This is a genomic window from Pseudomonas sp. LjRoot71, assembly GCF_964253255.1.
In the GTDB taxonomy this organism is placed as follows: Bacteria; Pseudomonadota; Gammaproteobacteria; order Pseudomonadales; family Pseudomonadaceae; genus Aquipseudomonas.
The window spans coordinates 3741721-3794874 of record NZ_CAXURA020000001.1; the positions used below are offsets into that span (position 1 = coordinate 3741721).

General features: G+C 59.7%; 70 protein-coding genes and 2 pseudogenes (2 of these 72 cut by a window edge). 48 read left to right on the forward strand and 24 right to left on the reverse strand.

Going from position 1 to position 53154, the window contains the following annotated elements; genetic code table 11:
* The 3 genes from ACSQ17_RS17545 to ACSQ17_RS17555 form a co-directional block, all read right to left on the reverse strand.
* On the reverse strand, positions 1–466 hold the 5' portion of the coding sequence (locus ACSQ17_RS17545; protein ID WP_436069873.1) for a hypothetical protein. Its footprint begins 101 nt before the window's first position; 466 of the gene's 567 nt are visible here — the first part of the coding sequence; it begins with the start codon at positions 464–466; its stop codon lies off the left edge, out of view.
* Positions 463–1827: a hypothetical protein gene (locus tag ACSQ17_RS17550; RefSeq protein WP_436069874.1), complete on the reverse strand. Its 1365-nt coding sequence runs from the start codon at positions 1825–1827 to the stop codon at positions 463–465. The genes ACSQ17_RS17545 and ACSQ17_RS17550 overlap by 4 nt, the downstream gene beginning before the upstream one ends.
* Before the next feature lie 83 nt (positions 1828–1910).
* Entirely contained in the window at positions 1911–2093 is a 183-nt protein-coding gene (locus ACSQ17_RS17555) for a hypothetical protein (RefSeq protein WP_436069875.1), read from the reverse strand.
* Between the two features lie 185 nt (positions 2094–2278).
* Between ACSQ17_RS17555 and ACSQ17_RS17560 the strand changes: the two genes are divergently transcribed.
* On the forward strand, positions 2279–2512 hold the full coding sequence (locus ACSQ17_RS17560) for a hypothetical protein (protein ID WP_436069876.1): 234 nt from the start codon (positions 2279–2281) through the stop codon (positions 2510–2512).
* A gap of 23 nt (positions 2513–2535) precedes the next feature.
* On the opposite strand, the gene ACSQ17_RS17565 is transcribed toward ACSQ17_RS17560, so the two are convergent.
* The 18 genes and pseudogenes from ACSQ17_RS17565 to ACSQ17_RS17650 form a co-directional block, all read right to left on the reverse strand.
* The gene (locus ACSQ17_RS17565; protein ID WP_436069877.1) at positions 2536–2982 is read right to left on the reverse strand and encodes a hypothetical protein; all 447 of its coding nucleotides are present in this window, start codon (positions 2980–2982) and stop codon (positions 2536–2538) included.
* The gene (locus ACSQ17_RS17570; protein ID WP_436069878.1) at positions 2979–3434 is read right to left on the reverse strand and encodes a hypothetical protein; all 456 of its coding nucleotides are present in this window, start codon (positions 3432–3434) and stop codon (positions 2979–2981) included. The genes ACSQ17_RS17565 and ACSQ17_RS17570 overlap by 4 nt, the downstream gene beginning before the upstream one ends.
* Positions 3431–5071 carry a DNA cytosine methyltransferase gene (locus ACSQ17_RS17575; RefSeq protein WP_436069879.1) on the reverse strand — a complete coding sequence of 547 codons (1641 nt, stop codon included), beginning with the start codon at positions 5069–5071 and terminating at the stop codon, positions 3431–3433. Before ACSQ17_RS17575 ends, ACSQ17_RS17570 begins: the two co-directional genes overlap by 4 nt.
* Positions 5068–7695, reverse strand: coding sequence for a DNA methyltransferase (locus ACSQ17_RS17580; RefSeq protein ID WP_436069880.1), 2628 nt, complete (start codon positions 7693–7695; stop codon positions 5068–5070). The genes ACSQ17_RS17575 and ACSQ17_RS17580 overlap by 4 nt, the downstream gene beginning before the upstream one ends.
* A complete protein-coding gene (locus tag ACSQ17_RS17585) occupies positions 7692–7934 on the reverse strand; it encodes a hypothetical protein (protein ID WP_436069881.1) in 243 nt (80 codons plus the stop codon). Before ACSQ17_RS17585 ends, ACSQ17_RS17580 begins: the two co-directional genes overlap by 4 nt.
* Positions 7931–8113, reverse strand: a pseudogene (locus ACSQ17_RS17590) (DNA translocase FtsK); the annotation flags it as partial. The pseudogene ACSQ17_RS17590 and the gene ACSQ17_RS17585, both read right to left, overlap by 4 nt.
* 120 nt (positions 8114–8233) lie before the next feature.
* A pseudogene (gene rdgC, locus ACSQ17_RS17595) lies at positions 8234–9199 on the reverse strand (recombination-associated protein RdgC); the annotation flags it as partial.
* Positions 9200–9209: 10 nt separating this feature from the next.
* A complete protein-coding gene (locus ACSQ17_RS17600; RefSeq protein ID WP_436069882.1) occupies positions 9210–9599 on the reverse strand; it encodes a hypothetical protein in 390 nt (129 codons plus the stop codon).
* Positions 9600–9615: 16 nt separating this feature from the next.
* On the reverse strand, positions 9616–10110 hold the full coding sequence (locus ACSQ17_RS17605) for a zinc-finger-containing protein (RefSeq protein ID WP_436069883.1): 495 nt from the start codon (positions 10108–10110) through the stop codon (positions 9616–9618).
* Positions 10111–10128: 18 nt separating this feature from the next.
* Positions 10129–10707 carry a 3'-5' exonuclease gene (locus tag ACSQ17_RS17610; RefSeq protein WP_436069884.1) on the reverse strand — a complete coding sequence of 193 codons (579 nt, stop codon included), beginning with the start codon at positions 10705–10707 and terminating at the stop codon, positions 10129–10131.
* Between the two features lie 71 nt (positions 10708–10778).
* Complete coding sequence (locus ACSQ17_RS17615; RefSeq protein ID WP_436069885.1) at positions 10779–11840, reverse strand: hypothetical protein; 1062 nt, start codon at positions 11838–11840, stop codon at positions 10779–10781.
* A 4-nt stretch (positions 11841–11844) separates the two neighbouring features.
* On the reverse strand, positions 11845–12615 hold the full coding sequence (locus ACSQ17_RS17620; protein WP_436069886.1) for a hypothetical protein: 771 nt from the start codon (positions 12613–12615) through the stop codon (positions 11845–11847).
* Positions 12616–12627: 12 nt separating this feature from the next.
* The gene (locus ACSQ17_RS17625) at positions 12628–12858 is read right to left on the reverse strand and encodes a helix-turn-helix transcriptional regulator (protein WP_167141359.1); all 231 of its coding nucleotides are present in this window, start codon (positions 12856–12858) and stop codon (positions 12628–12630) included.
* 120 nt (positions 12859–12978) lie between these two features.
* The gene (locus ACSQ17_RS17630; protein ID WP_167141357.1) at positions 12979–13119 is read right to left on the reverse strand and encodes a hypothetical protein; all 141 of its coding nucleotides are present in this window, start codon (positions 13117–13119) and stop codon (positions 12979–12981) included.
* Positions 13112–13330, reverse strand: coding sequence for a hypothetical protein (locus ACSQ17_RS17635; RefSeq protein WP_436069887.1), 219 nt, complete (start codon positions 13328–13330; stop codon positions 13112–13114). The genes ACSQ17_RS17630 and ACSQ17_RS17635 overlap by 8 nt, the downstream gene beginning before the upstream one ends.
* Positions 13327–13692, reverse strand: a complete 366-nt coding sequence (locus ACSQ17_RS17640; protein ID WP_436069888.1) for a hypothetical protein — start codon at positions 13690–13692, stop codon at positions 13327–13329. The genes ACSQ17_RS17635 and ACSQ17_RS17640 overlap by 4 nt, the downstream gene beginning before the upstream one ends.
* Positions 13693–13876: 184 nt before the next feature.
* Entirely contained in the window at positions 13877–14011 is a 135-nt protein-coding gene (locus ACSQ17_RS17645; protein WP_436069889.1) for a YHYH domain-containing protein, read from the reverse strand.
* 76 nt (positions 14012–14087) lie between these two features.
* Entirely contained in the window at positions 14088–14753 is a 666-nt protein-coding gene (locus tag ACSQ17_RS17650) for a helix-turn-helix domain-containing protein (RefSeq protein ID WP_436069890.1), read from the reverse strand.
* 89 nt (positions 14754–14842) lie between these two features.
* On the opposite strand from ACSQ17_RS17650, the gene ACSQ17_RS17655 reads away from it, so the two are divergent.
* From ACSQ17_RS17655 to ACSQ17_RS17820, 34 genes are all read left to right on the forward strand, one after another.
* Positions 14843–15046, forward strand: a complete 204-nt coding sequence (locus tag ACSQ17_RS17655; protein ID WP_436069891.1) for a transcriptional regulator — start codon at positions 14843–14845, stop codon at positions 15044–15046.
* Positions 15047–15060: 14 nt separating this feature from the next.
* Positions 15061–15237 carry a hypothetical protein gene (locus ACSQ17_RS17660; protein ID WP_436069892.1) on the forward strand — a complete coding sequence of 59 codons (177 nt, stop codon included), beginning with the start codon at positions 15061–15063 and terminating at the stop codon, positions 15235–15237.
* Between the two features lie 19 nt (positions 15238–15256).
* On the forward strand, positions 15257–15430 hold the full coding sequence (locus tag ACSQ17_RS17665; protein WP_436069893.1) for a hypothetical protein: 174 nt from the start codon (positions 15257–15259) through the stop codon (positions 15428–15430).
* On the forward strand, positions 15430–16248 hold the full coding sequence (locus tag ACSQ17_RS17670; RefSeq protein ID WP_436069894.1) for a hypothetical protein: 819 nt from the start codon (positions 15430–15432) through the stop codon (positions 16246–16248). The genes ACSQ17_RS17665 and ACSQ17_RS17670 overlap by 1 nt, the downstream gene beginning before the upstream one ends.
* A complete protein-coding gene (locus ACSQ17_RS17675; protein WP_436069895.1) occupies positions 16245–16994 on the forward strand; it encodes a replication protein P in 750 nt (249 codons plus the stop codon). The genes ACSQ17_RS17670 and ACSQ17_RS17675 overlap by 4 nt, the downstream gene beginning before the upstream one ends.
* Positions 16984–17157: a hypothetical protein gene (locus ACSQ17_RS17680; protein ID WP_436069896.1), complete on the forward strand. Its 174-nt coding sequence runs from the start codon at positions 16984–16986 to the stop codon at positions 17155–17157. Before ACSQ17_RS17675 ends, ACSQ17_RS17680 begins: the two co-directional genes overlap by 11 nt.
* A complete protein-coding gene (locus tag ACSQ17_RS17685; protein WP_436069897.1) occupies positions 17154–17507 on the forward strand; it encodes a hypothetical protein in 354 nt (117 codons plus the stop codon). The genes ACSQ17_RS17680 and ACSQ17_RS17685 overlap by 4 nt, the downstream gene beginning before the upstream one ends.
* Positions 17500–17874 carry a hypothetical protein gene (locus ACSQ17_RS17690; RefSeq protein WP_436069898.1) on the forward strand — a complete coding sequence of 125 codons (375 nt, stop codon included), beginning with the start codon at positions 17500–17502 and terminating at the stop codon, positions 17872–17874. Before ACSQ17_RS17685 ends, ACSQ17_RS17690 begins: the two co-directional genes overlap by 8 nt.
* Positions 17867–18280: a hypothetical protein gene (locus ACSQ17_RS17695; protein ID WP_436069899.1), complete on the forward strand. Its 414-nt coding sequence runs from the start codon at positions 17867–17869 to the stop codon at positions 18278–18280. The genes ACSQ17_RS17690 and ACSQ17_RS17695 overlap by 8 nt, the downstream gene beginning before the upstream one ends.
* The gene (locus ACSQ17_RS17700) at positions 18273–18833 is read left to right on the forward strand and encodes a hypothetical protein (RefSeq protein ID WP_436069900.1); all 561 of its coding nucleotides are present in this window, start codon (positions 18273–18275) and stop codon (positions 18831–18833) included. The genes ACSQ17_RS17695 and ACSQ17_RS17700 overlap by 8 nt, the downstream gene beginning before the upstream one ends.
* Positions 18830–19528, forward strand: coding sequence for a recombination protein NinG (locus ACSQ17_RS17705; protein ID WP_436069901.1), 699 nt, complete (start codon positions 18830–18832; stop codon positions 19526–19528). The genes ACSQ17_RS17700 and ACSQ17_RS17705 overlap by 4 nt, the downstream gene beginning before the upstream one ends.
* Complete coding sequence (locus ACSQ17_RS17710) at positions 19525–19731, forward strand: hypothetical protein (protein WP_436069902.1); 207 nt, start codon at positions 19525–19527, stop codon at positions 19729–19731. The genes ACSQ17_RS17705 and ACSQ17_RS17710 overlap by 4 nt, the downstream gene beginning before the upstream one ends.
* Entirely contained in the window at positions 19728–20003 is a 276-nt protein-coding gene (locus ACSQ17_RS17715) for a hypothetical protein (protein ID WP_436069903.1), read from the forward strand. Before ACSQ17_RS17710 ends, ACSQ17_RS17715 begins: the two co-directional genes overlap by 4 nt.
* Positions 20000–20302 carry a hypothetical protein gene (locus ACSQ17_RS17720; RefSeq protein WP_436069904.1) on the forward strand — a complete coding sequence of 101 codons (303 nt, stop codon included), beginning with the start codon at positions 20000–20002 and terminating at the stop codon, positions 20300–20302. Before ACSQ17_RS17715 ends, ACSQ17_RS17720 begins: the two co-directional genes overlap by 4 nt.
* 224 nt (positions 20303–20526) lie before the next feature.
* A complete protein-coding gene (locus tag ACSQ17_RS17725) occupies positions 20527–21144 on the forward strand; it encodes a hypothetical protein (protein ID WP_436069905.1) in 618 nt (205 codons plus the stop codon).
* 195 nt (positions 21145–21339) lie between these two features.
* Positions 21340–21513, forward strand: coding sequence for a hypothetical protein (locus tag ACSQ17_RS17730; RefSeq protein ID WP_436069906.1), 174 nt, complete (start codon positions 21340–21342; stop codon positions 21511–21513).
* Between the two features lie 9 nt (positions 21514–21522).
* Complete coding sequence (locus ACSQ17_RS17735) at positions 21523–22059, forward strand: hypothetical protein (RefSeq protein ID WP_436069907.1); 537 nt, start codon at positions 21523–21525, stop codon at positions 22057–22059.
* Between the two features lie 71 nt (positions 22060–22130).
* Positions 22131–22421, forward strand: coding sequence for a hypothetical protein (locus ACSQ17_RS17740; protein WP_339731422.1), 291 nt, complete (start codon positions 22131–22133; stop codon positions 22419–22421).
* A gap of 213 nt (positions 22422–22634) precedes the next feature.
* Entirely contained in the window at positions 22635–23237 is a 603-nt protein-coding gene (locus ACSQ17_RS17745; RefSeq protein WP_436069908.1) for a hypothetical protein, read from the forward strand.
* On the forward strand, positions 23234–24520 hold the full coding sequence (locus tag ACSQ17_RS17750; protein ID WP_436069909.1) for a PBSX family phage terminase large subunit: 1287 nt from the start codon (positions 23234–23236) through the stop codon (positions 24518–24520). Before ACSQ17_RS17745 ends, ACSQ17_RS17750 begins: the two co-directional genes overlap by 4 nt.
* Positions 24521–24529: 9 nt before the next feature.
* Positions 24530–26803 carry a hypothetical protein gene (locus tag ACSQ17_RS17755; protein ID WP_436069910.1) on the forward strand — a complete coding sequence of 758 codons (2274 nt, stop codon included), beginning with the start codon at positions 24530–24532 and terminating at the stop codon, positions 26801–26803.
* A 176-nt stretch (positions 26804–26979) separates the two neighbouring features.
* Entirely contained in the window at positions 26980–27996 is a 1017-nt protein-coding gene (locus ACSQ17_RS17760; protein WP_436069911.1) for a hypothetical protein, read from the forward strand.
* 34 nt (positions 27997–28030) lie between these two features.
* Positions 28031–29323: a phage capsid family protein gene (locus tag ACSQ17_RS17765; protein WP_436069912.1), complete on the forward strand. Its 1293-nt coding sequence runs from the start codon at positions 28031–28033 to the stop codon at positions 29321–29323.
* Positions 29324–29381: 58 nt separating this feature from the next.
* Complete coding sequence (locus tag ACSQ17_RS17770) at positions 29382–29864, forward strand: hypothetical protein (protein ID WP_436069913.1); 483 nt, start codon at positions 29382–29384, stop codon at positions 29862–29864.
* Between the two features lie 59 nt (positions 29865–29923).
* Positions 29924–30805 (forward strand): RyR domain-containing protein, encoded by an 882-nt coding sequence (locus tag ACSQ17_RS17775; RefSeq protein ID WP_436069914.1) that lies wholly within the window; start codon positions 29924–29926, stop codon positions 30803–30805.
* Between the two features lie 3 nt (positions 30806–30808).
* The gene (locus tag ACSQ17_RS17780) at positions 30809–31477 is read left to right on the forward strand and encodes a phage adaptor protein (protein WP_436069915.1); all 669 of its coding nucleotides are present in this window, start codon (positions 30809–30811) and stop codon (positions 31475–31477) included.
* 89 nt (positions 31478–31566) lie between these two features.
* Positions 31567–31857 (forward strand): HP1 family phage holin, encoded by a 291-nt coding sequence (locus tag ACSQ17_RS17785; protein ID WP_436069916.1) that lies wholly within the window; start codon positions 31567–31569, stop codon positions 31855–31857.
* Positions 31857–32414, forward strand: coding sequence for a glycoside hydrolase family protein (locus ACSQ17_RS17790; protein ID WP_436069917.1), 558 nt, complete (start codon positions 31857–31859; stop codon positions 32412–32414). The genes ACSQ17_RS17785 and ACSQ17_RS17790 overlap by 1 nt, the downstream gene beginning before the upstream one ends.
* Complete coding sequence (locus tag ACSQ17_RS17795; protein WP_436069918.1) at positions 32411–32890, forward strand: lysis system i-spanin subunit Rz; 480 nt, start codon at positions 32411–32413, stop codon at positions 32888–32890. Before ACSQ17_RS17790 ends, ACSQ17_RS17795 begins: the two co-directional genes overlap by 4 nt.
* Entirely contained in the window at positions 32887–33393 is a 507-nt protein-coding gene (locus ACSQ17_RS17800) for a hypothetical protein (RefSeq protein ID WP_436069919.1), read from the forward strand. The genes ACSQ17_RS17795 and ACSQ17_RS17800 overlap by 4 nt, the downstream gene beginning before the upstream one ends.
* Before the next feature lie 10 nt (positions 33394–33403).
* Positions 33404–34036 (forward strand): hypothetical protein, encoded by a 633-nt coding sequence (locus ACSQ17_RS17805; RefSeq protein WP_436069920.1) that lies wholly within the window; start codon positions 33404–33406, stop codon positions 34034–34036.
* Positions 34033–35487: a hypothetical protein gene (locus tag ACSQ17_RS17810; RefSeq protein WP_436069921.1), complete on the forward strand. Its 1455-nt coding sequence runs from the start codon at positions 34033–34035 to the stop codon at positions 35485–35487. Before ACSQ17_RS17805 ends, ACSQ17_RS17810 begins: the two co-directional genes overlap by 4 nt.
* Positions 35484–36212 carry a hypothetical protein gene (locus ACSQ17_RS17815; protein WP_436069922.1) on the forward strand — a complete coding sequence of 243 codons (729 nt, stop codon included), beginning with the start codon at positions 35484–35486 and terminating at the stop codon, positions 36210–36212. Before ACSQ17_RS17810 ends, ACSQ17_RS17815 begins: the two co-directional genes overlap by 4 nt.
* A gap of 19 nt (positions 36213–36231) precedes the next feature.
* Positions 36232–36471: a hypothetical protein gene (locus tag ACSQ17_RS17820; RefSeq protein ID WP_436069923.1), complete on the forward strand. Its 240-nt coding sequence runs from the start codon at positions 36232–36234 to the stop codon at positions 36469–36471.
* 54 nt (positions 36472–36525) lie between these two features.
* On the opposite strand, the gene ACSQ17_RS17825 is transcribed toward ACSQ17_RS17820, so the two are convergent.
* Positions 36526–36732, reverse strand: a complete 207-nt coding sequence (locus ACSQ17_RS17825; RefSeq protein WP_436069924.1) for a hypothetical protein — start codon at positions 36730–36732, stop codon at positions 36526–36528.
* Between the two features lie 11 nt (positions 36733–36743).
* Positions 36744–37190 (reverse strand): hypothetical protein, encoded by a 447-nt coding sequence (locus ACSQ17_RS17830; protein ID WP_436069925.1) that lies wholly within the window; start codon positions 37188–37190, stop codon positions 36744–36746.
* 252 nt (positions 37191–37442) lie between these two features.
* On the opposite strand from ACSQ17_RS17830, the gene ACSQ17_RS17835 reads away from it, so the two are divergent.
* The 9 genes from ACSQ17_RS17835 to ACSQ17_RS17875 all read left to right on the forward strand — a co-directional run bounded on the left by ACSQ17_RS17835 (position 37443) and on the right by ACSQ17_RS17875 (position 47750).
* Positions 37443–38603, forward strand: coding sequence for a hypothetical protein (locus ACSQ17_RS17835; protein ID WP_436069926.1), 1161 nt, complete (start codon positions 37443–37445; stop codon positions 38601–38603).
* Positions 38600–39106 carry a hypothetical protein gene (locus ACSQ17_RS17840; protein ID WP_436069927.1) on the forward strand — a complete coding sequence of 169 codons (507 nt, stop codon included), beginning with the start codon at positions 38600–38602 and terminating at the stop codon, positions 39104–39106. The genes ACSQ17_RS17835 and ACSQ17_RS17840 overlap by 4 nt, the downstream gene beginning before the upstream one ends.
* A 7-nt stretch (positions 39107–39113) precedes the next feature.
* Positions 39114–39494 carry a phage tail fiber protein gene (locus ACSQ17_RS17845; RefSeq protein ID WP_436069928.1) on the forward strand — a complete coding sequence of 127 codons (381 nt, stop codon included), beginning with the start codon at positions 39114–39116 and terminating at the stop codon, positions 39492–39494.
* A 3-nt stretch (positions 39495–39497) separates the two neighbouring features.
* On the forward strand, positions 39498–39941 hold the full coding sequence (locus ACSQ17_RS17850) for a hypothetical protein (protein WP_436069929.1): 444 nt from the start codon (positions 39498–39500) through the stop codon (positions 39939–39941).
* A 3-nt stretch (positions 39942–39944) separates the two neighbouring features.
* Entirely contained in the window at positions 39945–41942 is a 1998-nt protein-coding gene (locus ACSQ17_RS17855; RefSeq protein ID WP_436069930.1) for a hypothetical protein, read from the forward strand.
* Complete coding sequence (locus tag ACSQ17_RS17860; protein ID WP_436069931.1) at positions 41939–43963, forward strand: hypothetical protein; 2025 nt, start codon at positions 41939–41941, stop codon at positions 43961–43963. The genes ACSQ17_RS17855 and ACSQ17_RS17860 overlap by 4 nt, the downstream gene beginning before the upstream one ends.
* A 3-nt stretch (positions 43964–43966) precedes the next feature.
* Positions 43967–44911 carry a hypothetical protein gene (locus tag ACSQ17_RS17865; protein WP_436069932.1) on the forward strand — a complete coding sequence of 315 codons (945 nt, stop codon included), beginning with the start codon at positions 43967–43969 and terminating at the stop codon, positions 44909–44911.
* A gap of 3 nt (positions 44912–44914) precedes the next feature.
* Positions 44915–45928 (forward strand): hypothetical protein, encoded by a 1014-nt coding sequence (locus ACSQ17_RS17870; RefSeq protein ID WP_436069933.1) that lies wholly within the window; start codon positions 44915–44917, stop codon positions 45926–45928.
* 181 nt (positions 45929–46109) lie between these two features.
* Entirely contained in the window at positions 46110–47750 is a 1641-nt protein-coding gene (locus tag ACSQ17_RS17875; protein ID WP_436069934.1) for a hypothetical protein, read from the forward strand.
* 1 nt (position 47751) lies between these two features.
* Here the strand turns inward: ACSQ17_RS17875 and ACSQ17_RS17880 are convergent, their stop codons facing one another.
* Entirely contained in the window at positions 47752–48093 is a 342-nt protein-coding gene (locus ACSQ17_RS17880; RefSeq protein WP_436069935.1) for a hypothetical protein, read from the reverse strand.
* A gap of 188 nt (positions 48094–48281) precedes the next feature.
* On the opposite strand from ACSQ17_RS17880, the gene ACSQ17_RS17885 reads away from it, so the two are divergent.
* The 4 genes from ACSQ17_RS17885 to ACSQ17_RS17900 all read left to right on the forward strand — a co-directional run.
* Positions 48282–48551 (forward strand): hypothetical protein, encoded by a 270-nt coding sequence (locus tag ACSQ17_RS17885; RefSeq protein ID WP_436069936.1) that lies wholly within the window; start codon positions 48282–48284, stop codon positions 48549–48551.
* Positions 48552–48648: 97 nt separating this feature from the next.
* A complete protein-coding gene (locus ACSQ17_RS17890; RefSeq protein WP_339731366.1) occupies positions 48649–48954 on the forward strand; it encodes a hypothetical protein in 306 nt (101 codons plus the stop codon).
* 276 nt (positions 48955–49230) lie between these two features.
* The gene (locus ACSQ17_RS17895) at positions 49231–49770 is read left to right on the forward strand and encodes a KilA-N domain-containing protein (protein WP_436069937.1); all 540 of its coding nucleotides are present in this window, start codon (positions 49231–49233) and stop codon (positions 49768–49770) included.
* A 71-nt stretch (positions 49771–49841) separates the two neighbouring features.
* On the forward strand, positions 49842–53154 hold the start of the coding sequence (locus tag ACSQ17_RS17900; RefSeq protein WP_436069938.1) for an LPD38 domain-containing protein. 5816 nt of this gene lie beyond the right edge of the window; the window shows 3313 of its 9129 coding nt (coding positions 1–3313); its start codon is at positions 49842–49844; its stop codon lies off the right edge, out of view.

Here is a 53154-nt window from a genome sequence, read left to right on the forward strand (position 1 = left end):
ACAGGCAGGAAGAGTGCGCGCCGCGCTTACCTTCCCCGCGCTTGGTCATAATCGTGGCCACGCGACCATCACCACCAGGCTCAGTGCGGTGGTAACGGTATGCTTGGCTAAAGTAGGTCTGGCCGGCAGGGATCACTTCACGCTGCAGCTCGGTCATGCTCGCTCGCCCATCAGGAACCCATGGGCGGCCACCGCAGGCGGTGCGTGGGCCTTCATGCAGGTACAGCATGTATTCACCTTCGTCATCCAACTCCATGGCGTAGCGAATATTCACCTGTTCGCCTACCAGCACGCGCGATTCGAAGTTGAAGCGGTGGTCGTGAATTGCCGAGCTTTCGAAGCAATGGCGGCGCGGCAGTTCGGGGTGCCAGACGTGCAGGCGCTGATCGGCTGGCAATTGCACCTGCACAAAGCCAAGGCCGTGCAGGGTGATTTTGTCGGTCATAACGTCGTCGACGATGCTCATGGCTGCACCTGCTCAGGAACTTCTGGGGCTGCCGGCTTCAACTGCCAGGCAATCACTTGATCGCCGTCGGCCAGGGTTCGGTGCCAGGTTTCTTCGTCGTCGCTCAGGTAGTACCAACCGGTGATTTCATCGCTGGCGTTGTCATCGTCCTGAACGGTTTGATCCATCCTGATAATGGGGTAGCGGTTCAGGTAGTCGGTGGTGAAGACATACACCTTCCCGTTATGAGCGCGCTGTACAGCGACAATCACTTCCAGCGAGTCAAACAGTGGTGCTTCTGGCAGGCCATCGCTAACGTACGTCCAGCGCTCTGCTGAAGGGGAAGGCGAAGTACTCTGGCAGTGGTGCCAAAGGAAAGCGCAGTAGGCGGCCACGTCGCGCGGGTCACCCTTGGCCAAGTGCTCGAGCAGTTTCTGGCGGCACTCATCCATCCAGTGCGGTTCTTTCCAGCCGTCTGAATAGCCGTGCTTCAGTTCGGCGGCGTGGAGCTTCACGGCCAGGGCGGTGGCGAAGCGAGTGACCAGATCCTGGGTGTCGGGATGCAGCCCGGCGGGCATGGCGATACTTGAGGCGGTGCCGGCGGCATCGATGGCACGCTGGCACTCTTCACGCATGCGCAGGGCGGCGTTGTAGCCATCCATCCAGCTATCGTCGATAGCATCCTCGGGCTGCTCTGGCATAACTGGCATCGGGAGGACGATTGCGCCAGGCAGTTCTGCATATTCCCGGCCGATATCCCAGAAGCGCTGCGCCCAGTGCTCGGCTGGTGGCGGGGTGGTGTTATGCCTGCCGAGCATCATGGCACCTACTACTGCATCCAGCAGGTCGCGCTTGTATGCGTTGTCGCCGTCGATGCTCAGGCCGCTGGCGCGGAATTTGTCGAGGGTTGCGTCGGTTGCCAGCGCTTTAGCTGCACCCTCCAGCCCCTTCACATAGTCCTTCAGGTGCTTCACTTGCTCGCTCAGTTCGCCTGCGAGGATTTCGAAATGCTCGAGCGGTGAGAACGGCGAGGGGATCACGTTGACGGTGATGGATATCTCGGGGAATTGCTTTTTGCACAGGGCGAGCAGCTCGGATTGCTGGCGCTCAGCTTCCTCTTTGGATATCACCGGGTGAACTTCACCAGGGCCTGGGCTGTGCATTACCCAGAGTTGTGGCTGATCTGCAGCCAGTACTTCTTTCAGGTGGGCGAGCAGGCGGTCTTTCTCGACGCGCTCAAGCTGGTCGCCGAACTCGACCACATCCATAAGGCGGGTCAGCACCTTGTGCGATATTTCGGTGATGGGCTCGCACGGCTCTGGTACTTGCCCCATGAGCATGGCGGCGGTTATCGGGTCGATCGGTTGCATTTCTTCACTCATGACGCACCTCTATGGTGTGGGATACTGGTTTTGCTCTGCCGGCCCGGCCGAGCATCAGGCAGGGAGTGGCCGGGCTGGTGGTGCTAACGGTTCTGCCGCAAGTCGGCGAGCTTTCGGGTCAGGTCCATGGATGCACGCCGCAGGTGGCCGGACTGGCACGGGTGGCGTTTCTTCGGTTCCTTTTTCAGTACCTTGCGCAGCGCGTGGGCGGCGCGTAGGCACTTGACCAGTTCCAAAATCGTCTTATCGAGGGTGTGAGCTTTCATGGCTGAGGCTCCTTTGGTGGTGGCGGCACGGGCACACATTTCGGGCAAGCGCACACGCCGATGCGCCGGCCGGTTGATTTGCAGTAGGTCGGGGTATTCATGAGCAAGGCCGGCCCGGTGGTGTGGGCGAGGGTTATCGGGTAGGTTCTCTGGCTGGCAGATCGCCATGGAAAAAGGGGCTGTGTATGAAGTGCTACATCTGCAACGAACAGGCTGAAAAGGTTGAGTCGGGCCGGGACGCGGACCTGGTGGACTGCGATGCGTGTGGGCCTTACAGCGTCAGCGGGTCGGCGCTTGCTGAAATGAGAGCCAACGTGTTTGTGTTCAACATCCGGCGCGCCCGAGACTGGTTGCAGGCTGAGCGCGCAGCCGGCGAGCAGCGCCCCATGATCCACTCCCAGCTTGGGCTGTGGGACTGAGCCGAATAAGGCAGCTATTCGGCTCATGGTTTCGCTGCCTGTTCAATTTGCTTGATGAGGTCGCGCGTCCAGTTCAGGCAGGCACCAAGGATGAGGGCGATGGTGCGTTGGCTTTTGTTCTCGGCCAGCAGTTCGCGAACCACCTCGATCGGTGGCTTGCCCCATTCATCTTCGATTACCTGAGCGCGAGACACCTTGCGCGACCGTGATTCGTCGACCGGTGTGGATAGCGCTTCTTCGAGCGTCATCCCGTTGCCAAGCCTGGTCTGCAAGGTGTGCTGGTTGATGCGGTGTTTGATGGCCACGTCGAGGGTGGCGCGCGGTGCCTGGCGGCAACGTGCCATGCCGATGGCCTGATCGACCGTCATGCCCGACCGCACGCGAGCGCGCACGGTGTTGGGTGAGATACCAGCGGCACGGGCGCGGGCTGCCATGTTGTTTTCTGGGTCGAATTGGTTGCGCCGGCTCATGCAACCTCCCGCGCAGCCCAAGCACCTACGCGCTCATAGATGCGATGGGCATGTTCTTCGTCGAGTGACACGCTGTCGGGAATGGCTATCCATGCATGGCCGATGACGTGCTTCTGGTTGCACGACGCGATCAGGTCTTTGATTGGCTGCTCGAACAGGTCCGGCATGCGAGTGATTACGTGTATCCCGCTCAGCTCGTACTCAATCGACTTCGCCCAGCGCTTCTCGCCGTCCTGGCAGATTGCTGACAGGTAGATCGTCCAGTGGTGTGCTATGTCGCAAAGGGCATTGGCCACCTGGCGGCTAATGATCTGGCCCAGGTTGCCGTAGTTGAGCATCACCTGAACCTCTGAAACGCTGGCGTCGACGATGCAGGCTTTGTTCTGGCGCAGCAGGCCGCGCATGGTTCGCTCAAGGCGTGCGCGGCTGTTGTTGGGTTTGCGCTTTTTCATACGGCACGCTCCAGCTCGCGCTGAATGCGCCGGCCGATCCAGCGAACAACCGGTACTGCCTTGCTGTTACCGATCGCCTTGTAGCGCGGGCCGTCCGGGCATTCATCCTCAGCCTTACCGCGCCAGGGGATCAGCGTGTAATCGTCCTTGAAGCCCTGGAGGCGCTCGCACTCGGTTGGGGTTAATCGGCGGACTGCTGAGCTGATCAGTGCGTGGGGCTTATCACCGCCGCCCGTGCTGGCGCGAAGGGTGCCGGCTACATCGTCGCCAAGCTCTGCTGTTGCGCCGCCTTCCCGGCCACGCAGGGCGACCGAGACAATCGGCTGGCCTCGGCCTGTGCCGTCCTCGCTGCCATCGAAGCCATCGGCTTTCAGTGTGTGGGTTATTTCACCGGTAACGCATACAGCGTGCTGGCTGGCCTGATCCAGTGTGTACATCGGCGCTTCGCTGGATATACCGAGGCCGTTTTGATCCTTCCCGCGTGTAGCGTTCTGGATGGCAAAAATCGCATTCTCCTGGCCATGGTTCCGGCCAAGCGGATGGGCTTGGTCAATTTGAATGTCTGGGTCTTGGGTGCCGTGCACGACCAGCAGGCCCGCTGCGGCATCTTGATTGGTAGCGCTGCCAGCAGCTTTCCCGTTTGCCTGCAACGTGCCAGCGGTAAGCGGTATGTCGTCGTGGCTGTAGCCGCCACGCTTACGGCCGCCACCGGCAATTGTCGGGGCTACGCAGAAGGTTTCCGATGCGAAGTCATTGCGCAGGCCGTGGGCATTCAGCGCGCCGGCTTGGAACAGGCTGCCGCTTTGGTTCTCGCCACCGAACGCCGGTATGCCGGCCATCACCTCAACGCTCGGACCTTCGTCACCTTCGCAATCTGGACAGCCCCAAGCACCAAGGTTCAGGTCGTGGATGTGTCCGCATCCGCACTGGAGCGCAGGGCCGAATGGAGCGCGTCCGGCAATGTCTTGCCCCTCGCCTCGGCGCGGCGCAGTATCCCGGCGCACGCCTTCGGGCTCAAAAAGTACCGCAGCGGGATCGAACCCTGCTCGAGCACTTGCGACAACGAACACACGGCGGCGTCGTTGGGCCAGGCCGAAATATTGGGCATCCAGCACCCGCCATGCGGCTGATCGCTTGGGACCATACACACAACCAGCGTCCGTCCATTTTCCCCCTGAAGGCTGGAGCGCATCGGATTCGCCCACCAGGGCACCAAGGAAGCAGCCGAACGCATTGCCTTTGTCCGAGAGGACGCCGGGGACGTTTTCCCAGACGGCGACACACTCTGGGTCTCCGTCGCTGGTCCGAACATGGTCAATTGCATCTATAAGCTCCACGTAGCTGATGGTCAGTGCGCCTCGCTCACCAGCAAGTCCTGCGCGCATGCCGGCGACGCTAAAGTCCTGACAGGGCGTACCCCCAACAGTCACTGCTGGGGCAGGAATAAGACGCGATAGAATTTTCTGGGCAAGTTTGGTCATGTCGCCGTGATTGGTGACCTTTGGCCAGCGATGTGCCAGGACGGCAGAAGGGAAGGGCTCAATCTCGGCGAACCATTCCGCTTTCCAGCCCAGCGGGTGCCAGGCGCAAGTTGCGGCCTCGATGCCGCTGCAAACGGAACCGTAGGTGATGGTCACGCCGCACCTTCCTGCTGCTCGGCCTGCTCAGCTTCAAGCAGGTCGAATAGCCCAGGCATGCTCTGTTCTTCGTCGGCGGCCTTGCAGTAGCCGGCGCCGTCGAGGAAATAGCGGGGGTTGAGTTCGGAGGCGATCGCTTTGCGCTTGAGTTTCATCGCGCAGTAGGGGACGGTCATGATCCCGCCGAAGGGATCGAAGACGGTTTCGCCTTCCATGGAGTACTGGACGATGGCCCGGTCTACTATGTCGAACTGCAGGGGGCAGAGGTGCATTTCCTGGCCCTTGCTGTACTGCTGGGCATTGAGGGTGCGCATGCGGGCGATATCGGTCCACACGTCCGGATGCCAGGACTGTGGCGGCAGCAGCATGAAACCGGTGGGCAGCTTGCCGGATACTTCCAGGGCTTCGCCGATGCTGACGTGGTGCTCGAAGTCGTAGATGTTGGCCAGGCTGTACTCGCGGTAGAGCTTGAACATCACGTCATGCGGGATGCCTTCGAAGTCCGCTTCGGTCAGCGGGCGGTTGCCGTTGCTGCGGGTGAAACCGTGTGCGTCGAACTGCCAGCGTGCACGGCTGTAGCCGTTGTCGCGGGTGATGGTCAGTTTCTTGTCCATGGCGAAGGGCACGATCTGGCCGTTTTCGTCGATGCACAGGGGCTTGGCCTTGACCACGGGCACGTCGCCGTAGGCGTTGCTGGTGTCGGTTGGTGGCTTGCGGAAGATCAGCAGGTACTCGGGCATGCCGACGCCCATCTTCGTACCGTCCTTACATTGCTCGGTCCAGCTGAGGCGGTAGGTCTGGGCGTTCTCGCGCACCACGTCGGTGACGATGGTTTTCATGCCCATGTAGCCCCAGCCGTGCTTGATGAAGTGGGCGACTACCTGCATGTGGAAGGGGTAAACGGTCTGGAAGCCGAGGCCGGTCATGCCGCCCGGGACGATGCGGTCTTTGACGTGGATGCAGGCCAGGCGCCCGGGGATGGTTGCCCGCAGCAGCTCTGGGGTCAGGTAGTCCATCTGCTGAAAGAAATGGTCGTTGTCGTCGGTGTGGCCGAAGTCGGCGTAGTTCGGCGAGTACTCGTACTGCGTGCTGAAGGGGATGCTGGTAACCGTCAGGTGGATGCTGTTGTCTGGCAGGCGGCGGGCTTCTTCTACGCAATCGTTATTGACGATGCGGTAGTTCTTGCCGGTGATTTCTACGCGCTCAACGCCCAGCGAGCGGGTGAGGGTCTGCGCCATGGCAGCGGTAGAGAGGCCGTACTGCTTAATGATTTCGGTCATTTTCTGCACCATGGTGTTGTGCTGTGCCCACTTGCGTTCCAGCTGGCGGCGAATGTCGCGCTCGGCCTCGGTGTAAATCAGGTCGATGCGAACCGGCCTGGTTTGCAGGAAGCGCTGGATGCGGTGAACGGACTGGATGAAGTCGTTAAATTTGAAGCCGATGCCGAGGTACACGGCCCAGGCGCAGTGGCGCTGGAAGTTGCAGCCGCTGCCGGCGATCACTGGCTTGGCGGCCAGTTCCTGAAATTCACCGTCGCTGAACTGGACAATGGCGCGCTCGCGCTCATCCAGATCCTGGCTGCCGTACACGCTGATGGCGGTTGGAATGGCGGCCTCGATCGCGTGGCGCTCGGCTTCGAGGTCGTGCCAGATGATGCGGTGGGCGTCTGGATCTTCTGCGCGAATCTCCATCAGCTTGGTGATACGGGCGGACAGGCTCTCGCGCTTCTCCGCTGCAGCGTCTTGCACGCCAATGGCGGTGTTACGCAGCAGGCGGCCCTGGCCATTGCGCTCATTGCCGGCGTGGGAGTGATCGGACGGCACCTCATGCCAGCGAATGTCGAGCGCGGGCAGTTCGTAGCCTTCGTCACTGAAACCCAGGTCGCTTGGGCGCTGCACGAAGATCGCCCAGGACGATACCCACATCCAGAACTCGGCTTCTTTGTGCGGGTGGATGGTGAGCTGGTCGGCCTTCTCGCTGTTGCGCTTGAAGAAGCGGGTTTTAGCTTGGCCAACATCCATCACGCCCAGGAATGCGGCGTAGGCGAGCAGTTCGATGTATTCATTCGGGCTTGGTGTGGCAGTGGCCACGTACCGGTACCGGACGCCTTCACCCTTGATGCCGTTGGAGCGATCATCACCAGCAAACAGCGCCATGAACTCGCGGAAGGTCTTCGAACCACCGAAACCACGCAGGCAGCTGGCCTCATCGAGGCTGGCCACGCTGAACAGGCGAGGATCTAGCTTGCCGTCGCGCACCGTCTCGTAGTTGGTGAGGTAGATGGTCTGCTCGTCCTCGACCTCTTCGAAACGGCGGATGAACTTCACCTTGATGCCCAGCTTGGCGGCGTCCGCGTAAAACTCCTGGCGCACGCCGAGCGGGATGGTGATCAGGGCATAGCCCCCGCACAGATCACGGGTGACCCGTACCACTTCCAGCTGCATAAACGACTTGCCCAGGCCAAAGGCGGCAAAGCAGGCCGCCCGGCCCTGGCGCACCAACCAGGTGGCTATGGCGCGCTGGTGTGGCTTGAGCATCGGATTGAAGACGGACGGGTCCACTTCGAAGCCTTGCGGCTCAGCGAGGCGCACCTTTTTGCGCAGGAAGTCGTGATAGGCAGTCATTGCTGGGCCGCCTCCTGCTGGTGGCCCAGGCAATAGCCCTTGGCGTCGAAGTTGTCGCAGCCGATGGGCATGACCTCGAAACCCTTGGCTGACAGCTCAAAGGCACGCTGCAGCACTTCCTCGCCTGACAGACTGCGGCCGGTGGCCGCGTCCTTCAGCATGCTGTCCAGGTTTCTTGGTGCGCGGGCGTGGCGGATGATGCCGTTGCCGATATCGATGGCGCAGTGGTGGGTGGTCAATTGATCACCTCACGCGAGCCGTTGCTATTCATTGCGGTGACAATGCCGGCCATTTGCATGGCTTCGATCAGGCGGGCGGCGCGGTTGTAGCCGATCTTCAGCTTGCGTTGGACGGCGCTGATGCTGGCGCGACGCGATGCCTGGACGAAGGCAACGGCATCGGCATAGAGCGGGTCGCTGTCGTCGTCAGCATGGCTCTGCTGAACACCGGGAAAGTGCAGAGTGGCGGTGATGCCGTCACCAACGCCAAGCAACTTGGTTACATTGATTCCGCCATCCTCTGTTGTTGTGTGCTCGCCCAGCCCTTGCGGAAAGTCTTCGCCGCCCAGCGCTTCGAGCAGCGCCGGCAGAAAATCGGTGAAGGTGAGCATCATCAGAACGAAGCTGGCGTCTTGCTGGGAAAGGTCGTCATCGCCGCCGTCCTGGGTTGCTTGGGTTTGCAGGAGGTCGTTGAAGCGAAGGCCGGAAACGGCCAGGCCGTCATCGATGACGAAGCTGAGCTTGTCCTGCCAGCCAACGGCCAGTTTGGTGACCTGCTTGCCGGCACTGAGGTGCACCTGGATTTCGTCGCCAGTCAGATCCTGGTGCTTGGCGGTGATGCTGCCGCCGTCGTCGTGGGCGTCACGCAGCAGGGCCTGGTCGAGGACGTGGAAGTCTGGTGCAGCCTGTTGTTGCTTGAGCCAATCGGTGAAGGTGGCGGTCGGTGCGATTTTCACGGTGGCCGGGCGCACCGGCAGGCTGCCCAGGCATTCGCGCAGGGTGGACAGCAGATCCTCGGCCTGTTTGGCGCTGGTGGTGTCGATAAGGATCAGGCCTTCGCTGGGCATGATGGCGGCGTAGGTGACACGCTTGCGGCTGAAGGCGCGTGGCAGCAGCTCTTGAATCAGATCGTCCTTGAGTTGGTCGCGCTCCTTTTTGTAGACCTTGCGCAGCTGCTCGGCCTCGATCGCGTCGACCTTCTCTTTCAGGGCATCGCGTACAACGCTGCCAGGCAGAATGCGCTCTTCCTTGCGGGCGGCGATCAGCAGGTACCCGCTGCTGCAGTGCACCAGTGGGGCGTCTTCACCTTTGGCCAGTGGCGGGATAAAACCGTAGGTGGATATTTCCTGATTGCCGCAGGCGCGGGCTGGCTTGGTGGCCAGAGAATCGTCCAGCACGAACTCGATTGGTTTTACCGAGTCGTCAAATTTGTTGAGGTTGATGCGGTCGAGGAACGCCGGCACAGATTGGGTAAGGCGATAGATCAGTAGGCTACGGAACCACATGGCGATGCTCCTATTCGGCTTTCTTGAAGGTGATGTTGTGGGCGCGGCTCATGCGGTCGAGGCGATCGCAGCCGATTTTCAGTTGGCGTGAAGCGGCGTAACGCGAGAGGCCGAGGTCAGCCATGGCGCGGGCGCGCTCTACCAGCGCGGTGTCGTCGGCGGTGGTGCCGTGTGGGCGGCCAGAGCGACGGGCCTGCTTTTGCGATTGCTCTTCGCGGCGGGCCTGGGTGATGACGGTCATGTCGCCCGCAGTCCACTGGCCGTTGGCCAGCGGACGCGGTTCGATGGGTGACTCGATAACCTGCACGGCCCCGGCTTCTGCCAGCATGGCGGCGAGCCAGCGGCGGTCGGCATCCTTGGATGACAGGGTCGGCAGGTTGAGTGTTGTTTCGTGGTGCATGGCGGTTCTCCTTTGATCAGGCCTGGCGGCGGCCGGCAGTGGTCATGAAGTGCTTGCAGATGGTTTGTGCTTGGGCACAGCGTTCGATATCGAAGAGGCCGAAGTGGCATTCGCTGGCCTGGATGCCGAGCTGGCGGGTGAGCCAGGCATAGGCGCCGCTGCGGGTCATGTGGCCTTCTCGCCAGATCCGTTCGAATACGGCCTTGCTGCTATTTCTGGCATTGCGCATGGGCTTGGTTGCCAGCGTGCCGAGTGGCAGGTCGGTACCCGGATGCAGGCCTACAGAGGCAAAGCAGTCGCGGCAGAGATAGGCGTAGGGCCAATCACCAAAGGAGCGGCCGCCGTAGATTTCCGAGTTCTCAACCAGGTGCACGCGGGTACCGCTGCAGCAGTTGCAGGTGGTCGGGATCGGGAGGGCGTCTTTCACCCGGCGAAGCGCGCGGCGGCTGACCACTGGCAGTGGGGCCGGCGCGACAATTGGTGCAGGGCTGTTGGCGCGTGGATCGATCATGGCAGCAGCTCCCGGTGATCAGGCTGCGACCGGCATGGTCACGCCATGCAGGGCGAAGTAGATGCGGGCGCAGGCCTGGGCGTCGGGCATGGCGCGGTGCGCTTCCACCAGGTCTTCACCGGTGAAGTGCTTGTAGGCTTCAGCCAGGGTTGGCAACTTGCCCAGGCAAACTGGAACGCGCGAGCTGTAGCAGGTGCAGTACTTCTCGGTGGTTTCCTTGAAGCTGTCGGCCAGCTCTTTGCTGTGATAGCGCGACATGGCGATGCGGATGATCCGGTCATCGAAAGTGGCGTTGTGGGCGGCGCGGATGCCGGCACGGGCATGCAGAGCCAGGAAGCCGTCGAGGGCTTCAATCTCTGGAATACCCTCGTCCATGGCCTGTTCGTGGGTGATGCCGTGGATGGCGGTATTTTCCGGGGTGATTACCCAGCCGTTAGGGCGGACGATCGCCTGGTAGCGGTCAATCACGTTGCCTTCTGCATCGCACAGCAGGCTGGCAATCTCGACGATGTGCGGCTGGTGGCCGGCTTCGCTGGGGTTTTTCCAGTCAGGAATGCCGGTGCTCTCGGTGTCGAATACGTTGGTCAGTGCGGACATTTCAGTTTCCTTGGGCAAAAGGAGCCCCAACCCACGCCGATTGGCCGGCGTGGTGGGTAACTCAGGGTTGGTTAAGCTGCTTGTGAGGCCGGTACCGGCTCAGCGACTACGCCGGCCAATTGCAGGGCCTGGCGCTTGTCGTTGGCTAGGCTGTCCAGCGCGGCCTGGTCGATGATCAGCAGATCCTCGGTGCCGAAGCCGGCGGCGATGGCGGCGATCAGGGCGCTCTTGTCGGTGACGACTGCACGCCACTGGCGGTTGTCGGGTTTCGCCTTGCTGGCGGGCACTGCTGGCTGCTCGGCCGGCGCAGCTGCGACAGGGGCAGCCACCGCAACAGGTGCTGCTGGCTCGTCAATGACGACTGGGTCAGCTGCTGGTGCTGGCTGATTGAGGGCGGCCTGGGCGCGCTCCAGGGCTTCGCGCTGCTGGCGTACTTCTTCCTGCTGGCGCTGGATTTCCTGCTGCTGGCGCGCCAATTCGTCCTGTTGACGTTGGATTTCCTGCTGCTGGGCTTCTTGCTCGCGGCGCAGCTCGGCATTCTGTGCCTCGATGCGCTTGTTCTCAGCCTCCGCTGCTTCGAGGGCGAGGCGGTCGGTGAGCATCTGCGCCAACTCATCCAAAGCGGTTTGGCGAGCTGCTACGGCCTCTTTGGTTAGGTCGTAGAAGTCGTGCATGGCGTCGATTTCACCAACACGGTCGAGCATGTCGGCAATTTCTTTAGAAGACTTGCCGCGCACCTGACCAGGCATGGCCTTGATGGCGTCGACCTTCACCTGCAGGCGAGCGATACGCTCTTGGCGCTCGCGCTCGATACGGTCGTCCACTTCCTTTTTGGCGACTTTCATCGGCTCTTCCAGCTTCTCCAACTCGCTGGTGATGCGTTTGGCTTCAGCGTCGATGATCTTGCCTGCCTGCAGGTATGGGTCTTTTACACGTTTGCGGGCTGCTTCAAGGGTGGTGCGGAAGGTGGTCAGCTCTTTGATGCCAGCCTTGACCAGCTCATAGCCTTCACTGGTGTTTACGTCTGGCAGAACTGCGTACTTATCGCGCAGCATGGCCAGGGCGGCGTCGGTTTGGGTGTATTCGGCGACCTCTACGGTGCCGTTCTCAAGGTCAACTTTTTCAATGGTCATGGTGCTATTCCTCGGTATTTGCTGGGGCGGGGGTCAGTTCAGCCATGCGTGCGTCGTATGAGGTTTTAATGCGCGCTTCGACTTCGTCAGGGTTGAACTTCACGACAACTGCTTTGGCTCGGGCCTGCTGCACGATTTGTTGGTACATGAGGTGCAGGGCGCGCTCGTTAGGGCAGCGCGGCAGGGCGCTGATCTGGCGGGACAGCCATTCCTTAAATTCGGTTTTTGCGTCATCCAGCACCGAATCGGCATCGCCGGCTTCTTCCAGGCGTCTTTTCAGTTCCAGACCTTCGATGTAGATCGGGTCCTCGAACATGCCCATGTGTACGTCGGCAGAGAAACCAGCCAGAGACAGGCACTTTTTAATGGCGTCGGTGAGGCTCTTTTTCGGAGCGTCGAAGTCGGTCTTGATGCCCCAACTGGTCTTGAAGACATATGGGGTATGGCCGAACTGGGTGATGTAGTTCTTCTTCCCGGCGCGTAGGTACCAGAGCTTGAGAAGAATGGTGTGCATCTGCTCATGACCAATTACGGTGACGCTGTCACTTTTGCCAGTAGTCAGGGGAGCGCCCTGGTCGAAACGGTCGGCCAGAATCTCAAAGCCCCAGCCCTTACCGATGGGGCCGAATACCTCGGTCGCACGCTTCACGATGTACATGCCGTTGATGCTGGTGACATCACGGCCATCGAAATTCTGGGTTTTGGTGTGGGCCATGTCGGTGGTGCAGACTTGATCCCACAACGCCATATTCGGGTTTTGTTTTTCCTGAGCCATGTTTGCTCTCCTTTACGCCACTTTTTCAGCGGTGCGGGCGTTCTTACGTTCTTCAATCCAGTCCTTCACTTCGGCGAGGGACCAGGCAATAGGTGCGCTGCGCGCTTCCGACTCGCTGAGCGGGCAAGACTTCGGGAAGGTCTTGTCTTTCACGCGGCGGTAGATCGAGGTGCGAGACAGGCCGGTCAGCGCCATTACTTCTGGCAGGCGGATCAGCGTGTCTGTGGGTGTTGTTGTGTCCATGGGCTCACCCGTTGGTAATGCGGTCGGCCAGGCCGAGCGCGAAGATGTAGCCGGTGAAAACCACCAGAGCGATAACCAGGCCGCGCCAGAAGACGTAGCGCCTTGCGCGTTGGTAGCGGGTCATGCCGACACCTCGCAGAGCAGTACCCAGAAGCCGTGACGGCGGCAGGTGCTGCGAATTTGCTGAGGCTCGGTAACGCCTGCTGCAATGGCTTTGCGCAGTGCATCGTTGATGCGAGTGCCGGTGAACCGCTTAAGCACAGGCCACCTCCTGAGTCGGACGATTGGCGAGTTCGAGCTGACGGCGGAAATCGTCATGCTCGCGGTCGGTGATCAGTGATTCGGCGTATGCCATTTCGATCATCCCGGTGGCATAGGCGTGATTCACTGCGCGGCGAACCGAGCTGCCGCAGGTGGTGCGCTCAAGGTCAGCAATGGCGCGGTTGATCAACAGGCGGCTGACGTTGCTCATTGCGCGAGCTCCATCTGTGCTTCTGCGGCGACCTTGGCTGCTGCGATGCGGCGATCGACTTCTTGCTCGCAGAACGCTTTGCGGCAGCCTTTCACGTGGGCTTCAAGGTCGGTCAGCGCCTGGTCGAGCAGGCCGGTATCGCCGTGAATCTTCGCCAGGCACAGGGCCATGGTTAGTTCACTGGTCAGGCGCTCAGCGCAGAAGTCAGCGAAGGCGCTGCAGGTCTGCGGGTCTGCGTAACCGATATCGGTCAGCACCAGGCTGCGCATTTCGCTCATCGAGCGTGAGCGGCGTTCGTCCTGGGCGACTGCCTGGTAGTGGCCGGCTTCTTTCGAGCCTGCGTTGCTGATGGCGTGTTGCATGGTGGTGGACCTCTTCGCGTGATGGCCTTTCGGCTTGCGTTGAGGCAAATATAGGTTTGCCTGTTTATTGAGTCAATAGGGGTTCCTATATTTTTTGTGTTCTGTGAATATCGGGGTGTGCCGCTGCCGGAGGCGGGAACGAAAAAGCCCGGCGCTGGGCCGGGCTTTTGAGGGTATTGCTAAATTAGTGGCAGTGACGCACGCCAGTGCTGTGGTCGATATGGCAGCCGTACTGATCGGTGCCGCCACTGTGGGCAACTACCGCGGCTGAGCCGGTGGCGAGCAGGGTGGCGAATAGCAGTGCAGTGAGCTTCTTCATGATCATTCCCTTAGTTGAGGTGCTTCTTGATCCTGGGTTAGCGCCGCACCAATACGCGCCCGACAGCAAAGTTTGCTCAGAAAATAGGCGGGAGTTTTCCGTCTACCACCTGGCCAATGATCTGCACGTTGTCAGTGATCTGCAGTACTGGGAAGGCGTTGTTCAGTGGCTGCAAAAAGCCCATGCCGCCGTCGCGGATGTACTGCTTGAAGGTGGTTTCCCCGGTGCTTAGCAGTTTGGCAATGTAGAACTTGCCGCTGACCAGGTCGAATCCCTCTGGCTTAACCAGGATGCGCATGCCCTGGGTGAACAGCGGCAACATTGATGGGCCTTTAACCTCAAGCCAATAGCCATGGGGGCCGGCTATAACGTCTGAAAGCAGCCAATCCTCTGCATCGCCTGGGGAAAAGTTGTCACAAGACTCCTGCCAGCTTCCTGCCGCAACCCAACTGATCAATGGGTACTCCTGAGATTTCCGATATGGCTGGCGAGTCTCTGCCACGTTGTTCAAGCCGGATTGTGCACCTGCTCCGTTACTTAGCATTTCCCCAATGCCTTCCGACAGCCATATAGGGCTGACTCCGCAGGCGTGGGCGATCTTGGTGCTGTGAGTGGATGCGGCGGATTTACCGCGCTCAAGGTCGGAGATGGATGCTTGTTTGATGCCCACTCTGTCGGCCAGCTCACCCTGGGTGAGCTTTGCGTGGCGGCGAGCAAGCTTGACTCTGTCTTGATATTTCATCGGCTCATTCTATATCGGCGCTCCTATACCCTTGCAAACAGGTGTTCCTATATGTAGATTTATAGGAAGCCCTATGGGAGGGAGTGAGCATGTCAATTTTCGAGAAGCTGGTTAGCCGCTTCGGCAGCCAAGTTAAAGCGGCAGAAGCGCTCGGCGTTAAGCAGGGCACGGTATCCGGCTGGGTGTCTGGAAAGCACGGAATGAGTGCTGTGACAGCAATACGCGCGGAGCGGGTGACGAAGGGCGAATTCAAGGCAGAAGAGCTGTGCCCTGATCTGGAAGGGGCTGCGTAATTTGAGGAATTTTCATGTTTGTCCCAGCCGTAAAAGAAAACGAAATCAAGGCGCGATTCGACGATGAAACCTTGCAGCTGATCCTGGCCCAGTGCCGGAAGCGCAAGGTCGTCCGCGCCGTGTTGGTTCGCCAGATCGTCGAGGCCTGGCTGGCTGAAGAAGAGCGTAAGGCAATTGGCAATGTGGCCTGAAGGCCCTGGGGAGGCCCTGTTGAACACGATACGAACACCTGAAGACGGCGAAACGCTGGTGCAGCAGTCGCTGGGCGAAATGTCGGTACCGGAGCGCGCCAGGCTGGAGCAGTACGCCGCCAGCCTGGGCATCACACCGGAAGCGGCCGTGGTGCAGATCGTTGAGCGGGCCATTAAAGCCGGGGCGATCTGATGGATTGGTTCCGTTGGTGGCACGGCTCAGTGACCGACCCGAAGTTGCAGCGTGTGGCCCGTATGGCCGGCGCGACGGTAGGTGAGGTGATTGCTGTGTGGGCTTGTGTGCTGGAGCGGGCCAGTTCTGTGACGGCTGGTGACGCAGGTGTGACGCAGGGTGACAGGCCAGTGACTCGCGGTGATGTGGTTGGGTTCGATTGTGACGACCACGACGTGCTGCTGGGCTTTGCCGATGGGAAAACCGCGCAGATTTTTGCGGCGTTGGTGGACCGTGGCTTGATCGAGGATCAGCGGATTGCACGCTGGGATGAACGCCAGCCAAAACGCGAAGACTCAAGCGCGGCGCGGACTAGAGAGTATCGCGAGCGGAAAAAGCAGCCTGCAGGCGTGACGACTGGTGACGCAGGTGTGACGCACGGTGACGCCCCAGAAGAGAGTAGAGGAGATAAGAGTAATACCCCCTCTATCCCCCCTGCTGCGAAACCGACCAGGCCGACGAAACCGGTGAAACCTGCTGCGCCTACTGCGAAACCGACACGGGCAAAGGCTAAGCACGCTCTGCAACTGCCGTTTCTGATGACAAGCGAAATGCTGGCGTGGGCCGCTGAAAAGGCGCCGGCCGTAAACCTTGACCGTGAAACCGAGCGGTTTAGCGATCACTTCAAGGGCACTGGTGAGCCCAAGGCCGATTGGCCAGCCACCTGGCGCAACTGGATGCGACGTGCACAGGACGACTTGGAGCGGCGTGGCATGGCCAAGCCGGTGGCGAAAAACCCGAACGATACGACCTGGATTAACGAGGACGACGGTGTATGAAACCCGCGACCGAAGTGCTGAAGACTTTGCCCAACCTGCCCGCTGAGCAGGTGCAGGACATTCGCGCGCGCAAGCCGACTGCGGAGACTGCCCAGATCGTCAACAAGCTGTTTGACGAGCTGAAGAGCATCTTCCCAGCGTGGCGCCAGGCCTGGCCGAACGATGCCGCAGAGAATCGCGCCAAGCGTTCCTGGGTGAAAGGGTTCATGCGCTCGGGGATCAACACCATCGACCAGCTGCGGTACGGCATCGAAGCCTGCCGCGCACTCGAAACCGACTTTGCGCCGAGCGTTGGCAAGTTCGTGAAGCTGTGTGTGCCGACTGCCGAGGATCTGGGCATGCCTGACGAGGAAACCGGCTGGCGTGAGGTGGTGCGCAAATGTGCTAACCCCGGTCACTACGCATGGAGCCATGAGGCTGTGCGCCTGGCTGGCTCTTCGGTGGGTTGGTTCAACCTGCGATGCAGCAGCATTCCTGAAGAAACCCTACGCAAGCGTTTCGGCCATGCGTACTACCAGCTGCGACGCCGGCTATCGATGGGGCTGCCACTGGAAGAACCCCGCCAGGGCATTGAAGACCAGAGCGAAGGCCGTGAATTGACCCCAGAGCAGGCCGATCGCCGTGGCGAGCGTGTGGTGCAGGAATTGATGCGCCGCCAGGGCCTGGACGTTGTAACCGGTGAGCAGGCCCGCCAGCAGCTGCTGACCAAGATGCGCGTGAAGCGAGGTGCCCACCATGAATCTTGAACGCCGCCTGCAGGACTCCCTGCGGAACAACATCGACTGGCTGATAGGTCGCGGCTACGTGCTGTGCCGCGAGGGTGATCTGCTTTTGCTAAGCCGTGGCACTCGCCGAGTGCTGGTGAGCGGCGGACGTTTGGCCGTGATCGGCCGGGGAGGTGCCCAGTGAACACGATTGCTGAACAAGCGCTGGCCAGGGCGATGGCTAAAGGTGCGACACCGGTACCAGCTGCCGCTGTGCTGCCTCCCGCAACAAATGATCCTGTGCCCGCGGTGGTGCCGGTGGAAGTCGTCGGCCACTTCGATCGGCTCGGTTACCTCGAAGGCCGGCGCCATGCGCTCGACATCGTCCGCGATAACACGCTGATGCTGAGCCTGAGGAGTGGTCCCGTGCAAATCATCGATCGCCTGCGCCAGTGCATGCAGAGCAAGCCGGAGAGCTTCGCCATGGGCGTGGGTGACGTTATCGCGATGTTGGAGCTTGAGCAGGATTTGCTGCAGGAGGTGGACCGTGGCTGATCAACGAATCTCCGAGCAGCAACTGCAGGCGCTGGATGAGGCCGATGAGTACTCGCTTCGGCACCACAGCAGCGAGGTCGCGTTACTGATCGAGTCGTACCGGGAAGTCTGCGCTGAGCTTGTTGAGCTTGCTATTGCCCATATCGCTTGCCAGTTGAGCATTGCTGAAAACATACAGCTCAGAGGTAAGGCCGAGTCACTGCGCAAGAACGCCGAGCGGTATTTGTGGCTACGAGACAAGAGCGAGGCATTACACAGTTTCTATCTGAGCACTCCGATATGGATGACCGGTGTTCGCTTTCGTCAAGAGGATGTAGATCGCTCCATTGATGAGGCCATTGCTATTGGGGAGAAGGCAGATGCTTGAAGTCCTGTCTTTCCTCGCTGCCCTGCGCGATGTGCACCCTGATATGGCGCGCTGGGGCCTGCACGGTGGTTGTTTTCGAGTTTATCTGCTGCTCAAGCAGACATTCCCCATGGCGGAAGCCTGGTACGACAGCAATCACGTCATCACCAAGATCGGCGATGCCTTCTACGACATCAGGGGTGAGGTCCAGCCGGAAAGTGAAGTTGGTGCCCGGTACCTGCCAATGGACCCACTGGTGTTCAACCGCGCCTACAGCTGGGAAGGAATGCCACACGCTTTTGCATGCCCGCAAGGGTTCGTAATGATCCACCAGGATCTGCTGGCTGACCTGATGGACCAGGAACCGCTGAACGCTGACCAGCAGGAGCGCCTGCAGAAGTGTTTGCAGGAGGTGGCCCATGGCTGACACAGCGACAGCAACGAAACCTCAGACAGAAAAGGCCAAGACAGCGGCCAAAAAACGCGCCGGCCGCCCGATTTACATGGTCTGGCGCAAGGTGATTGACGAGCAGACAGGCGAAGTGCGCATGGGCCTATGCGCAGACAGCGGCATTGACCAGTTCCTGTGCCGTGAGCGTGAGTACCGCGTCGGCGACGTGGTGCGCTGCGAAATCAAGAAAGCCAGAAATATCAAATTTCATAGGCTGGTCCACGCCCTCGGCCGCCTGGTGAGTGAGCAGATCGACAAGTTCCAGGGCCTGGACGCTCACACCACGATCAAGAAGCTGCAGCTTGATGCTGGCGTTTGCTGCACCTATGAGGCGTTCGACATTCCCGACCTGGGCCGGGTGATGCGCCTGATCCCTGAATCAATCAGCTTCGACTACATGCCAGAGGAACGCTTTCGCGAGTTCTGGCGTGGCATCTGCCAGCACCTGATCGAGAAGTACTGGCCGACACTTACCGAAGAGGCGATCGAGGCAATGACCGACCTCATGCCAGGGGAGCGTGCGCAGTGAGACGCACTGAACTGAAGCGATCGACGCCGCTCAAGGCCAAGGCCAGCGGCATCACTGAGCGCAAGCCCCGCCAGCGCAAGTGCGACAACCCAGCCTGTGACGTGAAATTCACACCCAAGCTGGGGCAAAAGGTCTGCTGCTGGCAGTGCGGCCTGGCGGTTGCTGATCAGCCTGCCAACCAGAAAAAGGCGCGCGTGGCCATTGAGCAACGCGAGCGCCGCGAAATTAAGGTGCGCAAGGAAAAGCTGAGAACCTACGGCGACTACGTGTCAGCGGCAGAGAAGTCTGTAAGGGACTACCGGCGCACCTTCGAGCTATTCATCGGCAGCGGCTGCATGAGCTGCAACAAAGATCAGGCCCAGGTGCAGGCCGAGCAGGGTTGGAAAACCGGTGGTGCATGGGATGCCGGCCATTACCTAGGCAAGGGCGCGCGCCCTGAGCTGCGTCTGGTGGAAAACAACATCTGGCTGCAGTGCAAAGGGTGCAATGGCGGATCAGCCAAGTACGCACGCAAAGGCGAATCGGTGGCCAATAGCTTCCGCATAGGGCTGATCGCCCGCATTGGCCTGGAGGCTGTTGAAGCGCTGGAAGCTGACCACACGCCGAGGCACTACACCAAAGAAGAACTGCAGCAGATCACGGCCTTGTACCGGCTGAAGCTGCGCGAGCTGAAAAAGCAGGAGGCCATGTCGTGAGAGCGCACCGCTACCAGCGCAAAAGCGCACCAGGCCACGGCGCATGGCAGCAGTGCGACCACTGCGGCGCCACCCAGCACAGCGGTTACTACTGGCTGGCCGGCTTCAAGAGCAAAACCGAACCGCCCTGCAATGACGAGCTGACTTTCGGCAGTGAGTGGGCAAACAGCGCAGAGCGCGACCCTGTGGAGAATTGGCGATGAATGAGCAAGTGAAAGAACAGTACGAATCGAAGCTGGCCGGCCAGTGCCAGGGTGTTGCGCGCTGCCTTAGCTACAACGCCGGTAAGCATGAGGGCGATGCCAAGCACACGCTGATTGAGGCGGCCATGCATCTGGATAAGCACGCTGTTCGTGTGCATCGAAAGAGCGACGGGATGCTGATCATTAACGCGCGCGGCAATTCGCGCTTTATGACCCTGCGCGAGCGCCTGGCTATGTGGTTGCTGCGCGGCAAGCTGGAGATCCGGCCATGAGCGTGGGGATGGAGGGTTACGGGCCGAACCCGCGCGTTTACTCAAAGGCCGAATACGACGCTCTGCTACAGCAGGTCGAGGCGCTGGGGAAAACCAATCGCATTCCAGCCGGCCTCTACGCCGAGCTCGAAGCCCTGCGCACTCTCCGCGATACCGTTCGCGTCTACCGCGACAGCTATATGCGCGACGAGATAGAGGACGAGGACAGTTGTGTGTCGGTCGACCAGCACGATGCAGCCTGCAGCGTCCAGGCTGCGCTGGAGAGTGCCCAGGCGCTGGAATGGAAGGGTGCGCCATGAGCAGCAGAGCACGACTGTGGATGTGGGTATGCCTATCGCTGGCGGCCCTGGCGATGATCACGGGGAAGGCTGGCAGTGCCGATATCTTCGCCGCTGCAGCCTTTGTGATTAGGGCCTTGAGCCGGGAGGTGCAGGGTGTCTGATCCAGTGTTCCAGGCCTGGCTGGCCGAGCAATATCGAATATTGCGTGAGCAGGGGCTGATTCGTTGAGCGGGGGAGAGGGTATGACAACGAAACGATCATCGACGCAGATCATTCTGGAAGCTGTGCAGGACCTGCACAACCAGGAGCAGATCGTTACCCGAGAGACGCTGCATGGCCTGACAGGGCTCAAGCTATCCGTGATTGACGACCGTGTTGGCGCGCTGATCGACGATGGCTTGGTGATCCGTGTGCAGCGCGGGGTTTATGTGCCGGCTGAAACGCATCCGCCAGCCAGGGTGATCAGCAAAACGCTGCTGCCCGACGGCACGTCGAAGATTGATATCGGTGACCAGGTGCTGACCCTCACGCCGAAAGAAGATCGGATGCTGGCCCAGCTTTTGGCCGGTGTAGCAATGCAGACAGCGGCGATTGAGGTAGGGCGTCAAGCAGGCTTGCAGGCTGGTGAACTGAGTGGCCGGCTGAACAAAATAGAGCGGGAATTTTCGCGGAATTTGGAGTTAGGCGGTGTGACGGCGCGTGACGCGTCACGGACTGACGGCGTGACGGCGCGTGACGGTGCTGGGCGCGGGAAAAAAACCGGGGCAGACCGTGCTAGAGCCTATCGGGAGCGGAAAAAACTAAATGCCGCCGTGACGGCGCGTGACGCGTCACGGGTGGATAGCGTGACGCCAGCGTGACGCGTTGCGCAGTGAGTTGACGTTATAAATTATGAATTATGAGGAACCACTTATGACCCCGATGACCGTCCACTATGCCCTGCTGCCTGCCGAAGGCGAGGAAGATCCTATCGCTGTGTTCTCGGTCGATATCGACGGTGGCAGTTTGAGCACTGGCTGCGTTGTGCCAGATTCTGATCCGGCCGCGTTGGGGCGATGGCTGGGATCATCTGCAACCACCTGCACATGAATGCGCAGCACTTCCCTGGTGATGATCGCAGCGAGGCCCGTACCGAGCGCCGGCAACTGCACTATGGCAACCGGGAGTTCGGTGGCGCGGTGTCGGCTATCATTGGCGCATTCGATGTAACCTTTACGCCTGAACTGTAGGAGACGACCATGGATCAAGAGATTGCTTTGTTCATAGGTGGGCCGTGCGACGGCGAGCGCCGCAAGGTCTATGTCGGGCAGCCGCGCGTGGAAGCCGTAAAAATTCCTATAAGAAGTACGCTTGATATTGACCGTAATTTGCCTCGGGAAGCGGTTGCGGTTGCGTTTGCCTCTGCCATCTATGATCGCTGTGCTGTCAGGTCGCCGCAGGGGAAAGATACTGCGGTGTATGTCTACGGCGAAATTGACCCGATGGCTGAGCTCATTGCCGGCTACCGCGAGCCTGATGATGCCGGTAAGCGAGAGCAGATCGAAGACCTGGCGCGTAATGATGCCCACGTCCACGCTTGCCTGGCTGCGCTACGCATGGGGCGAATCAACAGTTACCAGAGTGCCCTTGAGGAGATGGTCATTGTGTTGGCGAAGAAATCGGATGAACTCACGAAGCAGCTTATGCAGTTGCACAGCATGACAATCCCAAAGCAGGTGATAACTGACGCTGGGGTTGCCATGATCTTCCAGCCACAAAAGCCTGACCCCCTGTAAGGTTTGAGCCGCGCCACCTCTCACGCGAACACTTGGTATGCCAATCACTCACCCTGTATGAGGCATACCCGATGAAGAAGTACTTTCTCTCCATTGCTGCATCCCTGCTGTTTGCGTGTAGTGCGTTTGCGGCGCCTGAGTCGATCGCTGTAGCGCTGGATCGTTATGACCAGTGCCAGGCGTTGGCTCAGCACTGTGATGCTGCGGTATCGGCCCAGGTGGCCGGCCCACTGCTGCAGTTGCCCAGCCTGGACGCCTACCGAAGCCCGTTGCTGCGCAGTGATATGCGTGTAGCCAGTGCAGGGTTTGTGTTCAACGGTACCGTCGACGTGATTGCGTCTGAGAGTACGGCCCCTTCCTGAGCGATCCTGCGACGAAAGAAAGCCCGCCGATGTGCGGGCTTTCTACTCTCTGATGTAACGGATACGCAACAAGCTGCCCTCCTGGTTACGCCAGCGCTACACCACCAAGCGCCAAACCCGCAACCTGAGTGGGTTTACACCGTCCACAACCCAGCCAGACGCCACCCCCTGTAGGGTTCGACACCCGCTCTGCCTCCCGTGAACACTCGCGGCATGAAGACAGAGCAAGCGGGTAAGAAGACCGCCACCCCGAAAGCGAAGAAGAAGCCAGTAGCCAAGAAGGCCGCTGGCTCGACTGTGCGTGTGCGTAAGGCAAAGCCAATAGGAAGGCCAACAGCCTACTCAGACCTGGTAGCGGCCAAGCTGTGTGCGTACATCGCTGACGGTATGAGCTTGCGCAATGTCTGCAAACAGCCAGGTATGCCGAGTATGACCACTGTGCTGCGCTGGCTTGGCGATGATGCGATGGCGGCCTTTCGGATGCAGTACGCGTGCGCGCGCGAGGCTCAGGCTGATTTGCTGGCCGAACAGATCCTCGATATCGCCGACGAAGAATGCACCATGGTCCGCGCCGACAAGCATGGATCGAATGATGATGACGGCGAAGGCCACACCGAGGTTGTGTTCGACTCGACAGCGGTAGCGCGTAACCGGCTGCGTGTTGATGCGCGCAAGTGGTTGGCCAGCAAGATGGCGCCCAAGAAATACGGCGACAAGCTGCAGACCGAGCTGACCGGTGCGAATGGTGGTGCGATTGCGGTGAATAGCACTGTCACCTTCGTTCGGCCGCCAGAACGCGCGGAGGACGATCAGTGACTGCCTTCGTCGCGCCGATCAATCTCAACCTGACGCTGCCGTTCAAGCTGTCGCCGCTGTATGAGCCGTGCCGCTACAAGGTGATGCACGGCGGTCGCGGTGGCGGTAAGTCGCATGGTGTGGCCCAGGTGCTGCTGGAAATGGGCTCGCGCACGCCGTTGCGCATCCTGTGCGCCCGTGAAATCCAGAAGTCGATGCGCGACTCGGTTCACCGGCTGCTGAAGGACTACATCGTCAAGCTGGGCCTGACAGCGTTCTACGACGTGCTCGACACCGAGATTCGCGGCAAGAACGGCACGTTGATCCTGTTTTCTGGCCTGCAGGCGCATACGGTCGACTCGATCAAGTCGTTTGAAGGCGTCGATATCGTCTGGGTCGAAGAGGCCCACGGTGTCAGCAAGAAGAGCTGGGATGTGTTGATCCCGACTATCCGGAAAGAGGGCAGCGAGATTTGGCTGACCCTCAACCCGGATATGGAGACTGACGATACCTACAGTCGTTTCATCGCCACGCCCAGCCCAGATACCTGGGTTTGCCAGATCAATTGGCGCGATAACCCTTGGTTCCCTGATGTGCTCAATGAAGAGCGCAAGAAGGCCAAGCGCTCGATGAGCGAAGAGGACTACGAGCATATCTGGGAAGGCAAGGCCCGGCGTGTTGCTGCTGGTGCGATCTATAAGCATGAAATTGAAGCGGTCTATGAAGATGGCCGCGTGTGCCCTGTGCCGTATGACCCGACACTGCCTGTGCACACCGTGTGGGATTTGGGTTGGAACGATTCGATGACGATCGGCCTGGTGCAGAAAGGGCCAATGGATGTGCGGATCATCGGCTACATCGAGGACAGCCACCGCACGCTGGACTGGTACGTCGCCAAGTTGGAGAAGCTGCCATACCGCTGGGGCACTGACTTTTTGCCACACGACGGCCGCACCAGAAACTTCCTGACAGGCAAAAGCACCGAAGAGCATCTGCGCGCGATGGGGCGCAATCCGTACCCCAACTGCCTACCGCAGGCCAGCGTTGAGGAAGGAATCAAGGCTGTTCGCATGCTGTTCCCGCGCTGTTACTTCGATTTGACCAAGGCTACGCGCTTGCTTGAGTGCCTGAAGCGATACAAGCGCGACATCCACGCCAAAACTGGTGAGCCCATGGGCCCGCTGCATGACGAATTTAGCCACGGCGCAGACATGTTCCGTTACGTCGGTCAGGCAATTGACCTGATGGTGAACGAAGCGCCGCGCGACTACCAAGAAGCCCCGCCGCCAGACTGGCGCACCTGAGGACAGACCATGGACGCCACAGCGATCGATTATCAAGAAGAAGGGCCAGCAGGCGAGGCTGTAGACGATCTGGCGATGACGCTGGATGAGTACAGCGAGATCATGCGCGAGATCGAGGAACAGCCGAACTGGCGCGTCACTGCCGACAAGGAAATGGATTACGCCGACGGCAACCAGTTGGACAGTGAGCTGCTAGCCCGCCAGCGTGCTCTGGGTATTCCGCCTGCTGTCGAGGATCTGGTTGGACCTGCGCTGCTGTCGATCCAGGGTTATGAGTCTGCGACCCGCACCGATTGGCGCGTGACGCCTGATGGTGATGTGGGTGGTCAGGATGTGGCGGATGCGCTGAGCTACAAGCTAAACCAGGCCGAGCGTCACAGCAGGGCTGACGATGCGTGCAGCGATGCGTTTCGCCCGCAGATCGCCATCGGCGTGGGCTGGGCCGAGGTTAGTCGTGAAAGCGATCCCTTCAAGTTCCCGTATCGCTGCAGCGCTGTGCATCGCAACGAAATCCACTGGGATATGAATGCGCGCGAGAAGGACCTGAGCGACGCGCGTTGGTTGCGCCGGCAGCGCTGGTTGCGGCCTGACCGCATCGCACGGGTGTTCCCTGACCACAAAGAGCTGATCATGGCCATTGGGCGCAATGGCGCCACCTGGTGGATGGATGATCATATCGGCAGTAATGACGGCGGCGAGTCGACCGGGCTGCATAATGCCTGGGCAGAGGCCCGTGCATGGACGGTGCAGGAAGAGCGCTGGTACAACCCGACCTCGAAAGAAACCTGTTTGGCTGAACTATGGTACCGCCGCTGGGTGGATGTTGGTGTGATCACCGCCCCCGATGGCCGTGTGGTTGAGTACGACGAGAACAACCTGGCGCACCAGGTGGCGCTGGCAAGCAAGCTGTCGACCTATAGCCGTGCTGTGGTGGCCAGAGTGCGTCGCAGTTACTGGCTTGGCCCGCACTGCTTGTATGACGGCCCAACCCCGTATAGCCACCGATTCTTCCCCTATGTGCCGTTCTGGGGCTTCCGTGAGGACAGCACCAACGTGCCCTATGGCTACGTGCGCGGCATGATCTACTCGCAGGACTCGCTCAACAGCGGTATCAGCAAGCTGCGCTGGGGCCTTTCGTCGGTGCGTGTGACTCGCACCAAGGGCGCGATCGATATGACTGATGCGCAGTTGCGCAACACAATTGCGCGCGTGGATGCCGATATCGTGCTGAATGCACAACACATGAATACACCAGGTGCCCGGTTCGAAGTTGATCGTGACTTCCAGCTGAACGCCCAGCAGTTCCAGATGCTGCAGGACAATCGCGCAGCTATTCAGCGCGTGTCATCCGTTACCACTGGTTTTATGGGCAAGGAAGGCACGGCCACCAGCGGCAAGCAGGAGCAGATGCAGATCGAGCAGAGCAACCAAGGTTTGGCCAGGATGATGGACAACTTCCGCGCCGGCCGGTCGATGGTGGGTGAGATGCTGATGTCGATGATCATCGAAGACATGGGCAGCAAGCAGCAGGAAATCATCATCGAAGGTGATGCTGTGCGCGAGGATCGCACGGTGGTGATCAACAAGCCTGAGCAAGACCCGGCCGGCTACACCTACCTGTCGAACGATCTGCAGCGCACTCGGCTGAAGGTATCGCTTGAGGATGTGCCGAGCACTGCCAGCTACCGTGGCCAGCAGCTCAACGCTATGTCGGAAGCGGTCAAGTCGCTGCCGCCGCAGTACCAGGCGGCCATGCTGCCGTTCATGGTCAGCCTCATGGATGTGCCGTTCAAGCGCGATGTGGTCGAGGCGATTCGTGCTGCAGCCGAGCAGGAAAGCCCGGAGGCGATCGAGAAGCGTATCCAGCAGGCGGTGCAGGATGCCCTGGCGAAGTCTGGAGCCGAGCTGAAGATGCGTGAGCTGGCAATGAAAGAGGGCAAAACCGAGGCTGAAATCGAGAAGATCCGTCGCGAGGCTGTTCAGATCGGTGTGCAGGCGGCGTACAGCGCTATGCAGGCAGCCGCCCAGGTCGCGCAGATGCCGATGATTGCCCCGGTGGCGGACGTGATCATGATGGGCGCCGGCCATCAGCAGCAGCAAGGCGATGATCCGAACTTCCCGGTAGCCAATCAAACCGCGGCGATGAACATCAAGTCGCCGTACATCCAGGGCGCCGAGGAAGTGCCGCAGAACACCAGCCCTGAATTCCCACCGGTACCGCAGGATGGTGCATCACCCATGGAAGGTATTGAGACGGCAACGCCGGCTGACAACCTGGGCTGATTGTCCTGGTCCACCAGAACCCTGCAGGGCTGACCCCCTGTAGGGTTTTTTGTTTTCAGGCCCCCCGTTGACACTTCCCTGCAAGTTGAGCGCACAGCGCACAGCGACGCGCAGGAAGGCAACGACCTGCATTGCTGAGCCCCTATGCGGCCACGGCGATATGTGGCGGGACAGGCATGAACCAAGCAGAGTTTTTACAGCAGCACGCACCAGACGGCGTTTTGACCGCAGAGCAGGCCGCCCAGCTTTTGGAGCTGAGCGAAGAGGGCGATACCGGAGCAGCTGATGCTGCCCTGGAAATTGGTGGCGAGCCCGACGCTACCGCTGCAACTGAGGCCAAGCCAGAAGGTGAGCAGGCAGCAGAAGACGTATCGAAAACCAGCGACGCAGAGCTCAACGCCGATAACGCGGTGATTCTGGCTAAGGACAACAAGCACACCATCCCTTACGAGAGGCTGGTGGAGGCTCGCGAAGCTGAGAAGACATGGCGCGACACGGCTACAGCGGCACAACAGGAACTGGCTGAACTTAAAGCTCAGGCGCAACAGCGGGTGGAAGCAGGGATTGCCCCCACTCAGACCGACAACCAGGTCGCAGCGGCTCAGGCCGCACTCGATGCTGGCGTCAACCCTGAGATTTTCGGTGATTTCTCCGAAGAGGCCATTGCAAAGGGAGTGCAGACCCTGATCGCACAGAGCCTGCCGGCTCTGGTTGAGGCTCAGGTTAAGCAAGCATTGCAGCCGCATGAGCAGAAGCAGGTATCCGACCTGCGTTCTTCGCACTTTGACTCGATCTATGAAAAGCACCCTGACATTGACTCGATGCTGGAGAGCAAAGAGTTGGGAGATTGGTTAGCGACCCAGCCTAGCTACGTTCGTGTTGGCTTTGAAAGCACCATGAAAACGGGCTCGGCACCGGAAGTCATAGAGTTCTTCGACACGTTCAAAGCGGCCACTGGAAAAACTCAATCCGCCCCGGCGCCCTCTGCGGAGAGCGTTAAGGAAGCGGCCAAGCAAGCCATCGCACAAGCCAAGCCGGTTGTGCCTGCAAGCCTCTCGGATTTTCCGGGCGGCAAGGCAGGGCCGGCAACTGGCAACGAAGCGCTGGCGAACCTAGGCGCCAATGAAATGGCCGAGGCCCTGATGGAAAGGACCCCGGAGCAGATCGAGGCATTTTTGAACCGGAGCGTCTGACGCTCCGGAGTCCCGCTGAACAAGGAGTTTCACCATGTCCGACAAGACGCATATGAGCTACGGCGATCCGAAATCGATGGTCGAGCAGGCCGTTGGTTTGTTCGCTCAGAGCACTCAACGCAACACCACCCTGAACCGCCTGACCGGCAAGATGCCGAAAGGCACCGCTGGCGCCGAGGCGACCCTGCGCAAGCAGACCACCCAGCACATGCCCATCGTGAAGTGCCAGGACCTGGGTAAGGGCCGTGGCGATGAGGTGACCTTTCACCTGCTGAACCCGACTGGCGGCTACCCGATCATGGGCAGTGCCTATGCGGAAGGCCGTGGCGTTGGCATGAAGCTGTCCGAGGACAAGCTGCGTGTGAACCAGGCGCGCTTCCCGATCGACCTCGGCGACACCATGACCAGCATCCGTTCGCCGGCCGACTTCCGTCGTCTGGGCCGCCCTGTTGCTCAGCAGCAGATGGATGCCTATGTCGACCAGAGCCTGCTGGTGCACATGGCTGGCGCCCGTGGCTTCCACGACAACATCGAGTGGAAGATCCCGGTCAACACCAACCCGCTGTTCGCCGACATCATGGTCAACCGCGTTAAGGCGCCGACCAAGAACCGTCACTACATCGCCGATGGCGGTAACGGCATCAAGCCGTTCACCGTGGCTGGTGGCGAAGTCGACCTGGCGACCACCGACCTGCTGAAGATGGACACCGTGGACGGTATCCGCACCTGGATCGACCAGATTGCGCTGCCACCACCTCCGGTGATCTTCGAAGGTGACGCTGCTGCGAATGACTCGCCGCTGCGTGTGCTGCTGGTGTCTTCGGCGCAGTACAACCTGTTCGCCGCTGATCCTAGCTTCCGCACCCTGCAGGCTGGTGCGATGGCTCGCGCTCAGCAAGCCAAGGGGCATCCGCTGTTCCTGGGTGAGGTTGGGCTGTGGAACGGCATTCTGATCGTGAAGATGCCGAAGCCCATCCGCTTCTATGCGGGTGACACCATCAACTACTGCGCCGCCAGCGACAGTGAAACTGAAACCTCCTGCATTGTGCCTGCCGGTTTCGGCACCACTCACGCCGTCGACCGCGCCATCCTGCTGGGTGGCCAGGCTGTGGCCGAGGCAATGGCTGCCAGCGAGAAGTCGAAGATCCCGATGTTCTGGAGCGAGAAGGAACTCGACCACGGCGACAAGGTGGAGCTGCTGCTGGGCTGCATCCGTGGTGTGTCGAAGATCCGCTTTGCGGTCAATACCGGCAACGGTACTGAGTTCACCGACTACGGCGCCACCGCGATTGATACCGCGGTGCCGATCATCGGCGAGCGCAAGTGATGGGTAGGGCCGGGTAACGCCGGCCCGCCTTTCTAACCCCATTGAAGGAGAGCCCATCATGGCTAAGGTAACCCTGAAACAGTTCGGCAACCGCCAGTTCGGCGGCGCGGCCGGTGCATACGGCAACACCACCACCCTGGCGTTCAAGCTGGAAACCGGCTCCAACGGTGCAGCGCTGAATGCCGACTCTACTGCGGCGATCGGCATCGGTGATGTGGTCGACCTCGGTCCATTGCCGGAAGGCATGCGTCTGGATGATGCATCGATCCTGATCAGCACTGGCATGACCGCCACCATCACCGGCTCGCTGGGCTTTGTCTACGAGGATGGTGTGGATGACGCTGGCGTTCCTCAGGATGCTGCGTACTTCGGTACCGGCCTGAACCTGGCTACTGCTGCGCGCCTGCGTGCATCGGCTGCCAAGGCGCTGAAAGTCCTGGCCAAGCCCGCTCGGTTGATCCTGACCACTGCGGTGGCGGCCAATGCCAAGGTCAGCAAGATTGAGGTGCTGGTAAGCGGCGAGCTGCAAGGCAGCCGCTGAGCCTGACCGTTTAAGGGCCTTCGGGCCCTTTCTTCTTTCCCGTTACGCAGGATACGAACATGAAGGTACTCGTCATTGCGCAGGTTGCGCACGCTATCAACGCCGCCTACTGCCTGTCGCTGGGCGATGCCTCGATTCCGGCTTGGGATGAAGCTGGTGAGCAGCACCAGGGCAGCCTGGTCGCAGGTGTGGAAATGCACCTGGCCAATCCCGACGCCACCCCTGAGCAATCCCATGAAAGCTGGCTGGCGCAGAAGATCGCCGATGGCTGGGTCTATGGCGAAGTTAAGGACGAGGCTGCAAAGACTCACCACTGCTGCCGCCCATATGCCGAACTTCCCGCCGAGCAGAAGGCCAAGGATTACCTATTCCGCGGTGTGGTGCATGCGCTGAAGGATCTGCCGGATGCTGATGATGTAGACGCGGCTGTGGCTGCTGCCGTAGCCGAGGCGCTGGCGAAGAAGCCGGCTGGTAAGGCCGCTGCTGCAGCTAGCAGCGCTCCGGTTTTGGTTGTTGGCGGCAACATTCCCGTCCAGTACATCGGCCGCAAGGAAGCCTACACCGACCACCTCTACGGTACCGGCCTGTCGTTTGAGAAAGACCAGGTGCGCGGCCTGCCTACCGAGGTCGCACGCAAGTTTCTGCGCCATGCCGATATGTTCAAAGAGGCCGGAGAGGGCGCTGTCGTCACTGAGCTGGTGAAGTCGGCCGAGCAGGATGACACCACCAAGACCCTGGACGAGGCTGCGAAGCGCCAGAAGGAAGATCAGGACAAAGAAAATGCCCTGATTGACCTGAAGCAGCATGTGTCGAACATGACCAAGAACGCGCTGTGCGAATACGCCATGACCAATTACCGCCAGAAGCTGGACAGCCGCGCTTCTGTAGGCGATCTGCGTCAGCAGGTAACCGGCATGATTGATCAGTTCGGCGCGGTGTAAGCCATGACCCTGGACGAGCTGGTAGCGGACTTCAGAACAACCACTCAGGACAAGGTAGCGCCTTATCTGTTCGAGCAGGCTGATGTGGCGCGCTGGCTGATCGAGGCAGAGCAGGAGGCCTGCATTCGCGGGCGCCTGCTACATGAGGCTGATAACGAGGCGGTGTGCGAGATTGATGTGGCTGTAGGTGAGGTGGTTTATCCGCTGCACCCTGCGCTATACGAGATTGATCACCTTGGCCTGCTTGAGGCTGGCACCACTGAGCAGCGTGAGGTGAAGCTGGTGTCGCGCGAATGGCTGGATGAAAACCAGCCAGGTTGGCGCGATCGTTCAGGCGTGCCGCGGCTTGCCATCCAAACCGATACCCGTATTCGCCTGGTGCCGACCCCTAACGCAACCGCCACCCTCAAGCTGGAAGGATACCGCCTGCCTATGCGCGGACTGACCAGTGCCAAAGAATCGAAGCCTGAAATCAATGCAGCCCATCACCGCCACCTGGTGAATTGGGCGCTGCATCGCGCCTTCAGCGTGCCAGACAGCGAGACGCTGGACCTGGGCAGAGCCAGCGCTGCGCTTGAAGCGTTCACCAGCTATTTCGGTGAGCGTCCCGACAGCGACCTGCGCCGAATCACCCGCCATGACGTTGAGCACCACACCAAGGCATGGATCTGATCCACGCCTGACCCCCTGTAGGGTTCGTGCCGAACGCGCCTGCTCCATAGCATACGACCCAAGCGAATCAGCCAGCACGGGAGCATGGCATGAGTAATACAGCAGATAAGGCGATGAATGCTGCCAGCTATGCCGGGGGGTTCTTCTCCGTGGCTGCCGGCCTGACGCTGACTGAGTGGGGCATCATCGTCGGCATCGTGACAGCGCTGCTTACCTTCCTGGCCAATCAGTGGTGGCAGGCGCGCAAGTACCGGATGGAACTGCGCATGCAGGAGGCTGCTGATGCTCGAGCACAGCGCATCCATGATCTTGAGGTGCAGCGCCTATGTCGTCAGTTGCCGGGCTCTAATGCTTGCGACCTGCACGCGGTAGGTGAGTGATGAGTCGCGCCAGGACGCTTGCAACTGCGCTGACGCTCAGTGCTGCAGGGCTCTTAGGCTGGATTGCCAGCGAGGGCGATAGCCCCGTGGTCAAGCAGGGTGGCGTTGAGTTGCTAGCGCCGCACATCCCGACCAAGGGCGATGTGCCGACCATTGGCCACGGCTCCACCCGCTACGAAGATGGCACTCGGGTGACGCTCGCAGATCCTCCGATCACCCGGCAGCGTGCCGAGCAGCTGGCTCGGGCGCTGCACGAAGAGGAAGAGCAGCGTTTCCGCGCCTCAATCCCTGGCGTTGAGCTGTTCCAAGAGGAATACGACCTCTACGTCGACTTCACCGGCCAGTACGGCATTGGCAACTGGCGCAAGCCGAAGTCACCGCGCACCTGGTTGCTGAAGGGCGACTACATCGGCGCATGCAAGGCGCTGCTCAACTGGCGATTCGCCGCTGGATATGACTGCTCAACCACGATCAACGGCAAGCCGAACAGGCGCTGCTGGGGCGTGTGGGAGCGGCAGCTGCAGCGCTACAAGCAGTGCATGGCGGTGCAGCCATGACCCGCTATCTGATTGCCGGCCTGGGCCTGGCCCTGATCCTCGCGTTGTGGCGCATCGATAACGTCACCGCAGACCGTGACGCTGCGCGTGACGCTGTGACAGTGAGTGACGCAAAGGTTGCGTCACTGCGCGTCACGCTGCGTATCAGCCGCGAACTGGTCAGCGACTACCAGGCTTCCGAGGCCGAATACCAGAAGGAGAAGACTGATGCTGAAGATGAGCGCGACCGCCTGCGCCGCTGCCTTGCTGATGGCACTTGCGGGCTGCGAGTCAATGCCACCTGCGTGCGAGTGGACCGATCCACCGCCGTTGCCGGCGAGCCTGATGCAGGAACCCCAGAACTTACAGCCGCTGCTGGATGGGATTATTCAGCCCTACAGCAAGGGCTCAAAGAGCAGCGAGCCCAAATAAAGGGGCTGCAGAAGACCCTAACCAGCCTGCACAGCAAGTGCAAAATCGTCGGAGCGCCACAATGACCGCCTTCATCAAACCAACCGTTGGCCGTGTTCTGCATTTCTTCCCGTCCACGCAATACATGGTCGACCGCAAGCTGGCGTTCGGTGACCCATCGCAGCCGCTTGCGGCCGTGATTGCCTATGTCCACAGCGACAAGATGGTGAACCTCGCTGTATGGGATCAGAACGGCCTGCAGTTCGACGTGTGCAGTGTTCAGCTGGTCCAAGAGGGCGATACGGTTCCGCTGGGTAGCTTCTATGCGGCATGGATGGATTATCAAAAGGGCCAAGCTGCGAAAACCGAGGCTTTGGAAAGCCAGCTTACAGGCAAGCCTGATGTAGGCGTCGATCTGGCGAACGGAAAGGATCAATGCGTGCGCGTTTTCCTTGAAAAGGGCGCTGTCGTAAAGGTCGAGGGTATTCCGGTCGAGTTGGATCACAGCACCGTAGTGGTTACCAATCCGGCCAATGTCCCGCTGATCTTCCCGCCGCGCACTGCTCGCCCTGTTGAGCGCAGCGAGTAAGGAGTCAGTAATGGCCGAGCAGATCGATATCGTCATCACCCGCGGCAAGACCTTCGAGTTCGGCTTTTTGTATGCGGATGATGAGCCTCGCCAGGTGCTGATTACTGGTATGCCGAGCCAGGTGCCGCTACGGCTTACCGTGGTTGGCCATGGCCTGCCGGATGGTTGGCCGTTCTGGGTGTCGTGTGTGAAGTCGCCGGCCGAGCTGAATACCGGTGTCGACTCTGATGATGCCAATGAAGTGATGAGCGCTGACCCTTACTTCGTGAAAGTGATCGATGCGGACACGATCGAGGTGCCTGGCGTGATTGCTTCGTGCTGGAAGGCCTTTTCTGGCCCTGGAGTGTTGCTTACCCGGCCGCCTGTAGATCTGACTGGCTGGACCTGCCGCGCCCAGGTGCGTGACAAGGTAGGCGGTAACGTGCTGTTCAGCTGGCACAGCGACCCAGCAGAGAACCCTGATGGTGAAGCTGTTGTGGATGTGGCGCTTGGCACGTTCTTCCTGAAGATGGACGCCGACACGGCCAAGAGTCTGGATTGGAAGCGCGGCCTTTACGACGCCGAGGCGATCGCTCCGGGCGGCGAGGTGTATCCGCTTACAGGGATCAGCTCTGTGACAGTAGAAGATGAGGTGACCGCGTGAGTAGCGTAATCGTGGTCAAGTATGGGTTTCGCCGCGCGGTGATTGCCGCCGGCTTGCGTGGTGCGCCAGGTACTGGTGGTGGCGGTGGTAGCGCTGGGGTTAGCAGCTTCAACACCCGTACTGGGGTCGTAACCCTGACTGGCGCCGATGTGACTGGTGCTCTTGCATACACGCCTGCCAACAATGCCAGCCTGGCCGCTGTTGCATTCAGCGGTGCGTACGCGGATCTGTCGGGGCGGCCAGCGCTGGCTGCTGTAGCGCTCAGTGGTGCCTATGCCGATTTGTCGGGCGCGCCGTTCATTCCGGCAGCACCTGGTGATATAGGTGCTGCTACGGCAGCTCAGGGCGCGCTGGCAGGCACTGCTGTACAGCCCGCCGCTCTGACTGTGCAGCTCGGCCTGAAGGTCGATAAGGTCGCCGGCTATGGACTGAGCCAGGAGAACTTCACCGCGGCCGAGAAGGCCAAGCTCGCGGGGCTTGAAGGGTCGCACTATCGCGGCACCTACCTGAACCTGACCGCCCTGCAGACTGCTTTGCCAACAGCTTTAGCTGGCGACTACGCGGACGTGGACGCCGGTACCGCTGACCCAGTGCAGCGCTACATTTGGGATGACAGCGACGACGAGTGGGTTGCGCAGGCTGGTAGTGCAGATCCGATCACTGCCGCCCAGGTCAAAACGCTGTACGAAAGCAATGCGGACACCAACGCCTACACCAATGCAGAGAAGTCGAAGCTCGGCGGGGTAGCCGCTGGCGCCACCGCGAACGCCGACACCGACACCCTTGCAGAGGGCGCTACAAACAAGTGGTTCACCACGGCTCGCGTCCTGGCAACTGTGCTCAGCGGACTGAGCCTGGCCACTGGAGGAGCAATCACCAGCGCTGACACCGTACTGGTGGCCTTCGGCAAGCTGCAGAAGCAGATCACCGACCTGATCACTACGGTAAACGGCAAGCAGGACGCCCTGGTCAGCGCAACCAACATCAAGACCGTCAACGGCACAAGCCTGCTGGGTAGCGGCGATCTGGTCGTAAGCGGCGGCGCCGGTTCTGACTGGGGCGACATCGGCGGCACGCTCGCCGATCAGACCGACCTGCAGGCTGCGCTGACAGCTCGCGCTTTGGTGGCGGGCCTACCATCGCGCACAGTAACCGCTAGCGGGAGCGTTACCCCCTCAGATGCCGGAAAATGGTTGATATGTACCAGCGCCACTCCAATCACATTAACCATAGGCGCAGAGGCAACAGCAACCTGGGCAGTCTCCGGGGTTCTGCCGATGTTTCATATTATGCAGGTGGGGGCGGGCGCCGTAACTGTGACAGGCGACGGGTTCAGTGTCGTACTGCATGCGGACGACACAAACGTACTTGACGGGCCAGGTGCAGCAGCTACTGCGCTATGGCGTGCGTCCAATACGTGGAGCTTATTCGGAAGGTTGGTGGCGGCATGATGATCCCAGGAATTGTGGCGCAACGAAGACAGGTTTCCGAGGGCGGTGACCCGTTCTGGGCGAACGTAGTCTTCCTTTCGCACTTCGATGGGGCTGACGGGTCGACGATATTCGTCGACCAGAAGGGTCACCCGATTACTCGATCCGGCTCAGTTGAACTGGACACCGCCAACAAGAAGTTCGGGTCGGCATCGGCGCTGTTTGCTGGGGGCTACCTCAACTGCCCGTCCGGTGTTGACTATGACGGGTTCGGGGCTTCAAACGCCTGGACCATTGAGGGCTTCTGCTTGGTCCCGGCGGGCCCTACCAACTGGACGTATGGGCTGGCTTCGATCACCCAGGTTGCGGCCGGCTTGCATGCTGGCGTTCACATACAGGAGTATGGGGGGCTGCATTACATCTACATCTACCGGCAAGGTGAAACCAACGGCTACATGGGGACGATCACCTTCCCCCGTGGGACCTTCAATTACATTAAGATCTGCAACACAGGCTCCGGTTCGCCAATCTGCTATGTCAATGGCGCCGCCGTGACGTTGAGTTCGTTCGGCTATGGCACTCGACTACGCCCAGCTGTGGGTGGTCTGGTGATTGGTGGCATACCAGGTCTAAGCAGCGCAATAACGCTTAACCTGATCGGCCAGTTGGATGAAGTTCGACTGACAAGAGGCGTCGCCCGAACCGATTCGTATGCGGTGCCATTAGAACCATTCCCTAACAATTAGCTGTAGCAGGAATCACCATTTGCAGATGCAGTGCTACGCTCGTTTAGCCAATGACGGCAACCCGCAAAAGGAGCATGCGATGACAAGAAAGAAAGCTTTCGAGCTGGCCGTGGCGTTTGTAGCCGTAAGCGTATTCGGGGGGATCAACTACTACTTGGGGATGCAGCATAACGCAGGCTTCGCATCCCTCACGGTGGATGTGACTGGGTGCGATTTAGACCCTGGTGAAAGCCCAGTCGCCGATCTGCAGCCGCTGTAGTTTGTTCTGAAGCCAAGCCCGCCGAGTGCGGGCTTTTTGTAAACTGAATACTCCCTAAACTAGGGAGTGCAGTCGCTCCGATTCCTGCATGAGCCGATCAGATATTGCGCGGATTTCAGAATAGATTGCCACGCGCTCTTCAGCTGTTAGCGGTTCTTCCGCAAGATCTGCTGCGGTCAGTTCGAAGCCTTTCAGCGCGTCTGCGGCGAAGCGATTTGCCAGTGACTTTACCAAGCGCATATTTGGGGGAGTGGTACGCATAACGACCTCAGTTAAACGTCAATCGACGATGCGACTGCGTATATGCTCTCACAAATAATTTGGTACTCAGCGCGTACAGTATTGTCCATGACAATAGGGGTCATATTGCCTGTGCTGAAGAAATTTAGTCCCTGTGTCATGAGGTAGGATTCAACCTCTACAGGCTCCCCAGATACTGCATGGTTTGCTACTACACGAATAACCCCTAAAACCTCATGTGAGCTATGGTTACGCACTGTTAGGCCCAATTTGACTACGTATTCTTTGCCAAATATGGTGCCCTTGCCGTGTTTAGTAGGCCCATCAATCACCACGAAACCATGGCCTAAATCCTTTGCGATTTCCTGCCAGCGATTGAGGTGTCTAACAAACCCTGCCTGAATTTCGTACCACTGCTCGTCCATGTTTCGGAATAGCGATTTCATTGATCGTGTTTCAGCAAAGCGAAGTTCTTCCACGGGTGTGCATCCTTTTTAATGAGCCGAGTGGACACTATAAGTGCGGTTCAAAAGGTCCTCCACCCAATCTATAGGCGCGAACTCACATCGCGCTATCCAGGCTGACCCCCTGTAGGGTTCGCCTTTTCACAACGACCCCAAGACACTCTCGACCATTAAGGGCGGTTTATACGCGCTACATGGATGAGGTACTTAGAGTGCAAGGTGTCCGTTGTGCCTGGCTTTAATAAAGCCGAAGACTGGTCTGGTGGAATGAACAACCTGTCTCAGGTTGATCGCATTCCCGAGGGCCAGGTGCGCGATCTGTTGAACCTTGATCCAGTCAAGGGCGGTGGGCTTCAGTTGCGCGCGAACAAGTCGCTTATTGCCGCTGTAGAAGGCGTGCATGGTGCGATCCCGTACCTTGATGGCTTTCTGGTTGCAGGGCAGGGGCAGCTGATACGTTTTTCTGCAGCCAGTGGGATTGCAGAGCCCATCGGCAACTATCCGTCGGCTGGCGGAATCGTCGGCGCCGAACTGAATGGCGACGCTTTTATTGCCTCTGGCACCGAAATGCTTCGCGTGCGTGGCCGCCAGGTTGGTCCATGGGGGCTGCCAGAAATTGCAGCCAATGCGTATATCCAGCCGGGCCTATTGCCTGCAGGTATTTACCGGGTGGCCGTCACCGCGATGGATGCCTTTGGCGCTGAGTCTGGCGCGACCCCGCTGATCATCAGCTTGAACGATCCCAGTGCTGTCCAGATCGAGTGGGTGGCGCCGGCTGGTGCCGTTGAGTGTCGCGTATACATGAGCGTGGCGAACGGTGAAACGCTTTACCTGCAGCAGCCGAGCGCTACCAGTCCGCTGACTCTCAACAATGTCCGTGACGACACTGCTCGCCTGCTGCATGGCGACCTGAAGAAGCCTGGTCACCCCAGCGCCGTAAAGGCATACAAGGGCCGCCTGCTGCTGGTGTGCGGTACCGCCCTGGCCATTACCGAGCCGTTTGCCCCGCACCTGGCCAGTTGGTCGCATGGATTTATTCAATACCCAGCAGCCATCGACATGGTGGTGGCGACCGATGGCGGCGTGTACGTCGCCGCTGGCAACGAAACATTCTTTGTTTCAGCGATCGGCACCGAGGAACAGGCGCAGCGCTTGGTGCTCGGGGTGGGTTCCGTCAAGGGCAGTGGCGCCACTTTGCCGGATGGCCGTGCCGTTTGGATGACCCGTTACGGCCAGGCCTTTGGCTCGCCAGACGGCTCTGTTTCATTGCCGCAAAAAGAGCGCTATGCCCCGGCACTTGCCGATCAAGCAGAAACAGGGCTCGTCGAAAACAACGGGCTACAGATGCTTGTCACCACTATGAAAGGCCCGGTCGGGCCAAACGCCCTCGGCGTCCTTGATGCCTTTGACCTGGAGATTGACCAATGAGCGCCCAGCGCAAACCCATCGGATTCGAGTACGAGTTTGAGTTTGAGCGCCCCGATGGCGCCATAGAAATCTGCTCGATGTGCAACCTAGTGCCGCAGCCTGCGATTAACCATATGGCCGCAGCGCTATTCGGTGACGTGGCAGCCATCGGCACGTTCTACGTCGGGCTATTTGCCGCCAACTATCTGCCCAGCCCTGGCGCAGTTGCTGGCGATATCCCGGGCGTCATCGGTGAGTTTACCGGATACAGCGAGGCCACCCGCCCGATCTGGACGCGCGTAAATACCGACGGGCTGATCACCAACAGCTCATCGCGCGCGGCATTCACGCTCACGCAGAACACCCGACTCTATGGTGGCTTCCTGTGCTCAATTGCCACCAAGGGTAGTGGTGACGGCCTGCTGCTGAGTATTGCCCGTTTCCCAACTCCGCGTGATGTGGAAGCCGGCACGACCATTCGTGTGCGCGGCGAGCTTTCGCTGATCCCAACCAACGTAGTGTGAGGCCGACATGACCACCACCTATCTCAGCGACCAGATCATCACGACGTACCTGGCCGGCACGAAATACATTTCTGAGCATACGTCGAACCCAGGCGCTACTGGGGCGAACGAGGTTACGCCTGGCGTCGACTCGGCCTATGCGCGCCAAGCGGTCAACATGGCCAAGACCCTGGACGGAAACTTTTACCGGGCTCGTAACAGCGCAGACGTATCGTTCCCGGCCGCTGGCGCAGGGGCGAGCTACAGCGTGACCCACATTGCAGTATGGGACGCCGTGACGGGCGGTAACTGCCTGGCTGTGGCGCCTGTAACCGGGGGCGCAATTCCCGTTGTCGCCGGCACCATCAACACTTTTGCAGCCAACGATATCGTTGTGCGCGGGGAGTAAGACATGAGCGCTCGTTTCAGCACCGGCCTACGTCAATTCATCCAGGTGACCGGCCCGATTCGCCAGGCCCTTGCAAACTCAGAGCTGCGTCTCTACAGCGGACCGATCCCCGCCAGCGTGGACAGTGCAATTTCTGCATCCAACCTGCTGCTTTGCACTATTCGGACGAGCACTGGCGGCGGTCTTAACTTGGCCGATAGCGCGCCGGGCGGGCTTTTGCTCAAGGATGCGAACGAGGTCTGGCAGGGCGACGTTGTGGCTTCTGGCATTGCAACCTTCTACCGGCACGTCCTGCCTTCGGATACCGGCGCTGCGTCTGAAACTGCCGTGCGTATCCAGGGCACTGCAGGCGTGGCCGGGCAGAACATGAGCCTGAGCAACCCGCAGTTGGTTTTGGGCGCAGTACAGCGCCTGGAGTCCTATATTATCTCGCTTCCAGAAGCATGATAGATGGCCAACCAGCTCAGGAAGGTTCCTTCTGTCACCTTTAGGCCAGGTACCCCGGCAGTGCCGCCGACCCCGGCGCACTGCGTTCAGGAACCGGTCTATTCCGACTATGGCGCCTACCAGCTTCAGCTGAACTATGCGTCATGGCTTGCGGAAAAAGTAAACAGAGCGCCACTAGGAAGCGCCTACTTCGGGAAATTGCCCGGCAGCAACACCTACGGTTGGATTGTCTCAACAATCGACTCAGGTTTTATGCAAGCGGCCGGTATTGGTGGAGTTGTAGGCCCGCTGCCAATCCTCATAGGCTACCGACTGGTTTGCTACCCCGGAACAAAAGGCACGCCGGGTACACCGCCAAAGACCAGCTACAGCGCTGAGACTGGCTGGAACAGTGGCGCCGTGTCCATTGGCGGCTTTGCTGCTGATGGGTATGCAGAGTTTGTCATTGGGCCTGGCTCGATAGGTGTAGTTGTCGGCCTCAACACAGGCCCTGACACTAACAGCCCCTCTGACTGCTCCCATGCGTTCTATGGCGCAAATGGTGTACTGAGCATCTTTGAGCGCGGCAGTCCCGTGGTGACAGTGCCTGGAGGTTATGCTTCGGGGCCAGTTCTTCGCATTGTGCGAACAGCAGGCTCTGTCTCCTACTTCGTCAATGGCGAGCGGGTTCATATCAGCGCACTGCAAAGTACTGGCTACGCCAGGATCGATGCCGCGCTGTATGTCGCAGGCGATTTCGTGGATAACCCAAAGGTTGGCGCTGCGCAGAAGGGCAGGGCGTCTACAAGCGTGGGCGTCACGGCTTTCATCGATGCGCGCCTAAGAGCCAGCACCCGCGTTGGGGTCGCTGGATCAGCCCGTGGCCGGGCTGGCAGCCAGTACAGGTCATCGGCTAACACTCGTCTTGGGGTCGCCGCGACCGCCCAGGGCTTTGCCAATCATCGGCAGCAAGCCGAGTCTGCAGTGGGCGTATCAGGTACTGCCAGGCCGGCAGAGAACAAAGTAATAGCCATTGCGCCACGGTTTAACGTGCTTGCCGCTGATGCCAGCTATGCCTTCGCGGAAAGCAACTATGCAGGCGGGTACCGCGCCGAATCACAAGGCGGCTTCCCCACGGTTGAGTTTTCGGGTGCATTTACCTTGATGCCGCCCATGCAGGCGTTCTCCTACATGCTCACTGGTGGCGTGATCAGTGTAGAGGCTCAAGGGCCGAAGCCGGTCTGTATTTGTGCGGACTACCCATATGCCCAGGTTGACTCGTCCCATGGCGGCGGCTGGGATGCTCGATCATTCGAGCCCTGGTATGCACCTGACGCCATTGACATAGCAGAAGGCGTTGCGATCGGCGCGCGCATGGCGATGTTTGCTGCCGTGGAAGCGGTGTTTTCCTCGGTCATTCAGGTGGGCGACCTGGCGACTATCGATGTGGAGCTGCTGGATGGCTTCGAGTGGTTCGAGTCCATCCTTGCGCATAGCGGATTTCTTGAGAACAGCGACCGCTATGCTGAGTTCGCGTCAGCATTGGCAGTATCAACCCAGTCCGATGCGCCGATGCGTGAAGGGATCCAGTACGCCACAAACGTCGAGACTGGCGCCATCACTCGTTACAGCGGTCTGGGGTTGATGGCGACGGTGATCAGTCACGGCTCGACCTATGGCGTGAGCGATGGCGGCGTTTACCGGCTTGGCGATGCCGGCAGCCCGATAGATGCCTTTGCCGACTTCGGTGCCTCAGGGTACGGCACGACACAGAGCAAGATTGTGGACGCGCTTTATTTTGGCCTGTCGACTGACGGCTCGGTCGTAGCCTTCCTGAAGGCAGACGACGGTACTGAGCAGGCTTACCAGGTGGTTTCGCGCGAGCCGATGATGCGAGCCATTACCGCCAAGGGCAGGAATGCGAGGACATGGCGCCTTGGATTGAAGGTTTCGGAGGCCACCCGGGCAGAGCTTGACGCTGTAGAGGTGTCAGTCGGCGTGTCAGCCAGGCGGGTAAGATGAACCTGGTAAGCGCAAAGGTGCTGACTGTGACCGGCGCCTACTTGCGTCGGAGAGTGGCGCAGATGGCAGAGCGACTTCACCGGCTTGGTATGAGGACGGCACATGAAGTCATCGACGGCTACCTGCTGCGTGCGACTCGCAGCGGGAAGTACGCCACTGGCCTGGTGATTGATCCTCCCGGCCTACTACATGCTTTGCACCCGGGCGGCGACGAGCGAGGCGATTTGTACAGCCTCGACCCGCGCGATTACTTCAACAGCAAGGTGGCTGCTGATGCAATTGAGCGCGGGTTTGATGATGTAGAGCCGACTCAGGCGCGTTACCAGTATTACCCGATTGGCTTTGCGCCAGATCCCAATCCGCCACCAGGACAGAACGCAGACCCAGTGCAGCGCTCAGTAAGGCTGCGCCGTGCCGTGGTGCGAACCAGTGAGCGCTATTGTTTTTGCCGGCTCAGCGTGTTTACCAACCCATCGATAGGCGAGCCAGCCTTTGATTTGGTTCCAGCAAGTACACCTGGCGATCCTCGAGTCAACCGGTCTTATGCCACATTGTCGGTGCTTAACAGTACCAACGTAAGCAATGCCGCAGGCGAAGGGCCGCCAAGCTCTTTCCGTGGGTATGCATTATCGAATGCGTCGATCGACGAGCTGGCCGCGGGCTACACGCTTATTCGCGAAAGCCTGCATGGATATACCAGCTTCGAGTATCCGCTATGCCCGCCTGCTGCCCTCTTCATTGGCAGCCTCATGGTGGCCGCCATTCCGGTGGCCAGGCAGGCAGGCGTAGGCGTCGCTGATTGGGGTGATGCTGCTGTGCTGCTAGTTGGCCTGGATGCAAACCCATTAGAGCAGGCCGGATCTATTGTGCGCTGGGTGTATCTGTGGACACCTGCAGAACACCCGAAACAAGCCATACATCCGGGGCCTTGGGTATATAAGCCGGACTGGCGGCCCACCCTGAATTTTTCACAGTGGGAAGAGGTATGGGATGGCGACCCGGAAAATGTTGGTTCGCGGCCGAACTGGATAGACGGTCTTAGCGGGGCGGTCGACGGCGAAGAAGCCGTGTTCAGGTTCAGGGTGGTTACGCTGGCAGGTGTGCCGCAGGTTGTTGTGCGTGATGGCATTACCAGTAAGCGCAATCCGACTGTGCCGGTAGAGGCGATAGTCGAGCTGCGCATCGACCAGGATGGCAACGTCGAAGCGCAATATCCGGCCTATGAGGTATTCAGCGGGCCAGATGCGTTCAGCGCAGGCGGCCTCGACCTTACCCCGTATCAGGCCTTTGTCGAGGGCGAGCTGCCAGAGGATTCCGTCAAAGTAGTCTGGCCGTGCGCAACTCTGAGCAGCGATGCAGGCCTTGTGCGTGTCGATGCAGAGTTTTCGGCGCCGCGTGACGATACGCAGACAGTTGCCATGCCGACCTGGAATGGACTGATGCGCGATCCAGATACCAGCACCTTCGGGCTCAGAGTGAGAGCGGGCGATACCGACACCTTCATACCCTTCGAGGATGCCGGCGCAGGCCTCACAGCGCCATCGATCACGATCAATGACGTGCGGTACCTGTTTTCCGCATGCCAGAGCTACAAGCTGTGGACGCTGGACTCGATGGTCGCCATGGTCAGCGATACCGAAGTTGCCGTGCTGGTGTTCGAGCAATGGGAACAGTTTAGTTCGGCCGGCACTGAAACCCGGGTGCTGGTTGTCGACGTGGCGACAGGAGCCTATCGGCTCCTTCCCAGAGTTGGCTATTTACACACCGAGACTTTGGCATTCGTGCGAGCGCCCGTGCTTAGCGTGATTCAGCGCGAGGTCAAAGATGACAGCGGCGAGATTGTGCAGCACGGCGTCTACCTGATCGCTGGTCCCGACAGCGCTGCCGTGCGCATTACGCGCGACTCGGGCGAAACGTGGGATGACTACCTAACTTTCCCGCGCCCGGCCGGGGGCGCCTACTTCTTGGGTAACCAGCTGATGCTAAGCATGAGCCCAGGCCATTTGATTATGCAGAGGTGAGGTATGTCCAACTACGATAATGCCGCGAGGTTTTTACAGGGGCACGCCGAAGACGCGCTAGACCTGGCACTGCAGCTGGCGAACCGGATTTCAACCGGCGGCGCAATTCCGCTCACTAACCGGGATTTGGACTACGACCATCAGAAGCCATCGATGGCGCCGCCGCCACAATTTAGCGATCTATTCCCGGGCGCAGATACGTCAAGCGCTGAAGTCATCCGCCTCAATGGCGAGGTGGAAAAGTGGATCGACACCTACTTTCCAGAAATGAATGGGCCGCTACGCGAAGCACCCGAGCAGTGGGCGTGCAAGATACTGACAGGCAGTGACCCGTTTGCCGACGGCAAGGTAGTGATTGATCTGATTTGGCATGAGGCGCGCGACCGAGCATACCGAGCTGCCAACACGGAAACTCGCACGCTCGCAGCCAGCTTTTCAGAGCGAGGATTTTCACTGCCGCCAGGCGCCATGGTGCAGCTGGTGGAGGCGTCAGAAATGCGCGCCAGTCAGGCGATCGCAGATGTGAACCGGGCCGAGTCAATCAAGATGGCCGACCTGAAGGTAGACCTGATCAAATTTGCCGAAGAACAGGCCGTGAGACTGAAACTCGGCTTGATGGATGCTTTGCGCGCGTTCTATATGGCCTGGATGACAATGCCGGATAAGGACATTGAGAGGGCCCGAGTAAAAGCGCAGGCCCAGGCATCGCTATATGGTGCCCTGTCCAGCTACTACAACGTGGAGCTTGGCTTTGAGCAGCTTCGACTGCGTGCGGCCGAGGCCGACCTGGAAACCAAGATCAACATGGACAGGAACAAGATCGCCGTGTTCTCTGCAACCCGCAGTCACGACGCCCTTGCGCGTGCATCCAATGGCCTTGCCGGAGTATCCGAGGCAGCAGCAAACGCCCAGTCGTCGCTGGTTGCTGAAATTGTGTCGGGGGGCTAAGGCATGCTGCAGGTTTGCTATGTCATTCCTTTTGCCACCCTGCATGGTGAGAGCGAACTAGTCAGTCCCATTGGCAACCTGGTGCTGCCAACCACGGCTGGGCCTGAAATTAGCCGAGCGTGGCCAATTGCTACCGATGAAAATGTGTCGTACCCGCAGTCTGTTGGCGTTGACCTGCTTTACAGGGGCGTACCATTCCCACTAACAGGCAACCCGCTCTACATAAAAGACTCCCCGGCAGTTGTGCTTCCAGGTGCAAGCAGCAGCACGGCATTGTTTCTCGTCCCAATCGCTGACAATGACTGGCTTGTGGTGAGTCGTTATCGGGTGTGGAGGGTGACAAACGGTTCAAAGGCATGGGAGCACGAAATCGTTGCAATTGGCGGCACGCCTCACTGCATATCTGCCGTGGCGATTCGTGGTGGGCAGTATTTCCTGTATGTCCGCGAGCGGCACAACAATGCCTATGATCCTGGCCGGATCTATTACAGCGCGGTTGATATCACGGGCGTCACCCCGCCAGGTCTTTGCACGACATGGCCCTGGGTTCAGGCAGATAATGATCCGGACAACTTCGACAGCTACGGGGTCTATGGGTATGAAGCCATTCTGACCACGCTGCCAGATTTTGAACTGGCCTTAATTGGCAGGCCATTTACGAGCAGTGATGGGCCAACTTTGGACTTCCGCGCCGTACTGACTGGGCCTGCTATCGAAACGCCGACAGGTAAAGAGGCCAGCGGATTTTGTAGCGACTACAGCTTCCCGCCAGAAGGGGGGATGCTCAAATTCCTTTCACTTTTCACGCTGCGATGCACGGTGAATGGTTCCGGTGTGATTCGAGACTCGGTTGTTTCCTACTCGCCGCCGACGTACACCGAGTCACAAGTCAGCGCGATGCTTCCGCCTGGAACTGTTCCAGAAATGAGTGGTGCAGGGGCGTTTCTATTTGCGGGTGAGCCGCCTGCAGTGCCGCCATTCTGGACGAGCATGCGCAGGGCGGTTGAGACGATCTAACCCCCTGTAAGGTTTGCTACTCCCACAGGAGGCACAAAGAATCGCAGCACATCATCAGGGGGATTACCTCATGTACGGCGTTCCCCATTTTTCGAAGAAGGCCAGTGGCGGCCTGGTAGAAGGTCCAGGCACTGGAACTTCTGACTCGATCAAAAAAGAGATCCCCACCGGGAGTTACATCATGCCTGCAGATTCGACAGCCAAGCTCGGCCTCAACCCCGAAATGATCAAGAAGTACCAGGAATCGCTGGCTGCCAAGGAGGCCAACTTGCCGCGGCTGGGTGTGCCTGGCTACGGCAAGAAGGTGCCGGTGAACCTGAGTAACGGTGAGTACGAGCTGCCGCCAGAGCAGGTGCATGCGGTTGGTGTGGAAGCGCTCAACCAGGTCAAGGATGCAACCCATTCGCCGGAAGCGCCTGGGCTCGGCGTAGATTTGGAGGCGTTCAGGCGGTTCAAGCAGCAAAAGGAAAACTTGCCACGGCTGGGCGCAAGTCAAGAAATGCGCCGTCAGTACCAGGAGCGGCAGGGCAAAGAGCAGTTCTTTGCTGACGGCGGGCTGGTGGATGATCCTGATAAGTTGCCACGTCTTGGCGCGCGGCCTCAGAAACCTGGGTTTACTGATGGCCTGGCAGGCGGTGCTAAGGCGATAGTCGGTGCAGCGCTGGTGCCACAAGCAGCGATCGCTGATGGTGTGCGTGCTGGTGCTGCGCGGTTGGCTGGCGGTGACCCAGCAACCCTTGAGGGTGGCGCTGGGAAATATCGCGATATGGCCACAAATCTGGCGAGTGAAGGTTGGAAGCAAGCCTCAGGTGCTGCTGAGCAGATCCAGTCTGCAGGACGCGAAGCGTTGGGCGTTAAGCCGTTGGACAAGCCTGCTGCACAACCTGCTGCTGCAACTCAGCCTGTGGGCGGTGTGCCGGGTTACAACGGCATGCCGCGTCCTGCTGCGCCAGAATTGCCGCGCCTCGGAGTGCCTGGCTGGAACAAGACCGGCGTTGGAGCTGATCGTCAGGGTGGTGAAATTGCCACCCGTGCAGGTAGTGGTGGGGTGCCTGAGTTCAGCAACGATCAATCTGCTGTTGCTGGGGCGCAAGATCTGCCGCGATTGGGTGTTGGCCGTGTTGGTAATGGCGTCGGTACGTTCTCGCAGGCGAATGCAGGCGATGCTCAGTTGGCCTACGACCGAAACGAGCGGGCCATTACCGAGCGCGAGAAGATGATTCAAGCCAGCCGTCGCGGTGAGATTGGCGAAGGCGGCGGCCGGGTGACGGTTGTGGCAGATAGCTCGCGAGCGCCAACTTTTGCCGAAATGCAACGGGCTAAACTCGAAGGCCGCCAGGCCCAGACAGCAGCCCTGCAATCCCAAACCCAGCAAAGTGGCGCTGAGTCCAATCAGCGGATGACAACCGCGCAGTTGGAGCAGCAGAAGCTCCAGCAGGATCTGGCTACCGGCAAATACAGCGTGCAGGATCGTCAGCGGATCGCAGAACTGCAAGCGCGCATGGTCGACCCAGGCCTAAGCGAAGAAGAGCGCACCAGTGCCCGTGAAGCCTATACCGCACTGAGCACTCAGGCGAAAGACCGGTACCAGTCGCAGGATGTGATCCTGGGTCGGGATGAAAGCGGGAAGGATATTCGCGGTACGCAGCTGATCGACGTGACTACTGGGCGGCCGGTGGCAGGTGGGCAGCAGACTGGAGCTATGCCGGCGGGAGTAACCAGAGATTCAGCGTTGGCTGAAGCACGGGCGGCGGTAGCTTCTGGTATATCCAGAGATGCAATCAATCAGCGACTTCTGCAATGGGGGCTGGAACCAATCTAAGTCAGTTTGCTGACTTTAAATCATCAAACAAGCCGATTGGTTCATTGTAAAGGCGGTTGCAGGCGACTCGCATCATGCCTGCTGCCGTGTTGCTTTGGGTTTTTGCGGCCTTATCTAGTGCACATTCAGCACCTGACTTATATGAAAAGAGCCCACGGCCTGATCCTTGAGCGATCGAGTCATAGCCGTCGGGGTACTCAGCACGGCAGACTTTGGCGGCAGCATATGCGGTGGTGTCGTTGTGTACGCCAGGTAGTGCACTCAGCAGGCATTCGGCGTAGTTGTTCGCCATAGCCAGGGAAGGGCAGGCGAGCAGGGCGATGATGGCTAGATGCTTTTTCATGGTACGGTTATAGCCTGGGTTGAGTAGGCGGGCAATAGACGCATCTTGACACGTTGCAGCACTGCTTAAATCATCCCCTTTACTGCCTTTCTAGTGTCGCCTACCTTGATTGCTGGCGACTTGACCCATACTGTTTGTAATGGATAATGCGGCGCGCTAATCAATGCCGCGCTGTGGGTGAGGAGCAAATGGCAATTTTTCTGGTGGTGCCGAATTCGAATCAGGCTGGCATAAAAAAAGCCATGGAAAGCCTGAAAGAGACTAAGCGCATAGATTTTATCGACCTTCCAAATGAGGGTGCCTTCGTCAGTTTCCATGGCACCGCGCAGGAATTGTCTAATGAGTTAGGCATAACTGATGGATCATCTGGAACCGGTGTAGTGGTGGCCGTTTCGTCGTATTACGGTCGGGCTCCAACCAATATTTGGGAGTGGGTGAACTCTCGCTGGGAGTCCTGAGATGGCGCCAAGAACACCACGGAAGCCTGCAATCCCTGAAAGCAGCACTCCAACCCCTCCAATTGCTCCGCCTACACAAAATCAAGACTCATGGACTATGAATGCTGTAGTCCAGTTAACAGCGGCTACTGGGCGACTTGAGTCAGCTGTAAATAGCTTGACGGAGCGGGTTGGTGAGGTTCGAGACGGGCAGGACGCTCTTCAGGCTCGGATCGAGAAGGTTGAGCGGAAAATGCTTATAGCTGCGACATTCTTCAGCCTGATTATCGCGATTGGGGGAATTATCTTAGGCACTGCTGGTTTTGTAGCAAACAAAGCCATTGATTTTGGTCTTGAAATGGCTAAGTCAAAAATGCAGGAGCAAACACCTCCGATCCCTCCGCCTGCTAATACTTCGAAGTGACGAAGCCCCGCTAATGCGGGGCTTTTCATTTCTGGCAGCGTGATCGCGTCGCCTGACCCCCTGTAGGGTTCGTCTCCCGAAAATTCCGCTTTGAAACTGGCCATGCCAGGTACTTGCCGTGGCCTTCCAGTGACATAGCGTCGGGAAGGCCTCGGGAAACCGGGCCGGCCTCCCTCGGGTGCGCCGAAGCAGGCTAGGCCCGATCAGCCGAAGAGGAATGGTTCGCACCGCCCACGCCCCTGCCTGCTTTCCCTTCCAGGGCGGAAGGTGAGCGCTATGAACAACGTTATTCCTTTTCACTATGACGGCCAGCCTGTGCGCTTCAACAGCGATGGCTGGATCAATGCAACCGACGTGGCCAAGCGATTCGGTAAGCGACCAGTTGACTGGTTGAAGCAGGATGAAACCAGGCAATACATGTCCGTGATGGCAGAGGCTCTGGGCATGGAAACCAAAGTGAGCCAGGATCACTTTGGTTTAGTGGTCACTTCTCGTGGCGGTAAGAGCCCTGGGACTTGGCTTCATCCAAAACTGGCCGTGGTTTTTGCTCGCTGGCTTGATCTAAGGTTTGCAGTCTGGTGTGACCTCCATATTGATGCCCTGCTGCGAGGTGAGCTTACCGAGAAGCAGCGCTTTGACCAGGCGTGCAAGCGCCTCGATGACGGCAAGAGGGTTGCCAGTCAGAACGGCCGTGGCTTGGCCATCTGGAAGCGGCAGAAGCCACCGCTTGAGCGGGAGGTTGAATACCGTCGCGAGCAGCTGCAGATGATTCTCGGCTTCGATGATGGCCAGCACCTGAAACGCCACCCCCTGTAGGGTTCGCCTTTCCGGTACCACCCCAAGAGACTTGACCCGCTACGGCGGGTTTTCTTTTTGGAGGGTGGATGATGGCTGGTTTGTTCGATGACCTGAAAGACGGGGCCCCTGACGGCGCGCCGAGCAAGCAAGGGTTGTTCGACGACCTTAAAGCTCCAACTCAAAACACCTCGCTTTTGGGCGACCTCGGCACTGACCTCAAACGCGGTGTGCAGAAGCTGCCCGGTATTGCCACCGGCCTTGCCGATATCCCCGTTGCTGCCCTGACCAACAAACGCTTTGTTGACGAAACTGCCGACAAGGTAGGTGAGTTGACTGGCTTCCAGCCAAGCCAGTGGGCGGAAGAGGCGCGGGATGAATACAGTTCTGAGCGCCAGGCAGGTACCGCTGAAATTGACCAGGCCTGGGAAGAAGGCAGCGTAATGGATGTTGCCGGCGCATATGCCTCAAATCCTGGGAATGTTGCCGGCCTGGTAGCGGAGTCGGTGCCGCAGATGTTGGCGGGTGGTGTGCTTGGGCGTGGCGCCCTGGCTGCTGGCAGGGCAACTGGCTTGGTCGGTGCGCCAACCAGTGCCGCGCAGGCCGCCACTCAGGGGGCGATCGCTGGTGGTGTGGGCGAGGGTGCCGTAATTGCCGGCGGCACGATGGACCAGATTGATGACAGCGTTGAGCCTCGCCGGGCTGCAGCAGCAGCGGCTGGTGCAGGTGTGGCAGGCGCTGCGCTTGGTGTGCTGGGGGCGAAGGCTGCCCAGCGCCTGGGTGTGCTGGATGCAGAAAGTGCAATTGCTGGCGGTGCAGGTCAGGTTGCCGGTGAGGCGCCAGGGTTGGCGCGGCGTGTTGCAGGAGGTGCGTTGACTGAGGGCGTGCTTGAAGAGCTGCCGCAGTCCGCTTCTGAAACCATGATCCAGAACTGGGCCGAAGAAAAGGATCTGACTGATGGCCTGGCTCGGGCTTCCGTTGAAGGAACCCTTGCTGGCTCGGCCATTGGTGCCGGCGTGAACGTGCTTCCGCGCAAGCGTTCGGAAGAAATGGGCCTTGACCCGAATGCCGGCCCGCTTTCGGCTGCTGCCGTGACTGCTGTTGATAGTGAGCAGGCGCGACTGCCAGCCCCTGAGCGCCTGGCGCTGCCGGCGCCCGACCAGACCCTGTATGCAGATGGCCAGGGCAATGTCAGCGAGCAAGGACCCGCGCGTGATGTTGACCGTGAGCAGCGGCCAGTACCAGGGCGTGAACAGCCTGTGCGTGACTTCGGGCCAGGCATGGATCAGCAGGTTGAGCGCGGTACCGTGCCAGTCACTGGTGAGCTGATGCCAGCTGCGCAGAATGATGCGCCAGTGCAGGAAAGCGCAGAGCCACGGACCTTTGATGCTCAGCCTGAGCGCCAGGGCATTCCCGATCTGCGTGAAAGCTCGATTAATGTGGATGCTGAAGGCAATGCGGTACCCGGCAAGATTCCAACCCCACGCCAAGCCGATTATGTTCAGGGCGGCCGAGGTATGGACCAGCAGGCGCCGGTCGGAAAGACCTACAGCAACGTGCTGGCGGCCAAAAACGCTATCCAGCGGGCTGGCAGCACTGATGTGCTTGAAGCCGTGCAGGTTGGCCCGAAACAGTTCGAGGTGCGGGCTATCGCACCACCAGCGGCCAGCCAGGAAGCGCCTGCAGTTGAGCCTGCGCCGGTACAGCCGCCTGCTGCAGATGCAGTTATCGATGCGCCAGCGGCTGCCCCAGTTGCTAAAGCTGCCCCAGCGCCAACCGCCAAGCCAGCTGCAGTGAAGCCTGCACCACAGCCGGTGGATCGAAAGGGTTTGCCAGAAATCCTGCGCCACCCGAAGAAGATGGTTATTACCCGGATGGCCAAGGCCGCCGGCATCAAGAAGGGATCGCCGGGTTATGACGCAGCTGTCGGCCGCCTTGAAAGCGAGTATGAGCGCCAGGTAGACGATGCCCAGGCTGCGCTGCCGTTTGAACAGTTCAACGCGCTGAACAAGGAATCACCGGAGGGTGTGAACCGTCAGGCCTGGACGCAACTGCGAAAAGAACGCGGGATTGAAACGGCGGATGTGCCGGCCGCCACAAAAGTGAAGCCAATCAAGGGCGCCGATATCGACGGTGACTGGGCTTCATTCTCGAAGGATTCCGGCACCCTGAGTGTGCCCCGGGCAGAAATGCCGCAGATCAAGGCTGAGCACCGCGGTGCGATGGTCAACTTCCTCAATGCGCGCGACATTGCCCATGCGGAGGAAACCATTGCGGCCGACCAGCTCAAGCCGACCCAGGCAGAGTACTCGACCAAGAAGGTGGAAGCGGCCAAGGCGTTTGAGGGTGGCGACCGCTCCATTCTGATTTCCCGCGATGGGCATGTGCTGGACGGCCACCACCAGTGGCTGGCCAAGCGTGATGCCGGCGAGGATGTGAAGGTGATCCGCCTGGATGCGCCGATTCGCCAGTTGCTGGATACGGTTGCCGAGTTTCCCAGTGCTACTGTCGACGAGGCCAGTGCGCCGGCCGCCAAGGTCGAGGACTTCGGCGAGAAGATCGGCGGTGCGAGAAAAGACACTGCTACCCAAGGCAAGAAGAAGGCAGCCAAGGAAGCGGACAGCCGCCCAGCCTGGCAGCGCCGGTACGAAGTCACTCAGGTGGTCACCAGCACTGTGCCTGGAGAGGCGGGGCGCTGGGTCATCAGTGACACGCGCAAACTTGACTGGAATAAACGGCCGAAGCAGCTGCGCGGTAACTACGCGACCGAAGAAGAAGCCATGCAAATGCTGCCGGTCATTGCGGTGGCGCAGAAGCATCGTGTTCTGTCTGTTCGCGACGGTGATGGTACCGGCTTCGAAATCTGGCGGGATGTTACCGACCGCAAGCGCGTAAAGGTTGTCGACCAGGTGTTCCCATCCAGAGAAGCTGGGATGGAGTACATGGCCAGGAACGCCAAGGCAATTATCGAAACCAATACCACGTTCGGCGAGGCTGACTTGCCGCGGCCTGATAGCACTGTGCGCCAGGGCGCCGAGCGCCGCACCGGCCCGGTGAAGGACAGTGCATTTACCGAGGCCTTTGGCTTCCGTGGTGTGGAGTTCGGTAATTGGAACAACCAGGAAGAGCGTCAGCAGCTTCTGGATGATGCCTACGATGGCCTGATGGATTTGGCTGAAGTGATGGGTATTCCACCGCGCGCTATCAGTTTGAATGGTGACCTGGCGCTGGCATTCGGCGCACGGGGCCAAGGCTTGAGCGGTGCCCGAGCCCACTACGAGCCCGGCAAGGTGGTTATCAACCTGACCAAGATGAACGGTGCCGGCTCACTGGCGCATGAGTGGTTCCACGCACTCGATCATTACTTCGCCCGTCAGGATGGCAAGTCTTCTTCCGCTTGGGCGG

What these genes read in the sequence shown, in the direction of transcription:
- ACSQ17_RS17550 (WP_436069874.1), bottom strand. Translation starts at nt 1,827, where the DNA reads ATGAGTGAAGAAATGCAACCGATCGACCCGATAACCGCCGCCATGCTC.
- ACSQ17_RS17555 (WP_436069875.1), bottom strand. Translation starts at nt 2,093, where the DNA reads ATGAAAGCTCACACCCTCGATAAGACGATTTTGGAACTGGTCAAGTGC.
- ACSQ17_RS17560 (WP_436069876.1), top strand. Translation starts at nt 2,279, where the DNA reads ATGAAGTGCTACATCTGCAACGAACAGGCTGAAAAGGTTGAGTCGGGC.
- ACSQ17_RS17565 (WP_436069877.1), bottom strand. Translation starts at nt 2,982, where the DNA reads ATGAGCCGGCGCAACCAATTCGACCCAGAAAACAACATGGCAGCCCGC.
- ACSQ17_RS17570 (WP_436069878.1), bottom strand. Translation starts at nt 3,434, where the DNA reads ATGAAAAAGCGCAAACCCAACAACAGCCGCGCACGCCTTGAGCGAACC.
- ACSQ17_RS17580 (WP_436069880.1), bottom strand. Translation starts at nt 7,695, where the DNA reads ATGACTGCCTATCACGACTTCCTGCGCAAAAAGGTGCGCCTCGCTGAG.
- ACSQ17_RS17600 (WP_436069882.1), bottom strand. Translation starts at nt 9,599, where the DNA reads ATGCACCACGAAACAACACTCAACCTGCCGACCCTGTCATCCAAGGAT.
- ACSQ17_RS17605 (WP_436069883.1), bottom strand. Translation starts at nt 10,110, where the DNA reads ATGATCGATCCACGCGCCAACAGCCCTGCACCAATTGTCGCGCCGGCC.
- ACSQ17_RS17610 (WP_436069884.1), bottom strand. Translation starts at nt 10,707, where the DNA reads ATGTCCGCACTGACCAACGTATTCGACACCGAGAGCACCGGCATTCCT.
- ACSQ17_RS17615 (WP_436069885.1), bottom strand. Translation starts at nt 11,840, where the DNA reads ATGACCATTGAAAAAGTTGACCTTGAGAACGGCACCGTAGAGGTCGCC.
- ACSQ17_RS17620 (WP_436069886.1), bottom strand. Translation starts at nt 12,615, where the DNA reads ATGGCTCAGGAAAAACAAAACCCGAATATGGCGTTGTGGGATCAAGTC.
- ACSQ17_RS17625 (WP_167141359.1), bottom strand. Translation starts at nt 12,858, where the DNA reads ATGGACACAACAACACCCACAGACACGCTGATCCGCCTGCCAGAAGTA.
- ACSQ17_RS17635 (WP_436069887.1), bottom strand. Translation starts at nt 13,330, where the DNA reads ATGAGCAACGTCAGCCGCCTGTTGATCAACCGCGCCATTGCTGACCTT.
- ACSQ17_RS17640 (WP_436069888.1), bottom strand. Translation starts at nt 13,692, where the DNA reads ATGCAACACGCCATCAGCAACGCAGGCTCGAAAGAAGCCGGCCACTAC.
- ACSQ17_RS17645 (WP_436069889.1), bottom strand. Translation starts at nt 14,011, where the DNA reads ATGAAGAAGCTCACTGCACTGCTATTCGCCACCCTGCTCGCCACCGGC.
- ACSQ17_RS17650 (WP_436069890.1), bottom strand. Translation starts at nt 14,753, where the DNA reads ATGAAATATCAAGACAGAGTCAAGCTTGCTCGCCGCCACGCAAAGCTC.
- ACSQ17_RS17655 (WP_436069891.1), top strand. Translation starts at nt 14,843, where the DNA reads ATGTCAATTTTCGAGAAGCTGGTTAGCCGCTTCGGCAGCCAAGTTAAA.
- ACSQ17_RS17660 (WP_436069892.1), top strand. Translation starts at nt 15,061, where the DNA reads ATGTTTGTCCCAGCCGTAAAAGAAAACGAAATCAAGGCGCGATTCGAC.
- ACSQ17_RS17670 (WP_436069894.1), top strand. Translation starts at nt 15,430, where the DNA reads ATGGATTGGTTCCGTTGGTGGCACGGCTCAGTGACCGACCCGAAGTTG.
- ACSQ17_RS17675 (WP_436069895.1), top strand. Translation starts at nt 16,245, where the DNA reads ATGAAACCCGCGACCGAAGTGCTGAAGACTTTGCCCAACCTGCCCGCT.
- ACSQ17_RS17680 (WP_436069896.1), top strand. Translation starts at nt 16,984, where the DNA reads ATGAATCTTGAACGCCGCCTGCAGGACTCCCTGCGGAACAACATCGAC.
- ACSQ17_RS17695 (WP_436069899.1), top strand. Translation starts at nt 17,867, where the DNA reads ATGCTTGAAGTCCTGTCTTTCCTCGCTGCCCTGCGCGATGTGCACCCT.
- ACSQ17_RS17700 (WP_436069900.1), top strand. Translation starts at nt 18,273, where the DNA reads ATGGCTGACACAGCGACAGCAACGAAACCTCAGACAGAAAAGGCCAAG.
- ACSQ17_RS17715 (WP_436069903.1), top strand. Translation starts at nt 19,728, where the DNA reads ATGAATGAGCAAGTGAAAGAACAGTACGAATCGAAGCTGGCCGGCCAG.
- ACSQ17_RS17720 (WP_436069904.1), top strand. Translation starts at nt 20,000, where the DNA reads ATGAGCGTGGGGATGGAGGGTTACGGGCCGAACCCGCGCGTTTACTCA.
- ACSQ17_RS17725 (WP_436069905.1), top strand. Translation starts at nt 20,527, where the DNA reads ATGACAACGAAACGATCATCGACGCAGATCATTCTGGAAGCTGTGCAG.
- ACSQ17_RS17730 (WP_436069906.1), top strand. Translation starts at nt 21,340, where the DNA reads ATGGCTGGGATCATCTGCAACCACCTGCACATGAATGCGCAGCACTTC.
- ACSQ17_RS17735 (WP_436069907.1), top strand. Translation starts at nt 21,523, where the DNA reads ATGGATCAAGAGATTGCTTTGTTCATAGGTGGGCCGTGCGACGGCGAG.
- ACSQ17_RS17740 (WP_339731422.1), top strand. Translation starts at nt 22,131, where the DNA reads ATGAAGAAGTACTTTCTCTCCATTGCTGCATCCCTGCTGTTTGCGTGT.
- ACSQ17_RS17745 (WP_436069908.1), top strand. Translation starts at nt 22,635, where the DNA reads ATGAAGACAGAGCAAGCGGGTAAGAAGACCGCCACCCCGAAAGCGAAG.
- ACSQ17_RS17755 (WP_436069910.1), top strand. Translation starts at nt 24,530, where the DNA reads ATGGACGCCACAGCGATCGATTATCAAGAAGAAGGGCCAGCAGGCGAG.
- ACSQ17_RS17760 (WP_436069911.1), top strand. Translation starts at nt 26,980, where the DNA reads ATGAACCAAGCAGAGTTTTTACAGCAGCACGCACCAGACGGCGTTTTG.
- ACSQ17_RS17765 (WP_436069912.1), top strand. Translation starts at nt 28,031, where the DNA reads ATGTCCGACAAGACGCATATGAGCTACGGCGATCCGAAATCGATGGTC.
- ACSQ17_RS17770 (WP_436069913.1), top strand. Translation starts at nt 29,382, where the DNA reads ATGGCTAAGGTAACCCTGAAACAGTTCGGCAACCGCCAGTTCGGCGGC.
- ACSQ17_RS17775 (WP_436069914.1), top strand. Translation starts at nt 29,924, where the DNA reads ATGAAGGTACTCGTCATTGCGCAGGTTGCGCACGCTATCAACGCCGCC.
- ACSQ17_RS17780 (WP_436069915.1), top strand. Translation starts at nt 30,809, where the DNA reads ATGACCCTGGACGAGCTGGTAGCGGACTTCAGAACAACCACTCAGGAC.
- ACSQ17_RS17785 (WP_436069916.1), top strand. Translation starts at nt 31,567, where the DNA reads ATGAGTAATACAGCAGATAAGGCGATGAATGCTGCCAGCTATGCCGGG.
- ACSQ17_RS17790 (WP_436069917.1), top strand. Translation starts at nt 31,857, where the DNA reads ATGAGTCGCGCCAGGACGCTTGCAACTGCGCTGACGCTCAGTGCTGCA.
- ACSQ17_RS17795 (WP_436069918.1), top strand. Translation starts at nt 32,411, where the DNA reads ATGACCCGCTATCTGATTGCCGGCCTGGGCCTGGCCCTGATCCTCGCG.
- ACSQ17_RS17800 (WP_436069919.1), top strand. Translation starts at nt 32,887, where the DNA reads ATGACCGCCTTCATCAAACCAACCGTTGGCCGTGTTCTGCATTTCTTC.
- ACSQ17_RS17805 (WP_436069920.1), top strand. Translation starts at nt 33,404, where the DNA reads ATGGCCGAGCAGATCGATATCGTCATCACCCGCGGCAAGACCTTCGAG.
- ACSQ17_RS17815 (WP_436069922.1), top strand. Translation starts at nt 35,484, where the DNA reads ATGATGATCCCAGGAATTGTGGCGCAACGAAGACAGGTTTCCGAGGGC.
- ACSQ17_RS17825 (WP_436069924.1), bottom strand. Translation starts at nt 36,732, where the DNA reads ATGCGTACCACTCCCCCAAATATGCGCTTGGTAAAGTCACTGGCAAAT.
- ACSQ17_RS17835 (WP_436069926.1), top strand. Translation starts at nt 37,443, where the DNA reads ATGAACAACCTGTCTCAGGTTGATCGCATTCCCGAGGGCCAGGTGCGC.
- ACSQ17_RS17840 (WP_436069927.1), top strand. Translation starts at nt 38,600, where the DNA reads ATGAGCGCCCAGCGCAAACCCATCGGATTCGAGTACGAGTTTGAGTTT.
- ACSQ17_RS17845 (WP_436069928.1), top strand. Translation starts at nt 39,114, where the DNA reads ATGACCACCACCTATCTCAGCGACCAGATCATCACGACGTACCTGGCC.
- ACSQ17_RS17850 (WP_436069929.1), top strand. Translation starts at nt 39,498, where the DNA reads ATGAGCGCTCGTTTCAGCACCGGCCTACGTCAATTCATCCAGGTGACC.
- ACSQ17_RS17855 (WP_436069930.1), top strand. Translation starts at nt 39,945, where the DNA reads ATGGCCAACCAGCTCAGGAAGGTTCCTTCTGTCACCTTTAGGCCAGGT.
- ACSQ17_RS17860 (WP_436069931.1), top strand. Translation starts at nt 41,939, where the DNA reads ATGAACCTGGTAAGCGCAAAGGTGCTGACTGTGACCGGCGCCTACTTG.
- ACSQ17_RS17865 (WP_436069932.1), top strand. Translation starts at nt 43,967, where the DNA reads ATGTCCAACTACGATAATGCCGCGAGGTTTTTACAGGGGCACGCCGAA.
- ACSQ17_RS17870 (WP_436069933.1), top strand. Translation starts at nt 44,915, where the DNA reads ATGCTGCAGGTTTGCTATGTCATTCCTTTTGCCACCCTGCATGGTGAG.
- ACSQ17_RS17875 (WP_436069934.1), top strand. Translation starts at nt 46,110, where the DNA reads ATGCCTGCAGATTCGACAGCCAAGCTCGGCCTCAACCCCGAAATGATC.
- ACSQ17_RS17880 (WP_436069935.1), bottom strand. Translation starts at nt 48,093, where the DNA reads ATGAAAAAGCATCTAGCCATCATCGCCCTGCTCGCCTGCCCTTCCCTG.
- ACSQ17_RS17885 (WP_436069936.1), top strand. Translation starts at nt 48,282, where the DNA reads ATGGCAATTTTTCTGGTGGTGCCGAATTCGAATCAGGCTGGCATAAAA.
- ACSQ17_RS17890 (WP_339731366.1), top strand. Translation starts at nt 48,649, where the DNA reads ATGAATGCTGTAGTCCAGTTAACAGCGGCTACTGGGCGACTTGAGTCA.
- ACSQ17_RS17895 (WP_436069937.1), top strand. Translation starts at nt 49,231, where the DNA reads ATGAACAACGTTATTCCTTTTCACTATGACGGCCAGCCTGTGCGCTTC.